Source organism: Stutzerimonas sp. KH-1, assembly GCF_054483855.1.
In genome coordinates, this window is sequence record NZ_CM137011.1 from 2,106,008 (window position 1) to 2,159,795 (window position 53,788).

The 53,788-nt window shown below is 63.7% G+C and carries 59 protein-coding genes, 3 tRNA genes and 1 riboswitch (2 of these 63 cut by a window edge); of the genes, 16 read left to right on the forward strand and 46 right to left on the reverse strand.

The features are described from left to right. Window positions 1-64 carry the 3' end of an Arc family DNA-binding protein gene (locus ACX1DW_RS10050; protein WP_063541485.1) on the forward strand. 263 nt of this gene lie to the left of the window's left edge, so the window shows 64 of its 327 coding nt (coding positions 264-327); its start codon lies beyond the left edge, outside the window; it ends in the stop codon at window positions 62-64. A gap of 621 nt (window positions 65-685) precedes the next feature. On the opposite strand, the gene ACX1DW_RS10055 is transcribed toward ACX1DW_RS10050, so the two are convergent. The 4 genes from ACX1DW_RS10055 to mgtE all read right to left on the reverse strand — a co-directional run bounded on the left by ACX1DW_RS10055 (window position 686) and on the right by mgtE (window position 5,462). Next, complete coding sequence (locus ACX1DW_RS10055) at window positions 686-1,822, reverse strand: sodium ion-translocating decarboxylase subunit beta (RefSeq protein ID WP_102840764.1); 1,137 nt, start codon at window positions 1,820-1,822, stop codon at window positions 686-688. Window positions 1,823-1,832: 10 nt separating this feature from the next. Beyond that, window positions 1,833-3,620 (reverse strand): sodium-extruding oxaloacetate decarboxylase subunit alpha, encoded by a 1,788-nt coding sequence (gene oadA / locus ACX1DW_RS10060; RefSeq protein ID WP_458993312.1) that lies wholly within the window; start codon window positions 3,618-3,620, stop codon window positions 1,833-1,835. 22 nt (window positions 3,621-3,642) lie between these two features. Continuing rightward, window positions 3,643-3,879 (reverse strand): OadG family protein, encoded by a 237-nt coding sequence (locus ACX1DW_RS10065; RefSeq protein WP_102840763.1) that lies wholly within the window; start codon window positions 3,877-3,879, stop codon window positions 3,643-3,645. 140 nt (window positions 3,880-4,019) lie between these two features. Continuing rightward, entirely contained in the window at window positions 4,020-5,462 is a 1,443-nt protein-coding gene (gene mgtE / locus ACX1DW_RS10070) for a magnesium transporter (RefSeq protein ID WP_063541350.1), read from the reverse strand. A gap of 340 nt (window positions 5,463-5,802) precedes the next feature. Here mgtE and ACX1DW_RS10075 point away from each other — a divergent pair, with 340 nt between their 5' ends. Next, on the forward strand, window positions 5,803-6,279 hold the full coding sequence (locus tag ACX1DW_RS10075; protein WP_102840762.1) for a DUF4124 domain-containing protein: 477 nt from the start codon (window positions 5,803-5,805) through the stop codon (window positions 6,277-6,279). Between the two features lie 50 nt (window positions 6,280-6,329). On the opposite strand, the gene ACX1DW_RS10080 is transcribed toward ACX1DW_RS10075, so the two are convergent. The 12 genes from ACX1DW_RS10080 to rnd all read right to left on the reverse strand — a co-directional run bounded on the left by ACX1DW_RS10080 (window position 6,330) and on the right by rnd (window position 16,146). Then, window positions 6,330-6,406: transfer RNA gene (locus tag ACX1DW_RS10080), tRNA-Arg, on the reverse strand. 71 nt (window positions 6,407-6,477) lie between these two features. Continuing rightward, window positions 6,478-6,554: transfer RNA gene (locus ACX1DW_RS10085), tRNA-Arg, on the reverse strand. 109 nt (window positions 6,555-6,663) lie between these two features. Then, window positions 6,664-6,754: transfer RNA gene (locus tag ACX1DW_RS10090), tRNA-Ser, on the reverse strand. A 62-nt stretch (window positions 6,755-6,816) separates the two neighbouring features. Beyond that, window positions 6,817-7,002: a carbon storage regulator CsrA gene (gene csrA / locus ACX1DW_RS10095; protein ID WP_003283978.1), complete on the reverse strand. Its 186-nt coding sequence runs from the start codon at window positions 7,000-7,002 to the stop codon at window positions 6,817-6,819. Window positions 7,003-7,182: 180 nt separating this feature from the next. After that, entirely contained in the window at window positions 7,183-8,424 is a 1,242-nt protein-coding gene (locus ACX1DW_RS10100) for an aspartate kinase (protein ID WP_102840761.1), read from the reverse strand. A gap of 79 nt (window positions 8,425-8,503) precedes the next feature. Beyond that, window positions 8,504-11,128 carry an alanine--tRNA ligase gene (alaS, locus tag ACX1DW_RS10105; protein ID WP_458993313.1) on the reverse strand — a complete coding sequence of 875 codons (2,625 nt, stop codon included), beginning with the start codon at window positions 11,126-11,128 and terminating at the stop codon, window positions 8,504-8,506. A 170-nt stretch (window positions 11,129-11,298) separates the two neighbouring features. Beyond that, window positions 11,299-12,315, reverse strand: coding sequence for a low-specificity L-threonine aldolase (gene ltaE / locus ACX1DW_RS10110; RefSeq protein ID WP_458993314.1), 1,017 nt, complete (start codon window positions 12,313-12,315; stop codon window positions 11,299-11,301). A 51-nt stretch (window positions 12,316-12,366) separates the two neighbouring features. Continuing rightward, window positions 12,367-13,587: a M61 metallopeptidase family protein gene (locus ACX1DW_RS10115; protein WP_285362201.1), complete on the reverse strand. Its 1,221-nt coding sequence runs from the start codon at window positions 13,585-13,587 to the stop codon at window positions 12,367-12,369. Window positions 13,588-13,659: 72 nt separating this feature from the next. Next, entirely contained in the window at window positions 13,660-14,109 is a 450-nt protein-coding gene (locus ACX1DW_RS10120; RefSeq protein WP_013982207.1) for a YcgN family cysteine cluster protein, read from the reverse strand. A gap of 124 nt (window positions 14,110-14,233) precedes the next feature. Then, on the reverse strand, window positions 14,234-14,641 hold the full coding sequence (locus tag ACX1DW_RS10125) for a hypothetical protein (RefSeq protein ID WP_110777748.1): 408 nt from the start codon (window positions 14,639-14,641) through the stop codon (window positions 14,234-14,236). Window positions 14,642-14,731: 90 nt separating this feature from the next. Further along, the gene (locus ACX1DW_RS10130) at window positions 14,732-15,025 is read right to left on the reverse strand and encodes a YcgL domain-containing protein (protein ID WP_011912541.1); all 294 of its coding nucleotides are present in this window, start codon (window positions 15,023-15,025) and stop codon (window positions 14,732-14,734) included. Beyond that, the gene (rnd, locus tag ACX1DW_RS10135; RefSeq protein WP_458993315.1) at window positions 15,022-16,146 is read right to left on the reverse strand and encodes a ribonuclease D; all 1,125 of its coding nucleotides are present in this window, start codon (window positions 16,144-16,146) and stop codon (window positions 15,022-15,024) included. Before rnd ends, ACX1DW_RS10130 begins: the two co-directional genes overlap by 4 nt. Before the next feature lie 136 nt (window positions 16,147-16,282). On the opposite strand from rnd, the gene ACX1DW_RS10140 reads away from it, so the two are divergent. Both ACX1DW_RS10140 and ACX1DW_RS10145 read left to right on the forward strand, forming a co-directional pair. After that, window positions 16,283-17,128 carry a sulfurtransferase gene (locus ACX1DW_RS10140; protein WP_458993316.1) on the forward strand — a complete coding sequence of 282 codons (846 nt, stop codon included), beginning with the start codon at window positions 16,283-16,285 and terminating at the stop codon, window positions 17,126-17,128. 195 nt (window positions 17,129-17,323) lie between these two features. Further along, window positions 17,324-18,613, forward strand: coding sequence for an OmpP1/FadL family transporter (locus ACX1DW_RS10145; protein ID WP_458993317.1), 1,290 nt, complete (start codon window positions 17,324-17,326; stop codon window positions 18,611-18,613). Window positions 18,614-18,661: 48 nt separating this feature from the next. Here the strand turns inward: ACX1DW_RS10145 and ACX1DW_RS10150 are convergent, their stop codons facing one another. Further along, window positions 18,662-19,210 (reverse strand): glutathione peroxidase, encoded by a 549-nt coding sequence (locus ACX1DW_RS10150; protein ID WP_110777755.1) that lies wholly within the window; start codon window positions 19,208-19,210, stop codon window positions 18,662-18,664. Window positions 19,211-19,365: 155 nt separating this feature from the next. On the opposite strand from ACX1DW_RS10150, the gene ACX1DW_RS10155 reads away from it, so the two are divergent. Genes ACX1DW_RS10155 through modC form a run of 4 tightly spaced genes read left to right on the forward strand, consistent with a single transcriptional unit; the run spans window position 19,366 to window position 22,716 of the window. Then, window positions 19,366-20,172 carry a TOBE domain-containing protein gene (locus ACX1DW_RS10155; RefSeq protein WP_161611919.1) on the forward strand — a complete coding sequence of 269 codons (807 nt, stop codon included), beginning with the start codon at window positions 19,366-19,368 and terminating at the stop codon, window positions 20,170-20,172. Window positions 20,173-20,182: 10 nt separating this feature from the next. After that, window positions 20,183-20,935, forward strand: coding sequence for a molybdate ABC transporter substrate-binding protein (gene modA / locus ACX1DW_RS10160; RefSeq protein WP_458993318.1), 753 nt, complete (start codon window positions 20,183-20,185; stop codon window positions 20,933-20,935). A 9-nt stretch (window positions 20,936-20,944) separates the two neighbouring features. Then, complete coding sequence (modB, locus tag ACX1DW_RS10165) at window positions 20,945-21,622, forward strand: molybdate ABC transporter permease subunit (protein WP_458993319.1); 678 nt, start codon at window positions 20,945-20,947, stop codon at window positions 21,620-21,622. After that, window positions 21,619-22,716: a molybdenum ABC transporter ATP-binding protein gene (gene modC / locus ACX1DW_RS10170; protein WP_458993320.1), complete on the forward strand. Its 1,098-nt coding sequence runs from the start codon at window positions 21,619-21,621 to the stop codon at window positions 22,714-22,716. The genes modB and modC overlap by 4 nt, the downstream gene beginning before the upstream one ends. 6 nt (window positions 22,717-22,722) lie before the next feature. On the opposite strand, the gene ACX1DW_RS10175 is transcribed toward modC, so the two are convergent. Further along, on the reverse strand, window positions 22,723-23,127 hold the full coding sequence (locus ACX1DW_RS10175; protein ID WP_133456006.1) for a RidA family protein: 405 nt from the start codon (window positions 23,125-23,127) through the stop codon (window positions 22,723-22,725). Window positions 23,128-23,258: 131 nt separating this feature from the next. Here ACX1DW_RS10175 and ACX1DW_RS10180 point away from each other — a divergent pair, with 131 nt between their 5' ends. Further along, a complete protein-coding gene (locus ACX1DW_RS10180; protein WP_458993321.1) occupies window positions 23,259-24,194 on the forward strand; it encodes a LysR family transcriptional regulator in 936 nt (311 codons plus the stop codon). Here the strand turns inward: ACX1DW_RS10180 and ACX1DW_RS10185 are convergent. The 13 genes from ACX1DW_RS10185 to btuB form a co-directional block, all read right to left on the reverse strand. Beyond that, window positions 24,191-24,922, reverse strand: a complete 732-nt coding sequence (locus ACX1DW_RS10185) for an adenosylcobinamide-GDP ribazoletransferase (protein WP_458993322.1) — start codon at window positions 24,920-24,922, stop codon at window positions 24,191-24,193. The two genes, ACX1DW_RS10180 and ACX1DW_RS10185, sit on opposite strands and share 4 nt — an antisense overlap. 9 nt (window positions 24,923-24,931) lie before the next feature. Next, window positions 24,932-25,510, reverse strand: coding sequence for a histidine phosphatase family protein (locus ACX1DW_RS10190; RefSeq protein ID WP_458993323.1), 579 nt, complete (start codon window positions 25,508-25,510; stop codon window positions 24,932-24,934). Continuing rightward, window positions 25,507-26,556 (reverse strand): nicotinate-nucleotide--dimethylbenzimidazole phosphoribosyltransferase, encoded by a 1,050-nt coding sequence (cobT, locus tag ACX1DW_RS10195; RefSeq protein ID WP_458993324.1) that lies wholly within the window; start codon window positions 26,554-26,556, stop codon window positions 25,507-25,509. Before cobT ends, ACX1DW_RS10190 begins: the two co-directional genes overlap by 4 nt. 13 nt (window positions 26,557-26,569) lie before the next feature. Then, a complete protein-coding gene (gene cobU, locus ACX1DW_RS10200; RefSeq protein ID WP_458993325.1) occupies window positions 26,570-27,088 on the reverse strand; it encodes a bifunctional adenosylcobinamide kinase/adenosylcobinamide-phosphate guanylyltransferase in 519 nt (172 codons plus the stop codon). Window positions 27,089-27,090: 2 nt separating this feature from the next. Continuing rightward, the gene (locus ACX1DW_RS10205; RefSeq protein ID WP_458993326.1) at window positions 27,091-28,548 is read right to left on the reverse strand and encodes a cobyric acid synthase; all 1,458 of its coding nucleotides are present in this window, start codon (window positions 28,546-28,548) and stop codon (window positions 27,091-27,093) included. Continuing rightward, entirely contained in the window at window positions 28,545-29,534 is a 990-nt protein-coding gene (cobD, locus tag ACX1DW_RS10210) for a threonine-phosphate decarboxylase CobD (RefSeq protein ID WP_458993327.1), read from the reverse strand. Before cobD ends, ACX1DW_RS10205 begins: the two co-directional genes overlap by 4 nt. After that, window positions 29,527-30,438 (reverse strand): adenosylcobinamide-phosphate synthase CbiB, encoded by a 912-nt coding sequence (gene cbiB, locus ACX1DW_RS10215; protein ID WP_200599942.1) that lies wholly within the window; start codon window positions 30,436-30,438, stop codon window positions 29,527-29,529. Before cbiB ends, cobD begins: the two co-directional genes overlap by 8 nt. Beyond that, on the reverse strand, window positions 30,435-31,235 hold the full coding sequence (locus ACX1DW_RS10220; RefSeq protein WP_458993328.1) for a cobalamin-binding protein: 801 nt from the start codon (window positions 31,233-31,235) through the stop codon (window positions 30,435-30,437). Before ACX1DW_RS10220 ends, cbiB begins: the two co-directional genes overlap by 4 nt. After that, on the reverse strand, window positions 31,232-31,879 hold the full coding sequence (gene bluB, locus ACX1DW_RS10225) for a 5,6-dimethylbenzimidazole synthase (RefSeq protein ID WP_458993329.1): 648 nt from the start codon (window positions 31,877-31,879) through the stop codon (window positions 31,232-31,234). Before bluB ends, ACX1DW_RS10220 begins: the two co-directional genes overlap by 4 nt. Then, window positions 31,876-33,168, reverse strand: coding sequence for a cobyrinate a,c-diamide synthase (locus tag ACX1DW_RS10230; RefSeq protein ID WP_133456014.1), 1,293 nt, complete (start codon window positions 33,166-33,168; stop codon window positions 31,876-31,878). The genes bluB and ACX1DW_RS10230 overlap by 4 nt, the downstream gene beginning before the upstream one ends. Before the next feature lie 87 nt (window positions 33,169-33,255). Further along, window positions 33,256-33,867 carry a cob(I)yrinic acid a,c-diamide adenosyltransferase gene (gene cobO / locus ACX1DW_RS10235; protein WP_133456015.1) on the reverse strand — a complete coding sequence of 204 codons (612 nt, stop codon included), beginning with the start codon at window positions 33,865-33,867 and terminating at the stop codon, window positions 33,256-33,258. Continuing rightward, window positions 33,864-34,433 carry a hypothetical protein gene (locus ACX1DW_RS10240; RefSeq protein WP_458993330.1) on the reverse strand — a complete coding sequence of 190 codons (570 nt, stop codon included), beginning with the start codon at window positions 34,431-34,433 and terminating at the stop codon, window positions 33,864-33,866. Before ACX1DW_RS10240 ends, cobO begins: the two co-directional genes overlap by 4 nt. Before the next feature lie 46 nt (window positions 34,434-34,479). Further along, window positions 34,480-36,333: a TonB-dependent vitamin B12 receptor gene (gene btuB / locus ACX1DW_RS10245; RefSeq protein ID WP_458993331.1), complete on the reverse strand. Its 1,854-nt coding sequence runs from the start codon at window positions 36,331-36,333 to the stop codon at window positions 34,480-34,482. 118 nt (window positions 36,334-36,451) lie between these two features. Beyond that, window positions 36,452-36,671: riboswitch (cobalamin riboswitch) on the reverse strand. 145 nt (window positions 36,672-36,816) lie between these two features. Between btuB and ACX1DW_RS10250 the strand changes: the two genes are divergently transcribed. Beyond that, window positions 36,817-37,620 carry a metallophosphoesterase family protein gene (locus tag ACX1DW_RS10250; RefSeq protein WP_125877371.1) on the forward strand — a complete coding sequence of 268 codons (804 nt, stop codon included), beginning with the start codon at window positions 36,817-36,819 and terminating at the stop codon, window positions 37,618-37,620. A 24-nt stretch (window positions 37,621-37,644) separates the two neighbouring features. Here ACX1DW_RS10250 and nhaD read toward each other — a convergent pair whose 3' ends face one another. The 14 genes from nhaD to ttcA all read right to left on the reverse strand — a co-directional run bounded on the left by nhaD (window position 37,645) and on the right by ttcA (window position 49,185). After that, window positions 37,645-38,898, reverse strand: coding sequence for a sodium:proton antiporter NhaD (gene nhaD / locus ACX1DW_RS10255; RefSeq protein WP_133456018.1), 1,254 nt, complete (start codon window positions 38,896-38,898; stop codon window positions 37,645-37,647). A 192-nt stretch (window positions 38,899-39,090) separates the two neighbouring features. Beyond that, window positions 39,091-39,615: a C40 family peptidase gene (locus ACX1DW_RS10260; RefSeq protein ID WP_125868407.1), complete on the reverse strand. Its 525-nt coding sequence runs from the start codon at window positions 39,613-39,615 to the stop codon at window positions 39,091-39,093. Between the two features lie 76 nt (window positions 39,616-39,691). After that, window positions 39,692-40,324, reverse strand: a complete 633-nt coding sequence (locus ACX1DW_RS10265; protein WP_200599961.1) for a C40 family peptidase — start codon at window positions 40,322-40,324, stop codon at window positions 39,692-39,694. Between the two features lie 183 nt (window positions 40,325-40,507). After that, on the reverse strand, window positions 40,508-40,963 hold the full coding sequence (locus ACX1DW_RS10270) for a group II truncated hemoglobin (protein ID WP_253748123.1): 456 nt from the start codon (window positions 40,961-40,963) through the stop codon (window positions 40,508-40,510). Between the two features lie 98 nt (window positions 40,964-41,061). Beyond that, window positions 41,062-41,346: a cyd operon YbgE family protein gene (locus ACX1DW_RS10275; RefSeq protein WP_133456315.1), complete on the reverse strand. Its 285-nt coding sequence runs from the start codon at window positions 41,344-41,346 to the stop codon at window positions 41,062-41,064. A gap of 5 nt (window positions 41,347-41,351) precedes the next feature. Next, window positions 41,352-41,456, reverse strand: coding sequence for a cytochrome bd-I oxidase subunit CydX (gene cydX, locus ACX1DW_RS10280; protein ID WP_003292563.1), 105 nt, complete (start codon window positions 41,454-41,456; stop codon window positions 41,352-41,354). 47 nt (window positions 41,457-41,503) lie between these two features. Then, entirely contained in the window at window positions 41,504-42,646 is a 1,143-nt protein-coding gene (gene cydB, locus ACX1DW_RS10285; protein ID WP_133456021.1) for a cytochrome d ubiquinol oxidase subunit II, read from the reverse strand. 10 nt (window positions 42,647-42,656) lie between these two features. Then, complete coding sequence (locus ACX1DW_RS10290) at window positions 42,657-44,297, reverse strand: cytochrome ubiquinol oxidase subunit I (RefSeq protein WP_152481000.1); 1,641 nt, start codon at window positions 44,295-44,297, stop codon at window positions 42,657-42,659. Then, window positions 44,294-44,473, reverse strand: a complete 180-nt coding sequence (gene cydP / locus ACX1DW_RS10295) for a cytochrome oxidase putative small subunit CydP (RefSeq protein ID WP_063541311.1) — start codon at window positions 44,471-44,473, stop codon at window positions 44,294-44,296. The genes ACX1DW_RS10290 and cydP overlap by 4 nt, the downstream gene beginning before the upstream one ends. A 328-nt stretch (window positions 44,474-44,801) precedes the next feature. Then, window positions 44,802-45,356: a putative natural product biosynthesis protein gene (locus tag ACX1DW_RS10300; protein ID WP_133456023.1), complete on the reverse strand. Its 555-nt coding sequence runs from the start codon at window positions 45,354-45,356 to the stop codon at window positions 44,802-44,804. Window positions 45,357-45,462: 106 nt separating this feature from the next. Continuing rightward, window positions 45,463-45,828: a DUF2946 domain-containing protein gene (locus ACX1DW_RS10305; RefSeq protein WP_125868402.1), complete on the reverse strand. Its 366-nt coding sequence runs from the start codon at window positions 45,826-45,828 to the stop codon at window positions 45,463-45,465. Between the two features lie 85 nt (window positions 45,829-45,913). Next, the gene (locus tag ACX1DW_RS10310; protein ID WP_125868401.1) at window positions 45,914-46,585 is read right to left on the reverse strand and encodes a DNA-3-methyladenine glycosylase I; all 672 of its coding nucleotides are present in this window, start codon (window positions 46,583-46,585) and stop codon (window positions 45,914-45,916) included. A gap of 205 nt (window positions 46,586-46,790) precedes the next feature. Further along, the gene (locus ACX1DW_RS10315) at window positions 46,791-47,867 is read right to left on the reverse strand and encodes a 3-deoxy-7-phosphoheptulonate synthase (protein WP_234464339.1); all 1,077 of its coding nucleotides are present in this window, start codon (window positions 47,865-47,867) and stop codon (window positions 46,791-46,793) included. Between the two features lie 493 nt (window positions 47,868-48,360). Continuing rightward, complete coding sequence (ttcA, locus tag ACX1DW_RS10320; RefSeq protein WP_003298008.1) at window positions 48,361-49,185, reverse strand: tRNA 2-thiocytidine(32) synthetase TtcA; 825 nt, start codon at window positions 49,183-49,185, stop codon at window positions 48,361-48,363. Window positions 49,186-49,318: 133 nt separating this feature from the next. Here ttcA and ACX1DW_RS10325 point away from each other — a divergent pair, with 133 nt between their 5' ends. From ACX1DW_RS10325 to ACX1DW_RS10340, 4 genes are all read left to right on the forward strand, one after another. Beyond that, window positions 49,319-49,912, forward strand: coding sequence for a DNA-J related domain-containing protein (locus ACX1DW_RS10325; protein WP_458993332.1), 594 nt, complete (start codon window positions 49,319-49,321; stop codon window positions 49,910-49,912). Window positions 49,913-50,051: 139 nt separating this feature from the next. Then, on the forward strand, window positions 50,052-50,651 hold the full coding sequence (locus ACX1DW_RS10330) for a Yip1 family protein (RefSeq protein WP_110777799.1): 600 nt from the start codon (window positions 50,052-50,054) through the stop codon (window positions 50,649-50,651). Window positions 50,652-50,833: 182 nt separating this feature from the next. Beyond that, complete coding sequence (locus tag ACX1DW_RS10335; RefSeq protein ID WP_152480993.1) at window positions 50,834-51,535, forward strand: Yip1 family protein; 702 nt, start codon at window positions 50,834-50,836, stop codon at window positions 51,533-51,535. 62 nt (window positions 51,536-51,597) lie between these two features. Next, complete coding sequence (locus ACX1DW_RS10340) at window positions 51,598-52,092, forward strand: SprT family zinc-dependent metalloprotease (protein ID WP_063541194.1); 495 nt, start codon at window positions 51,598-51,600, stop codon at window positions 52,090-52,092. Window positions 52,093-52,101: 9 nt separating this feature from the next. Here the strand turns inward: ACX1DW_RS10340 and ACX1DW_RS10345 are convergent, their stop codons facing one another. Beyond that, window positions 52,102-53,280 carry an MFS transporter gene (locus ACX1DW_RS10345; protein ID WP_200599976.1) on the reverse strand — a complete coding sequence of 393 codons (1,179 nt, stop codon included), beginning with the start codon at window positions 53,278-53,280 and terminating at the stop codon, window positions 52,102-52,104. A 190-nt stretch (window positions 53,281-53,470) separates the two neighbouring features. On the opposite strand from ACX1DW_RS10345, the gene napE reads away from it, so the two are divergent. Next, window positions 53,471-53,650, forward strand: a complete 180-nt coding sequence (gene napE, locus ACX1DW_RS10350; protein WP_063541192.1) for a periplasmic nitrate reductase, NapE protein — start codon at window positions 53,471-53,473, stop codon at window positions 53,648-53,650. A 61-nt stretch (window positions 53,651-53,711) separates the two neighbouring features. Beyond that, window positions 53,712-53,788: the 5' end (the start) of a chaperone NapD gene (locus ACX1DW_RS10355; protein WP_063541191.1), read on the forward strand. Its footprint extends 178 nt past the window's final position; 77 of the gene's 255 nt are visible here — the first part of the coding sequence; it begins with the start codon at window positions 53,712-53,714; its stop codon lies off the right edge, out of view.

Below are 53,788 nucleotides of genomic sequence, written 5' to 3' on the forward strand. Positions count from 1 at the left end.
CCAGCAAAACGCCCTTATCGCGTTGATCGCTCAGGACACTGAGCTGGCCAAGGAAGAAGCCTGACAGGCATCAGGCAGGGCCTTCAGGCCCTGCCTGATGCTAGGTATTCACTGACGCGCCATGACGTCGACAGGCACGACGCACACTGCCCTTCCACGCCTCCCACTCCCTGAACTCCCCCCTACTCCAGCAACTGCGATGCATCGCGCCCCTACTGATGCATGAAGCAGCCAGCCCAGCACCACCATTTTTCAAGCTTGATCCTCGGCAAAAGGTCACTGCGCCCGAGGCTGATTTATGGCCGACGGCAATCGTGGGACACAGCCAGGCTGGTACATAGCATGATGATCCGAACTACCGAGCGCAGCTAGGCAAGCCCTTCTGCGTAGGCTGCGCCAGGATGAAGTGCTCGGCCTAGTCATTGGTGCGCGAGAGACAGGGCCCGCCCGGAGACGGAAAAACCCAAGCGGCGAAGAAGTCAGCGAAAGGTCACCCCGGCAGAGCTCTGCTGACTGTCGCTTGTTGACCCCGCGACTTGTTCGATCCCCTGGGCACCGCAAAGAATCGACTGCAAGGAGCGGCGGTCGGATTTATGGTTGTTCATCCGCCGCCAAGAAGGCTTACGGAGGCCGCGCTACCAAGCCTCCACAGCCACCGCGGATGAACAACCTACCTAGAGGTCAGCTAGCCAACAAAGTTGAGCAAAACCCCGGCAGCCACGGCTGAGCCGATAACCCCAGCCACGTTCGGGCCCATGGCGTGCATCAGCAGGAAGTTCTGTGGATTAGCCTCCAGCCCCACCTTGTTGGATACACGTGCAGCCATCGGAACCGCGGATACGCCTGCCGAACCAATCAGGGGATTGATCTTGTTCTCACTGAAACGGTTCATCACTTTTGCCATGAAGATCCCTGCGGCAGTGCCGCCGCAGAAGGCCACCATTCCCAGCACCAATATGCCGAGCGTTTTCAGCTGCAAGAACGCTTCCGACGACAGTTTGGAACCCACGGTCAGACCCAGCGCGATGGTGACGATGTTGATCAGAGCATTGCGCGACGTGTCAGCCAGACGGTCAACGACACCGCACTCACGCAGCAGATTGCCGAATGCAAACATGCCGACCAACGGCGCCGCATCAGGCAGCAAGAGGCCCACCAGCAAACACAGAACCAGCGGAAAGACGATCTTCTCGACCTGACTCACATGTCGTAGCTGCGTCATGACAATGGCGCGCTCTTCCTTCGTCGTCATGGCGCGCATGATCGGCGGCTGTATCAGCGGTACCAGCGCCATATAGGAGTAAGCCGCGACGGCAATGGGGCCGAGTAACTCAGGCGCTAATTTGGACGTCACGAAAATCGAGGTGGGGCCGTCTGCGCCGCCGATGATCGCGATGGAGGCGGCCTCACGCAACGTGAACTCCATACCCGGAATACCGGCGGCGGTAAGCGCCAACGCACCGAGCAGCGTAGCGAAGATGCCGAACTGCGCCGCAGCCCCAAGCAACAGCGTCTTCGGGTTGGCGAGCATCGGACCGAAATCGGTCATCGCTCCGACACCCATGAAGATCAGCAGCGGGAACACGCTGGTCGGCAGGCCGACTTCATAGAACAGGTGAAGGATGCCGGCACCCTCCCCCATGTTGGCCACCGGAATGTTCGCCAGGATGCCGCCGAAACCGATCGGAATCAGCAGCAGCGGTTCGAAGCCTTTGCGGATGGCCAGGTAGATCAGCCCCAGACAGACGAGAATCATCAATGCCTGCCCGGGCTCCAGGTGATAAAGACCGGTTCCCTGCCACAGCTTGAGCAACTTATCCATGCAACTCCCCTTAAGCGATGCTCAGCAAGCTGTCGCCGACCGAAACCGCGTCGCCAACCTTGACGTTGACCGAAGCAACAGTGCCGGCCTTGAACGCACGGATCTCGGTTTCCATTTTCATGGCTTCGAGAATCACTACCAGGTCGCCCTCCTGGACGAGCTGCCCAGGCTGCACCAGCACCTTGAATATGTTGCCGGCCAGCGGTGCCGGCTGCGGCTCTCCACCAGCCGGAACGGCCGCGGTCGAGTTGGCACTGGCAGCGCCGGTAGCAGGACCAGCACCGAGCGGCTTGATGCCTTCGATGTCACCACCCTCGTTGACCTGCACAACGAACGACTTGCCGTTGACCTCGACGGTGTAAACCTCCGGCTTGCCCGGCTCGCGCACCGGCGGTTCGCTGCCGGTGGGTGCCGGCTCGAACGCCGCGGGGTTGCCGCGATTCTCGAGGAACTTCAGGCCAATCTGTGGAAATAATGCGTAGGTCAGGACGTCGTCGATGGCATCCTCAGCCAGCTTGATGTTCTTCTCGCGAGCCAGCTCCTCGAGCTCGGCTGCCAGCCGCTCCATCTCCGGCTGCAGCAGATCTGCAGGACGGCAGGTTATGACCTCGGCACCGTCAAGCACACGCGCCTGCAACTCGGCGTTGAATGGCGCCGGCGCCGCACCGTACTCGCCCTTTAGCACACCGGCGGTTTCTTTGGTGATCGACTTGTAGCGCTCACCGGTCAGTACATTGATCACCGCCTGGGTGCCAACGATCTGCGAAGTTGGCGTCACCAGCGGAATGAAGCCAAGGTCTTCGCGCACACGCGGAATCTCGGCCAGCACTTGGTCGAACTTGTCCTGAGCGCCCTGCTCCTTGAGCTGGCTTTCCATGTTGGTGAGCATCCCGCCCGGCACCTGAGCGACCAGGATGCGCGAGTCGACGCCCTTGAGGTTACCCTCGAACTTCGCATACTTCTTGCGCACCTCACGGAAGTAAGCGGCAATTTCCTCCAGCAGTTCCAGGTCGAGCCCGGTATCACGCTCGGTGCCCTGGAACATGGCGACCACCGACTCCGTCGGGGAGTGGCCATAGGTCATCGACAGGGAGGAGATTGCGGTGTCGACATTGTCGATACCTGCCTCCACGGCCTTGAGAATGGCGACGGACGACAGGCCGGCAGTGGCATGGCACTGCATATGGACGGGGATTGCCAGGCTGGCCTTAAGGCGCGAGACCAGCTCGAACGCCATATAGGGCGTCAGGATGCCGGCCATGTCCTTGATTGCTACAGAGTCGGCACCCATGTCCTCGATCTGCTTAGCCAGATCGACCCACATGTCCAGCGTATGCACCGGGCTGGTGGTATAGGAAATTGTGCCCTGAGCATGCTTGCCTTGCTGCTTCACCGCGCGCAGAGCCGTTTCCAGATTACGCGGATCATTCATCGCATCGAATACACGGAACACATCCACGCCGTTGGCCGCTGCGCGCTCGACGAACTTTTCCACTACATCGTCGGCATAGTGACGATAGCCCAACAGGTTTTGCCCGCGCAGCAGCATCTGCTGACGCGTATTGGGCATCGCCTTCTTCAGCTCACGAATACGCTCCCAGGGATCTTCGCCCAGGTAGCGAATACAGGCGTCGAACGTAGCGCCTCCCCAGCTCTCAACCGACCAGAACCCGACCTGGTCGAGCTTGGCTGCGATCGGCAGCATGTCTTCCAGGCGGACGCGCGTGGCGAGAATGGACTGGTGCGCATCACGCAGCACCACGTCGGTGATGCCGAGTGGCTGTTTAGCAATGGTCATGGAAGGAACTCCCTTTCCAGAGTCAACCGCGGCGCGCGCGGTGTTGATGAATGGCGGCCTTGATCGCCGCGAGCGTATCCGCATCCGCGATGGTGACTGGCGCAGCCGCTAGCTGAGGCTCCGGGGCGCTTACGAAGCGACCGGTGAGGTAGGACATCAGGCGAATGCAGAGGATCAACAGAACGAGGAAAGCAAAGACGAAACCGATGCCGAATAGCATGAGTTCGACGCCTTCGAGCAGAAGTTGGCTGGGGGTCATCGGGAGTTCCCTTGTCAGCAGCTCGAGCTGCTTGTTATTCGCTGCGTTGGTTCGGACAGGTTTCGCGACACGCGAAACGGCCGAACCTTAGCCCGAAACAGAGAAACAAGGCAAACCCCTACAAGACGCGAAAAGTCGCGCTACAGCAGAAAAATCGTCGCCAATCCGAGAAAAATGAAGAATCCGCCACTATCGGTCATGGCTGTGATCATCACGCTTGCCCCCATTGCCGGATCACGCCCGAGACGCGCAAGAGTCATCGGAATCAGCACCCCCATCAAGGCGGCCAGCAGCAGATTCAGCGTCATTGCGGCGGTCATCACGACCCCCAGAGACCAGCTACCGTATAGCCACCAAGCCACCGCACCGATGACGCCACCCCAGACAAGCCCGTTGACCAGCCCGACTCCAACTTCCTTGCGCAGCAGCCGCGCAGTGTTGCCGGTACCCACCTGATCCAGCGCCATGGCGCGAACGATCATGGTGATCGTCTGGTTGCCGGAGTTGCCGCCGATGCCTGCGACAATTGGCATCAGCGCCGCCAGCGCAACCAGCTTCTCGATGGAGCCGTCAAACAGGCCGATCACTCGCGAGGCGACGAACGCCGTTACCAGGTTCACCGCCAGCCAGGCCCACCGGTTGCGTACCGATTTCCAGACCGAGGCGAAGATATCCTCCTCCTCGCGCAGACCGGCCATGTTGAGCACTTCGCTTTCGCTCTCCTCACGAATGAGGTCGACCATCTCGTCGATAGTCAGTCGGCCGATCAGCTTGCCGCCCTTATCGACAACCGGCGTGGAGACCAGGTCATAGCGCTCGAATGCCTGTGCCGCATCATAGGCGTCCTCATCCGGATGAAAGGTGACCGGATCACTTGCCATCACTTCGGCGACCTGTTTGTCTGGATCGTTCACCAGCAGGCGTTTGATCGGCAGAACACCCTTGAGCACGCCGTCGTAGTCGACCACGAACAGCTTGTCGGTATGACCGGGGAGTTCTTTCAGGCGACGCAGGTAGCGAAGCACAACCTCCAGACTGACGTCTTCGCGAATGGTGACCATCTCGAAGTCCATCAACGCACCGACCTGATCCTCCTCGTAAGACAGGGCCGAACGCACTCGCTCACGCTGCTGCGCGTCGAGGCTTTCCATCAGTTCATGAACGACATCGCGCGGCAGTTCGGGCGCTAGATCCGCCAGCTCATCGGCGTCCATTTCCTTGGCCGCAGCAAGCAACTCGTGGTCGTCCATGTCTGCGATCAGCGTTTCACGGACCGCGTCGGAAACCTCGAGCAGAATGTCGCCATCACGCTCGGCCTTGACCAGCTGCCAGACAGTCAGTCGCTCTTCGAGCGGCAAGGCTTCGAGAATGTGGGCGACGTCGGCAGGGTGCAGCTCATCGAGCTTGCGCTGCAGCTCGGCAAGGATCAGCCCCTGGTCATAATCCTCACTCAGGACTGCCGGCTGACCATCCTGACGAACCCCACCGTCTTCACCAAGCCGATGACGCTGCAGCAGCTCGACCACCTGCGCCAGGCGATCCTGCAGGGTTTCTTGAGGCTTTTTTGCTTCTACTTCTGTCATGGCGCACTCCACCCCCGGCCGAGAGCGCGCCAGGGGAAATCATTCAATCAATAGCTGATTGGCAATCGGGAAACGTGAGCGACTACTGGGTAAGTCCATACGGGAAGGTTGTTCCACAAACCCTGAGGGCAGATGCAGCAATCATAACATCGCGACGGCGCAGCCGATGCGCTCAACTACAGCCATTCCAGGCGATCCGCATGCGACGCGCATGAACGGCTCGCCTAACTCGACAAAGCCGACGTTCTGTCGACGTCTTCACGAGACAAGGAGACACAGATGCCAAGGGCGCTTTTTATTGAGTAGCCTGCAGTACAGTTGCTTAGTCAAGGAGGACGAAATGAAAGCACTGTTTATCTGTACGGGCCTGCTTCTGCTGGCAAATCCGGCTTTTTCGGCAATGGTGTACCGCTGCACCGACCAGTCCGGACACGTGACCTTCAGTCAGCAGGGGTGCCCAGAAGACCAGCGTCAGCATCGGCAAAAGGCTGTGAGCCCGACACCGAGCTCCGGCAAGGCCGTGCCCATGGCAGTTCCCAGGAAACGCGCTACTCGTAGGGAGGCGGAAGGATTGGAGATCGTTGCGCAGAAGGAAGATGGTTGCGGCAACCGGGTGACAGGAAGCGAGCGGCGCAGCGCAATCATCAGCAAGCAGATCCGCGCAGGCATGACGCGTAGTGACGTGGAAAGCGCGCTGGGCAGTCCGGAAAGCGTCACCAGCAACAACGGCAAGACACGCCTGCGCTTCCGCGACAGCGGCGGCCAGCTGCGCACAGTCAGCTTCGACGAGCACGGCTGCGTAACGGGCGGACGATAGGGACACGGAAATAAAAAAAGGGCCTGCATCGCTGCAGGCCCTTTCTTGATTGGCGCACTCAGGAGGATTCGAACCTCCGACCGCTCGGTTCGTAGCCGAGTACTCTATCCAGCTGAGCTATGAGTGCGTAAGCGCTTGGTAGACCAGATCACTGCTGGTTGCTTGAGCGATCCGCATCACTGCCGATCGTTCGAAGTATGGCGCACTCAGGAGGATTCGAACCTCCGACCGCTCGGTTCGTAGCCGAGTACTCTATCCAGCTGAGCTATGAGTGCGCTGAGCGTGCGCATTATAGGGAGTGAAGACTGATGGTCAAGCAATTTGGCGCTCTACTTTCAGCTTCGAAAGTGACCTGCCGCGATCATCAAACCCTAGAACGCAAAATGGCGGAGAAGGGGGGATTCGAACCCCCGACACCCTTTTGAGGTGTACTCCCTTAGCAGGGGAGCGCCTTCGGCCACTCGGCCACCTCTCCGCAACACGGGGCGCATAATACCCATCTTTACCCCGTTTGCAAAGCCAAAAATTACAGAAAAATTAGTGGCTTGGTTCCTGATCCTTCTCTTTTTGGATCCGCTGGTAGATCTCCTCTCGATGCACCGCCACCTCCTTGGGGGCATTCACGCCGATACGTACCTGGTTTCCTTTCACCCCCAACACAGTGACAGTCACATCGTCACCCACCATCAGGGTTTCTCCAACCCGGCGAGTCAGAATCAGCATTCCTTTCTCCTTAAACGGATTCAAATCAGTAAACAGTCTGCAAAGATAAAAACGGACAATGTCCGCAAAACATTGAAGCTAGAGCCTTTCACCAGCTATTGACCCGCGCCCGGGAGGCTAAAGTTCCTTTTTGCACGGCCCAATACGACAGAAGGCGCGGGCCAGCGCGCCTTCTGCGATTCATTCCGCAGTATTGCCCGCCGCCGGCGCATCCAGTTCGAAGGCGGTATGCAACGCTCTTACAGCAAGTTCAAGATATTTTTCTTCGATCACCACCGAAACTTTGATCTCCGATGTAGAGATCATCTGGATGTTGATGTTCTCCTTAGCCAGCGCCTCGAACATCCGGCTGGCGACGCCAGCATGTGAACGCATACCGACGCCTACGATGGAAACCTTGGCGATGTCGGTATCGCCGATCACCTCCCGGGCGCCCATTTCGTTTGCAATGCTCTGCAGGACCTGCAGGGCATTGTTGTAATCGTTACGATGCACGGTAAAGGTGAAATCGGTGGTGTTATCGTGCGCGACGTTCTGCACGATCATGTCCACTTCCACATTCGCGGCGCTGATGGGCCCAAGAATCTTGAACGCTACACCGGGCGTGTCCGGCACCCCACGGATAGTCAGCTTGGCCTCGTCGCGATTGAAGGCGATGCCGGAAATGATGGGCTGTTCCATGGATTCCTCTTCATCAAGGGTAATGAGGGTACCCGGACCCTCCTGAAAACTGTGCAGTACACGTAGCGGGACACTGTACTTGCCGGCGAACTCCACCGCACGAATCTGCAGCACCTTGGAGCCGAGGCTGGCCATTTCCAGCATCTCCTCGAAGGTGATCTTGTCCAGACGCTGAGCCTTGGCGACGACCCGCGGGTCGGTGGTGTAAACGCCATCCACATCGGTGTAGATCTGGCATTCGTCGGCCTTCAGCGCGGCAGCCAACGCCACGCCAGTGGTATCGGAACCGCCGCGACCCAGAGTGGTGATATTGCCCTTCTCGTCCACCCCCTGGAAGCCGGCGACCACGACCACCCTCCCCGCCTTGATGTCGCGCTGGATACGCTGGGCATCGATCTGCAGGATGCGCGCCTTGGTATGGGCGCTGTCGGTGAGGATGCGGACCTGATTGCCAGTGTAGGACACCGCCGGAACCCCGCGCTTGATCAGCGCCATGGCCAGCAGGGCTATGGTCACCTGCTCGCCGGTGGAGACCATCACATCCAATTCGCGCGGAACTGGCTGGTCGCTGATCTGCTTGGCCAGGTCGATCAGACGGTTGGTTTCGCCACTCATTGCCGAGACGACCACGACAATATCGTCGCCACCATCGCGGAATTTCTTGACCTTCTCGGCTACCTGCTCGATTCGCTCGACGGTGCCGACCGAGGTGCCCCCAAACTTCTGTACGATCAAAGCCATTGTTAGCCGCCTAGAGCCCGCAAAGGGCGTTCATTAAACAAACAACCTGCAGATGCCGAAGCCGCTTCCTGCATCTGGATCAAAGGGCCTGCTGAGCAAACGGCAGGGTCAACGCCAGCGCCTCGTCCAGCTTGGACGCATCGCTGCCACCACCTTGCGCCATGTCTGGACGACCGCCACCCTTGCCGCCGACCGCCGCAGCGGCCTGCTTCATCAGATCGCCGGCCTTCAAGCGCGAGGTCAGGTCCTGCGTCACACCGGCGACCAGCACAACCTTGTCGTCCTGCACGCCACCGAGCAGGATCACCGCGCTGCCCAGCTTGTTCTTCAGCTGGTCGACCAACGCCAGCAGCGCCTTGCCGTCGAGCCCGTCCTGACGCGCGGCCAGCACGCGTACACCATTCACTTCAACGGCGCTCGCAGCCAGGTCGTTGCCCGCTGCGCTGGCTGCCTTGGCCTTGAGCTGCTCCAGCTCTTTTTCCAGCTGACGGTTGCGCTCCAGTATGCCGCCGAGCTTGTCCAGCAGATTCTCGCGGCTGCCCTTGACCAGACTCGCCGCTTCTTTCAGCTGATCCTCGGCATCATTGAGGTAGGCCAGCGCCTGCGCGCCGGTCACCGCTTCGATCCGCCGTACGCCGGCGGCCACACCGCCTTCGCTGGTGATCTTGAACAGGCCGATGTCGCCAGTGCGGTTCACGTGGGTGCCACCGCAGAGCTCGACTGAGAAACCACCACCCATGGTCAGCACGCGAACGCTGTCGCCGTACTTCTCGCCGAACAGGGCCATTGCACCCTTGGCCTTGGCGGTATCGATATCGGTTTCCTCGATCTCCACCGCCGAATTGCGGCGGATCTCGGCATTGACGCGATCCTCCAGTGCGCGGAGCTGCTCCGGTTTGATCGCTTCGAAGTGGCTGAAGTCGAAGCGCAGGCGCTGACTGTCCACCAAGGAGCCCTTCTGGCTCACGTGCTCACCGAGAATCTCGCGCAACGCGGCGTGCAGCAGGTGAGTCGCCGAGTGGTTGAGCGCCGTGGCCTGGCGCACCGAGGCGTCGACCGTCGCCTCGACCTGGGCACCAACCGTCAGCGTGCCACTGTCGACGATACCGTGATGCAGGAACGCACCGCCGGCCTTGCTGGTGTCGCGCACATCGAAGCGCAGGCCCTGCGCCTCGAGATAACCGCAGTCACCGATCTGCCCACCGGACTCGGCGTAGAACGGCGTCTGATCGAGCACCACGACACCCTCCTCGCCGGCACTCAGACTGTCGACCACCATGCCTTCCTTGAACAGCGCCAGCACCTTGCCGCTGCCCGACGTGCCCTGGTAACCGATAAAGCGCGTCTCGCCTTCCACCTTGACCAGGCTGTTGTAGTCCATGCCGAAGGCGCTGGCCGAGCGGGCACGCTCACGCTGGGCTTGCATCTCGCGCTCGAAGCCTTCTTCGTCGAGGCTCAGGTTGCGCTCGCGGGCGATGTCACCGGTCAGATCGACCGGGAAGCCGTAAGTGTCGTACAGCTTGAACACCACCTCGCCGGGAATGACGCTACCGGCAAGCCCGGCCAGATCCTGCTCGAGGATCTTCAGCCCCTGCTCCAGGGTCTTGGCGAATTGCTCTTCCTCGTTCTTCAGCACGCGCTCGATATGCGCCTGCTGTTGCTTGAGTTCGGGGAAGGCGTCGCCCATCTCCGCTACCAGCGCGGCGACGATGCGATGGAAGAAACTGCCCTTGGCGCCGAGCTTGTTGCCATGGCGGCAGGCGCGACGAATGATGCGGCGCAGCACGTAGCCACGGCCTTCATTGGACGGCGTCACGCCATCGGCGATGAGGAAGCCACAGGAGCGGATGTGGTCGGCAACGACCTTCAGCGACGCCTGACCTTCATTAGTGCAGCCGATGGCGTCCGCCGCCGCGTTCAGCAGGCTCTGGAACAGGTCGATTTCATAGTTCGAGTTGACGTGCTGGAGCACGGCGCTGATGCGCTCCAGACCCATGCCGGTGTCGACGCTCGGTGCCGGCAACGGGTGCAGTACACCGTCCGCGGTGCGGTTGAACTGCATGAACACGTTGTTCCAGATCTCGATGTAGCGGTCGCCGTCTTCCTCCGGCGAACCGGGCGGGCCGCCCCAGATGTGTTCGCCGTGGTCGAAGAAGATCTCGGTGCAGGGACCGCAAGGGCCGGTATCGCCCATCGCCCAGAAGTTGTCCGAAGCGTAGGGCGCGCCCTTGTTGTCACCGATGCGCACCATGCGCTCGGCCGGCACGCCGACTTCCTTGGTCCAGATGTCGTAGGCCTCGTCATCGGTGGCATAGACCGTGACCCAGAGTTTCTCCTTGGGCAGGTCCAGCCACTTGTCGCTGGTCAGAAACTCCCAGGCGTAGTGAATCGCGTCGCGCTTGAAGTAGTCGCCGAAGCTGAAGTTGCCGAGCATCTCGAAGAAGGTATGGTGACGCGCGGTGTAGCCGACGTTCTCCAGGTCATTGTGCTTGCCGCCGGCGCGTACGCACTTCTGGCTGGTGGTGGCGCGGGTGTAGGCGCGCTTCTCCAGGCCGAGGAAGCAGTCCTTGAACTGGTTCATGCCGGCATTGGTGAACAGCAGGGTCGGGTCGTTCGCCGGAATCAGCGAACTGGAGGCCACGCGAGTGTGGCCCTTCTCTTCGAAGAAGCGGAGGAAGGCTTCACGGATTTCTGCGCTTTTCATAGATTTCTTCCAGAGGACTGCGGCCGAACGGCTGCAAAACGACACGGCGAGGCGGGACCACCGAAAGCCGGTTCGCAACTACCCAACGGATAGCCGGCAAAGGGCCGCATTATATCGGGCCTGCGCGCCGGGTATAGGGGATAAAGGCGATTGAATCAAGCAATTCGACGTCAGCAACGACCCATGTTTTCGGCAAATTCGGCGAATGCATTGACCACTACCGGAAGATGCTCGTCATGCAGGTCCATATGGGTGACCAGCCGCAGCCGCGCCGCAGGGGTCAGGCGAATGCCGCGCTGCGCGCAGAAGGCAGCCAGCGCGGTTGCATTCTCTCCCACGTCGACATAGACCATGTTGGTTTGCACCGGCTCGATCTCGAACCCGAGCGCGGCCAACTCACCCCCAAGCCATGCCGCGCGACGATGATCCTCGGTCAGCCGCGCGACGTTGTGCTCCAGCGCGTAGAGTCCGGCAGCCGCCAGGATGCCGGACTGGCGCATGCCGCCACCAACCATCTTGCGCAGGCGCCGAGCCTTGCCGATGAACGCCTCGCCACCGCAAAGCACCGACCCCACCGGCGCACCAAGGCCCTTGGACAGGCACACCGACACCGTATCAAAGTGCCGGGTGATCTCGTGCGCATCGCAGCCGAGCTTCACCACCGCGTTGTACAGCCGGGCACCGTCCAGATGCAGCGCCAGACCGCGCTGGTGCGTGAAGTCACGGGCAGCGGCGAGGTAGTCCAGCGGCAACACCTTGCCCTGCATGGTGTTTTCCAGCGCCAGTAGGCGGCTGCGGGCGAAGTGGAAATTGTCCGGCTTGATCGCCGCTTCGACGCGGGCGAGATCGAGCGTGCCGTCAGCGTCCATCTCGATCGGCTGCGGCTGGACCGAGCCAAGCACCGCCGCGCCGCCGCCCTCGTATTTGTAGGTATGGGCCTGCTGCCCGACGATGTACTCATCACCCCGCTCGCAATGCGCCATCAACGCCAGCAGATTGCTCATGGTGCCGGATGGGACGAAGAGTCCCGCGGCGAAACCCAGCTCCGCGGCGAGGCGGCTCTCAAGGCGGCTCACAGTTGGATCCTCGCCGTAAACGTCATCCCCGGTTTCGGCGCATCGCATCACCTCAAGCATCCCGTTCGAAGGCTGGGTCACGGTGTCGCTGCGAAGGTCGATGATGGTCATACGCTCTCCTCGACAGGCCGCCTCACGCGTACGGCGCTGGGATGATGGTGTTCAGCGCAGCAGACGAGTATCGAGCACCGTTGAGCCCCCGCCGAGCAGAGTTTCGGTCATCTCGATGAAATCATCGGTGCTGACGGTGTCCATGCGCATCAGGCCGCGGGCGACATCGTCGAGCGAATGGCGACCCTTACTGCGCTGACGAATTTCCTTGTCCAGATCCTGCAACAGCAGCACGGCGCGAGCGGTAATCGGGCCGGTCGAATGTTCGGTGCGCAGGCTATCGACCTTGCGGCTCCATTTGATCAGATGCTCGCGAACCGCCTGGTATCGATCCTCGCTCATGCCGCCAGAGCGGCGGACCAGCTCGATGGCGTAGTACTCCGCCAGCCCCTCGCTGATCCAGTCGCTACGATTGGCATCCGTGATACGACTGAACACATGCACCAGCTCATGCACCAGCGAGCTGGTGCCGTTCTCGCTGACCATCGGTCGATCAGCGTGCATGTACAGGGAGTTCGGCCCGGACAGCCCGCCGCGCCACATCGGATCGCCAGCGCCAACGATGAGCAATTTCGCCGGGTCGCGGGGAAAGACGTTCTGCACCTGCGGCCAGACGAAGGTGAGCATGGTCAGGATGTCCATTCGCCGGACGCCCTCGCCGACCGGCGCAGCCACTGTGACTTCGGTTTCACCCAGCTTGGCGCGGCGGGTGCCGAGCTTGCCGGCCAGCATCCAGCCGGTCGGCCGATCGAACAGGCGCTCGCGGTTGTCCACGCGAAAGCGATTCTTGCCGACCCGCGGCCAACCGGTTTCGATGCTCTTCCAGCCTTCCGGCAGCTCGAAGGTGATGCGTGACACCAGGCTCACGCCATCGACCTGATCCAGCCGCGCCGGCGGCACCAGATCATCGCCACGGAACAGCGCCCAGTCCGGAGTCATACGCGCATCGAAGCGACCGTTGTCACGGGGATGGCTGATGCGTACGCGATAGCTTAGTTTCGCCTTGCCCGCAGCGGGTCGCCAGGTGCCCTGTGCCGGCGCCCCCTGCTGCCATTCACCGTCCGCCTCGAAGTCGCTGTAGTACCCCTCGTCGCCCAGGTTGAAGCGCAGGCTGCGGACCGCCTCCCCCTTCTCCAGAATCAGTTGCACCACTGCCTGGTCCTCCTCCGGGAGGAAGCGCACGTGGTAGTCCAGATCGACCCGCTTGGCCGCCTGTACCGGACCAGCGAGGAAAAGAACGAGAGCGAACAGCGACAGCAGTCGAGCAAGCATCGAAGAGAACTCCACGGATCGGATAACGCGAGGGGTGTGCTGATCTTGAGACGATGCAATCAGCGCTTAGATTCAACCAGCACGAAAAATCAGATGGTCTTCCCAGTGCTCCTCGGCAACGCTGCCTTCGGCGAGCATCCTGCCGGCCTGGGAAATGCGCTCGACGTGTACCGCCTCGCGGTCGCCGCAGACCAGGTGGTGCCAGAGCGGCAGGTCCTTGCGCTCGGCCACCAGGCGGTAGGCACAGGTGGGCGGAAGCCACTTGAACTGTGCGGCGTCCTGGGCATTGAGCTGAATGCAGTCCGGCACGCTGGCGCGCCGATTGGGGTAGTCGCTGCACTGGCAGGTCTTCAGATCGAGCAAACGGCAGGCGATGCGCGTGTAGTACACGGCGCCATCTTCCTCGTCCTCGAGCTTCTGCAGACAGCAGAGGCCGCAGCCGTCGCATAGCGACTCCCACTCGGCCGAATCGAGCTCAGCCAGGGTCTTGCGCTTCCAGAAGGGTTCGACTTTGGCGGCCATCACTGTCACTACCGGGAAAAAGCGGCAAGTCTAGCCATTGCCGGATATCCGGCCAATAGCCGGCAGGCGGATGCGCCGCCCGCACCGTGGCCGCCGGCCGGAGCGGCAGGCGGCCACATACCGATCACTGCTTGTCGAGCATGTCGCGGTGGCTGCGCATCTGCTCGAGCATCTGTTCCAGGTGCTGGATGCGCATGTCGAGCATTTCCTTGGACGGCGCGCCCATCATGCGGCCGCCACCCATGGCGCCGGCCATCGGCTTGCCGCCCTGCTTGCCCATCCCGGCGCCCGGGCCGCCCATCGGGCAGCCACCCATGGTGCCCATGGTCGACTGCATGCTCTGCCAGTGCTCGTCGCGCAGCTTCTGCCGCTCCTCCGGCGTCTTAGCCGCCTGCCAGGCCTGACGGTATTCCTGCATCTTCTGCCAGTGCTGCTGCCAGGCTTCGTTGTCGTACGCCGGCGCGGGCTGAGCACTGGCAGACATCGCCAGACCGGCAAGGATCGAACCGAGAATCCAGGAACGCATTTTCATGAGCTGTCTCCCTATGCATATGTGGACAGCTTCAGAATAGTCCGATCCGCCAGCATGACCTTGCCCTCGGTCATGCTTGGCCGGCCACCGTCACATGGGATCGTTCATGCGCAGCAGTTCCTCGGGGAGGTGCTCGATGTATTCGTCCTCTGCCGGCGGCATCTGCAGGTGATAGCCCTGCGCCTCGATGTTGGCGAGCACCTTGTTGATGTCCTCGCGTGCCAGCTGGCGCTCCGGGGTCAGCACCAGCTCGAACGCCAGCTGCGGTGCGCCAAACGCGGCGAGCAAGCCCTCGGGCACGCGTTTGAGTGCGTCGCGCTTGTCGACATAGAGGTACATGCCGTCCTTGCGGGGGCTTTTGTAGATCGAACAGATGAGTTTCATGAGCGCTTTTCCAGTACATCCAGCAGGGCCTGTCCCATCCGCTCGCGGCGCCAACCGCGCAGCGAATCGGGCAGTTGATATGGGCCGTCGGGGTAGCCGCTTTTCAGCAGGGCTTCGAGGGTTTTCTTGCGCAGCATCAGTTCCGGCGCGATATCCAGCACCTTCGCCTCGCGCTGGCCGACCGCCCGCAGTTTCTTCAACAGGCCGGAAACTTCCAGCGGCAACGGCTCCGGCAGTGCTGCCGGCCAATCCTCTTCGGGCATCGTGGCGGCCTCGCGAATCATCGCCAGCAGGGCTTCGCCATCCTGGCGCACGGTACGCGGATGCATCTCCTCGATTCGCGCCAGTGTTACCAGATCGCGCGGCTGGGTACGCGCCAGCGGCCACAGGCTGGCCTCACGCACCACGCGATTGCGCGGCTGATTGCGCGCCCGGGCCTGACGCTCGCGCCAGGCGGTCAGCACCTTGAGCACGGCCAATTGTTGAGGCTTGAGGCGCCAGGCCTGCTTGACCTCGCGATAGGCCTCGTCCGGATCGGACTCGCGCTGTAGGTTGGCGACCAGCTCGGCGCCATCCTCGAGCACCCAGGTGCGCTTGTCCTCGGACAGCTTCGGCAGCAGCGCTTCATAGAGTTCGGCCAGATGCTGCGCATCCTCCGCGGCATAGCGCACCTGCATGTCGCTCAGGGGCCGCTGCAGCCAGTCCGAGCGCGTTTCGCCCTTGGGCAGTTCGATGCCGAGCACGGCCTGAACCAGGCGTGAGTAGCCCATGGAGAAGCCGATATTCAGGTAGCCGGCCGCCAGCTGGGTGTCGAACAGCGGCTGCGGCAGGCTGCCGGTCAGGCGCAGCAGTACTTCGAGATCCTCGCTGCAGGCATGCAGGACCTTCACCACAGCAGCATCTTCCAGCAGCGCGGCAAACGGTCGCCAGTCGCGCACGGCCAGCGGGTCGATCAGATAGGCACGCTGCCCGTCACCGACCTGCACCAGCCCGGCGATGGGATAGAAGGTATCGACCCTCATGAATTCGGTATCCACTGCCACATAGGGCAGTTGGCGCCATTCGGCGCAGAGGCGGGCCAGATGTTCATCATCCAGAACCCATTGAGTTTCGATGGCCACACGGCCTCCTTTTCGGCTGACGACCGGCGCGCGGCCGAACGAGGCGCGCAGTATATATCGAGCATCCGACCGGCCGGGCATTCATCACCGGGGCGCACGCTGGTAGTGTTTAGCGATGTTTCCCCGGAGGCGCCCGATGCCACTTGCACAACTCATCACAGCCGAACAGCTGGCGCGACACCTGGACGATCCTGCGCTGCGCATTCTCGATTGCCGCTTCGCCCTGGAGGATCCCGCCTACGGCGAGCGCAGCTTCCACCAGGGCCATGTCCCCGGCGCCCGATTCGCCGATCTGGAGAAGGATCTATCCGGCCCGGTCGCTCCTGGCGTAACCGGTCGCCATCCACTGCCGGAACCGGAAGGGCTGGCGGCACGCTTTCGCCAATGGGGCCTCGATGACGACAGCGAAGTGGTGCTGTACGACGACGGCCCCGGCGCCTTTGCCGCGCGGGCATGGTGGCTGCTGCTCTGGCTCGGCAAACGCGACGGCATCTATCTGCTCGACGGCGGCCTCAAGGCGTGGCGCGAAGCCGGTCTACCCATGGACGAAGCAATTCCCGATGGTGAGACCGGCACCTTTAGCGGACGCGCCGACGGCAGCCTGATCATCGACGCCGCCGGCCTTCAGAAGCGCCTGGACGATCCGCAGCTGGCGCTGCTCGACGCTCGCGCCCTGCCCCGCTTTCTCGGCGAAGTCGAACCCATCGACCCCATCGCCGGACACATCCCCAATGCCACCTGCGTGCCGTTTACGGACAACCTTCGCAGCGATGGCCGGTTCCTCCCAATCGACCAGTTGCGCACGCGCTTCGACAGGCTGCTGGACAACAAGCCGCCGCAAAGCGCCGTCGCCTATTGCGGCTCCGGTGTGACCGCCTGCCACAACCTGTTTGCCCTCTGTCTGGCCGGCTACCCGCTGGGGAGGCTCTACCCCGGTTCCTGGAGCGAGTGGATCACCGATGCACAGCGGCCTCGCGCCTGATCCCAGCAGCCACGCGGTGCCAGGGGCGCAGCGTGGCTGACGGGTCACAATGCGCCTCGGCGGTTTTGCCGAAGTTACATTTGTTTTCACGACCGTTAGTCGCCATCTTTACGAAAAATTGCAATTCATTGTCTTGCTACCTGTCGGAGAAAGTTGCTAGGTTCCGACCCGCTTTTATCCCGGAGTAGTACAACAATGAAAACAACATGGTTGAAGACCGCGCTCGCGGTAGCCGTAGGCGCCTTGTCCAGCCAGGCAATGGCCGCCGGTTTTGCCCTCAACGAACAAAGCATCAGCGGCATGGGCACCTCCTTTGCAGGCCGCTCATCTTCCGCCGACGACGCCACCACCCTCTTCGGCAACCCGGCCGGCATGTCCCGCCTCAAGCGTGAGGAAGTCAGCTTCGGTATGGCGGCGATTCATGCGAAGACGGATATCAAGAATACGAGTGCAGCTTCGCCACAAATTCCCGCGCTCGGTGGCGCACGCCTGCCAGTTAATGGCAGCAATGACGGCGACATGGTCCCCTTCACCGCAGTTCCGATGGGGTACTACGTCAAGCCGATCGACGACAAGTGGGCTGTTGGCGTGGGCGTATACGTCCCGTTCGGCCTGATCACCGACTACGAAAGCGGCTTTCAGGGTCGCTATCACGGTGATTACAGCGAAGTACGCGTGATCACGGTGCAGCCAACCGTCAGCTATCGCTTTAACGAAAAGCTCTCTGTCGGCTTTGGCCCCACGATTAACCGTATCGATGGTGAATTGCAGAGCGCAACGATCAGCCCTATCGGGGGAAATGACGGCCGCGTCAAGGTTAAGGGTGACGACACTGCCGTAGGCTTCAATGCGGGCATCCTTTATGAATTCACCCCCCATACCCGCATGGGCCTGACTTATCACTCAAAAGTTGAGTACACGCTTGAGGGCGATACCGAACTCAAAGAAGGCTTCAACCAACTCGGCATCGCTGGAAAGTACGATGCCTCGCTGGACCTGACCACCCCCGAGTCAATTGACCTCTCTGTCACACACGAACTCAACGACCAGTGGACGCTGTACGCTGGCGCCATGCTGACACGCTGGAGCCGCTTCGAAGCAATCGTCATCGAAAATGAAGGACTTCCTTCCGGCCCGCTCAACCCGATCATCGAGGATCAGGAATGGCATGACACCTGGTCCTATGCGCTCGGCACTGCGTACAAGCTGAATCGCGAATGGACGCTGCGTACCGGTTTGGCCTTCGACCAGAGCCCCACCAACAACGTTGATCGTTCGCCGCGCATCCCTTCCGGTGACCGTACTGCGGTGAGTTTCGGCCTGGGCTGGAATCCGACCGAAGATATCACTGTCGATCTCGCCTATTCGTATCTGTGGGAAGAGGATACGAAAGTTCGTCGCGATCACCCCTCCAAGGGCATCTATAACGCGACCTACGAGAATAGCGCCCACGGCTTTGGCGCTGCTCTGAGCTACCGCTTCTGATGTAGCGAAAGCACGAAAAAGCCCCGGTCGTCCGGGGCTTTTTCGTTTCTATCTCTTCAGCGCCTTCTCCACCGCCGCGATCAACTGCGGGTCATCCGGCTTCACCTTGCTGGAGAAATGCGCGACGACACGCCCTTCCCGATCGACCACGTACTTGTAGAAATTCCAACGCGGCGCTGTTCCGGCCTGCTCGGCCAGCTGGCGAAACAACGGCGTCGCATCGCCGCCCCGTACCGGCTGCGTCTGGGTCATGGTGAAGGTCACACCGTAATTCACGTAGCAGACCTCGGCCGTCTCGGCCTCGTCATCGGCCTCCTGGAAGAAGTCATCCGAGGGCACGCCGAGCACCTCCAGGCCGTCGTCCTTGTAACGCTGATAGAGCGCTTCGAGCCCCTTGAACTGCCCGGTAAAGCCGCAATGGCTGGCGGTGTTGACCACCACCAGGGCCTTGCCCTGGAACTGGCCGCACAGATCGACGGTTTCCTTGGAGCGCAGCTTGGGCAGCTCGTGCTGTAGCAATGCCGGGCACTCGTTGGCCAGGGCGGGCGCGGCGGGCATGGCGAGCGTGAGCAGCGTGACGAGTGAGCGAAGCTTCATAGCAGTGCTCCTGAACCGGAAAGGCTCCAACCTACTCCGCCGCCGCTCGGCGAGCAATCGGCAGGTTCGCCCCCATCTACCTCGATAGCGCTATATACAAGACGATATAACGCAATCCACAATGCCGCCCATCAACACGACTCGAAGGCACGTATATGCCCGACGCCCGTCAGCCACTGCGCGTGGATGGCCAACTCTGGTTCAACCGGGGCGAGAAAGGCTATCTCGGCGGCAAGCGCATCGAACTGCTCGAACAAATCGAAGCGACAGGCTCCATCAGCCGAGCGGCCAAGGCCATCAAGCTCAGCTACAAGGCCGCCTGGGATGCGGTGGATGCCATGAACAACCTGTCCGAACGTCCATTGGTGATTTGCTCTGCCGGCGGCGCCCAGGGCGGCGGCACGCGCCTGACCGATTTTGGCCGGGAAATGCTTCACGTCTGGCGGCGCATGCAGACCGAGTACGAGCGCTTCCTCGCCCAGCTGGCCGAGGGCATCGAAGGCTTCGACGACATCGACCGACTGCTGAGGGCCATCGCCATGAAGACCAGCGCGCGCAACCAGTTTCGCGGCCGCATCACGGCCGTCAGCAAAGGCGCCGTCAACGGCAGCCTGAGCCTCGATATCGGTGCCGGCCAAACCATCACCGCCACACTGACCAATGACAGCATCGACGAGCTGCAACTGGCACCGGGCAAGACCGCCATGGCCCTGATCAAGGCCAGCTTCGTGCTGCTCTCCCCCGATCCGGAAGTGAAGATCAGCGCACGCAATCGCCTTACCGGCACCATCAGCGCGCTGCTGCCTGGGGCGGTGAACTGCGAGGTGAAGCTGGCATTGCCTGGCGAACGCACCCTCGGCGCCGTGATTACCAATGAAAGCGCCGAAGAGCTGGGGCTGGCCGTGGGTCAGCCGTGTACCGCGTTGATCAAGGCCTCCCACGTCATCATTGCCATCGATTGAAGGAATACCCATGCACTCGGTCCGTCGTCTATGCGCCGCCCTGCTGTTCTGCCTGCCGCTGACTGCCACCGCCGACGACGTACAGGTCGCGGTCGCTTCCAATTTCACGGCGCCGATGCAGAAGATCGCCGCCGCCTTCGCCCGCGACACCGGCCATCGCGCCGTGCTGGCGTTCGGCGCCACCGGCAAGTTCTATGCGCAGGTCCACAACGGCGCCCCCTTCGACGTACTGCTGTCCGCCGATGACAGTACCCCGCAGCGGCTCGAGCACGACGGCATCGGAATCGCCGGCAGCCGCTTCACCTATGCCATCGGCACCCTGGTGCTGTGGTCGCCTCGCGAGGGGTACGTCGACCCGCAAGGCAAGGTTCTGAGCGACGGCGACTTCCGCCACTTGGCCGTAGCCAATCCCAAAACCGCACCCTACGGCGCTGCGGCGATGGCCACGCTGGACCGCATGGGCCTGCGCGAAAAACTGCGGCCACGCTTCGTGCAGGGCGAGAACATTGCGCAAACCCACCAGTTCGTTGCCAGCGGTAATGCCGAGCTCGGTTTCGTCGCGCTGTCGCAGGTGATCGAAGACGGCCGCATCGGCAAAGGCTCGGGCTGGGTGGTGCCGGCAGACCAGCACGCGCCGATCCGTCAGGACGCGCTGCTGTTGCGCCATGGCGTAGGCAACCCGGCTGCTCAGGCGCTGCTGGCGTACCTCAGAGGCGAGACCGCCAAGGCACTGATCCGTGAATACGGCTACGCAGTGGAGTGAGGCGACGACATGCTCGACGGTAGCGATCTCGCAGCCATCTGGCTGACGCTAAAGCTGGCCAGCGTCACCACCTTGCTGCTGTTGCTGCTGGGCACACCGCTGGCTTGGTGGCTGGCGCGCACCCGTTCTCGACTGCGAGGCCCGATCGGCGCGGTGGTGGCGCTGCCGCTGGTATTGCCGCCTACCGTGCTGGGCTTCTACCTGCTGGTTGCCTTGGGCCCCAACGGCCCGGTAGGCCAGCTGACGCAAAGCCTTGGCCTCGGCTTGCTGCCGTTTACCTTCGCCGGCTTGGTGGTCGGCTCGGTGCTGTACTCGATGCCCTTCGTGGTGCAGCCCTTGCAGAACGCCTTCGAGGCCATCGGCGAGCGCCCGCTGGAAGCCGCCGCCACGTTGCGCGCCGGCCCATGGGACACCTTCTTCAGCGTGGTGCTGCCACTCGCCCGCCCCGGTTTCATCACCGCCAGCATTCTCGGTTTCGCCCATACCGTCGGCGAATTCGGCGTGGTGCTGATGATCGGCGGCAACATTCCGGAGAAGACTCGGGTCGTCTCGGTGCAGATCTACGATCACGTCGAGGCCATGGAGTACGCCCAGGCTCACTGGCTGGCCGGCGGCATGCTGCTGTTTTCTTTCCTCGTGCTGCTGATGCTTTACGGCAGCCGCTTCAGACAGGGGTGGCGCGGATGAGTGGGCTCAGCAATGACAATGCCATCCGCGCGCGCTTTCGCCTGGATTACCCCGATTTCAGCCTCGACGTCGACCTGCAGCTGCCCGGCCGTGGTGTCACCGCGCTGTTCGGCCATTCCGGCTCGGGCAAGACCACCCTGTTGCGCTGCGTCGCCGGGCTGGAACGCTCTGGCCGCGGCGAACTGACCGTCAACGGCGAACACTGGCAGAACAACGCGCAAAACCTGTTCGTGCCACCGCATCGTCGCGCCATCGGCTATGTGTTCCAGGACGCCAACCTGTTCGCGCACCTGTCGGTGCGACGCAATCTGGAATTCGGCATGCGCCGCGTGGCGTCAGCGCAGCGCCGTGTAGCGCTGGATCAGGCGGTAGCGCTGCTGGGCATCGACCATCTGCTCGAGCGCATGCCGGATCGCCTTTCCGGCGGTGAACGCCAGCGCGTCGGCATCGCCCGAGCGCTGCTGACCAGCCCGCGCCTGCTGCTGATGGACGAACCGCTGGCGGCGCTCGACCTCAAGCGCAAGAGCGAGATCCTGCCGTATCTGGAGCGCCTGCACGACGAGCTGGATATCCCCGTGCTCTACGTCAGCCACTCGCCGGACGAAGTGGCGCGGCTGGCCGACCACGTGGTGCTGCTGGAACAGGGTCGCGCCATCGCCCAGGGCGAACTGCGCGAAACCCTGGCTCGGCTTGACCTGCCGACTGCCTTCAGCGAGGACGCCGGCGTGGTGGTGGAAGGCGAGATCGCCAGCCACGACGCCCACTACCACCTCACCCGGCTGGCCTTCCCCGGCGGCGAAGTGCTGGTCTCGCAGCGTCCGGAAGCTCTGGGTCAGCGTCTGCGCTTTCGTGTGCACGCCCGCGACGTGAGCCTGGCGCTGCAGCGCGCCGAAGGCAGCAGCATCACCAATCTCCTGCCGGCGCGGGTCGAGGCCATGGTCGCAGCCGATACGCCGGCGCACGTGCTGGTGCGCCTCGATGCCGGCGGCACGCCGCTGCTGGCGCGGATTACCCGGCGTTCCGCGGATCAGCTGGCGATCACCCCCGGCCAGCAGCTGTGGGCGCAGATCAAGACGGTCGCGCTGCTGGGCTGAGGCGGATCAAGCCTCGGCCGGCTCCGGCAGCTTGGCGATCACCTTGATCTCGAACTGGAAGCCGTAAAGCCAGGTAACCCCGACCGCGGTCAGCGTCGGATGCGGCGCAGCGCCCCAGTATTCGGGCACGACCTTCCAGACCCGCTCGAAGATCGCCTGCGGATCGACCATGAACACGGTGACGTCAATGACGTCGTCGAAGGTGCAGCCTGCCGCTCCGAGAATCGCGTTCAGGTTATCGAAGGCGCGCCGGACCTGCGCCTCCAGCTCCGGTTCGGGCGAGCCGTCCTCGCGGCTGCCGACCTGGCCGGAGACGAACAGCAAGCCATTGGCACGGATGGCCGGGGAATAACGATTGCGCTCGTAGAGCGCCTGACGGCCAGGCGGAAAAACAACGTCACGCGGTGTCATGTGCAACCTCCAGCAAGGGTCGGAGCGACCCGTTGAATGAAGGCCTCACTGTAGAAGGCGCATAGCGCTGGATAAACGCGCCAGGTCGCTCAACACTATTTGCGTAATCCAAACAATCCTCGGGAGTTCAGATGGACCGTTTCGATGCGATGCAGGCCTTCGTTCGCGTGGTGGAGACCGGCAGCTTCACCAAGGCCGCCGAGACCCTGCGCATCAGCAAGACCAGCGTCACCCAGCAGGTCCAGCAACTCGAGGCGCGGCTTCGCGTCAGGCTGCTCAACCGCACCACGCGCAAGGTCAACGTGACCGCCGACGGTGCCGCCTATTACGAGCGAGCCCTGCGCCTGCTGGCCGATCTGGACGACGCCGAAACCAGCCTGTCCGCCGCCGCTGCAGTACCCCGGGGACGCTTGCGCGTGGACGTCCCCAGCCCACTGGCGCGGATGATCCTGATTCCGGCATTGCCGGACTTTTATGCGAAGTATCCGGACATCCAGCTGGACATGGGCGTCAGCGACCGGCGGGTGGACCTGATTGGGGAGAACGTGGACTGCGTCGTACGCGGTGGGGAAATCACCGACCAATCATTGATCGCCCGCCACGTCGGCGACCTACGCCTTGGCGTCTACGCGGCCCCTGGCTACCTCGAACGCGCCGGCGTGCCGACATATCCGAGCGAGCTGGAAAACAGCCACCACCGTGTCGTCGGTTTTCTCTGGGCACGCACCGGCAAACCGACGGCGTACGTCATGCAGCGACAGGACGAGCAGGTTCAGGTGCACGGCCGCTATGCGCTTGCCGTGGACGACGGCAATGCCTGCCTGGCCGCAGGGCTGGCCGGGCTGGGCATTATTTGGCTGCCGGAGTATATGGTCAGAAAGCACCTGGCCAACGGCGAGCTGTTGCCACTGCTGGAAGACTGGCGGCTCGATGAAATGCCGCTGTACCTGGCATTCCCGCCGAATCGACACGTCAGCGCCAAGCTGCGCGTGTTCATCGATTGGGTCATTGAACTGATGGCCCAGCATGCGCCCGTGCTCGACCGTCGACCGGTGGACGACCGCTAGAGCTGCAGCGCCAGCCCTACCAATACCGTGCATTCCACCAGCTCCAGCAGCGCGCCGGCGGTATCGCCGGTTGTGCCGCCGAGTCGGCGCAACATGGCGCGACGCGCCAACAGGAACGTCACCGCGGCCAACAACAGGGCGATCAGCCCGCTGCTGCCGAACAGCAAACAACCCACCGCGACCAGCGCCAGTACGCCCCTCGCCTCGCCATGCGGCAGATTCGCTGCCAGCGCATGACCAAGTCCGTTGGGCCGCACATACGGCGTCAAGAGAAACAGCGCTGGCAGCGCGGCCCGCCCCAGCACCGGCGCCAGCAACAGTGCGGAGTACTGTTGCGCCTGGAGCAACGCCAACAGCGCGCTGAACTTGAGCAATAGCAGAAGCACCAGGACCACCACGGCGACCGGCCCGCTGCGCGGGTCCTTCATGATCTGCAGCGTTCGCTCGCGGTCGCCGAAGCCCCCCAGCCAGGCGTCGGCGCTGTCGGCCAGGCCATCGAGGTGCAGGCCGCCGGTCAGCGCAACCCAGAGGGTGAGGAGCAAGGCCGCCTGTAACAGCGGTGCAGCCCCACCCAGCACAAACGCGGCCAGACAGAGCAACGCGCCGAGCAACAGACCAACCACCGGGTAATACAGCAACGAACGCCCCTGCTGCTCGGGCTCCGGCATTGCCGACAAGCGGATCGGCAAGCTGGTGAGAAATTGCAGGGCGATCAATAGCGGCAGCATCGGCAGGTCCTATACCTCGACGGCGGCCGGTTCGCCCGCCGGAGAAGCGTCGAGCGCCAGCAGTTCGCCGTGGGCCACGACCACCTCCAGCAGCCGCTCCCGTGGCAAGCCCCGCGCACGCGCCAGAAGCAGGCGCATCACGCCGGCATGACAGATGACCAACAGTCGTTGGCCGGCAAAGCGCTGCCTAAGACAGTCGATGGCCGCCAGCACGCGCGCCTCGAACTGCACCAGCGGCTCGCCACCAGGTGGCGTAAAACCGTAGGGATCGGCCCAGAACAGGCCGAGCGACTCGGCACTGTCCTGCATCAGCTCGGCGGCGTTACGGCCTTCCCAGTCGCCAAAATGCAGCTCGCGCAGGTCCGGCTCCAGCTGCAACGGCAAACCCTGCTGCGCGGCCAGCTCCCGCGCGAAGGCGGAACAGCGCTGCAGCGGCGAGCTGACCAGCACGTCCCAGGGACCGGCGCCAGCAACCGCATCGCGCATCTGCTGCCAGCCACGCTCAGTCAGCGCATCGTCGAGGCTGCCGCGAAAGCCACCGCCCCGCTCGGTCTCGCCATGGCGCAGCAGATCGATGCGCGTGATCATGCAGTTCGGTCCGACACTGCAGCTTCAGCGAACGTCGCCATGTCGTTGTGCAGCGCACAGGCCTGCTGCAACAGGGGCACCGCCAGCGCCGCACCACTGCCCTCCCCCAGGCGCAAGCCGAGATCGAGCAGCGGCACGGCGCCAAGTGCTTCCAGCACCGCCAGATGACCGGGCTCGGCAGAACGATGGGCGAAGATCAACCAAGGCCGCGACGCCGGGTTCAGCCGCACCGCACAGAGCGCGGCAGCGCTGCAGATAAAGCCGTCGACCAGCACCGCAATACCCAGCTGCGCGCAGCGCAGATAGGCACCCGCCAGCGCCGCGATCTCGAAACCACCCAGTCGGCGCAGCGCTTCCAGCGGCGCGACGCAATGCTCGGCGTGCAACCGAACCGCGTTCTGGATCACCTGAATCTTGTGGCGAATGCCAGCCAGATCGAGCCCGGTGCCCGGCCCGACCAGGGTCAACGGCGAGCGCGGCAGCAGTATGGCAGCCAAGGCGCTGGCGCTGGTGGTATTGCCGATGCCCATTTCGCCGCCGATGAATAGCTGGGCAGAACCTTGCGCGGCGCGCTGCGCACTGTCGCGGCCGGCCGCCAGGGCTTGGCGTAACTGCTCGTCGCTCATCGCCGCTTCGCGAGCCAGGTTCGCCGTGCCAGGGCCAAGCCGCAAATGGCTTACGCCCTCCAGTTGCAGCGGCTCCACGGTACCCAGGTCGATCACCTCCAGCGGCGCGCCCAGGCGCTTCGACAACACGCTGAGCGCCGCCCCGCCGCCGACGAAATTGCGCAGCATCTGCCCGGTCACCGACTGCGGATAGGCCGAAATACCCTCCTGCACCACGCCGTGATCGCCAGCGAACACGCTGACATGCAGGCGCTCGACCTGCGGCCGCTCGCTACCCTGCATGGCGGCCAGCGCCACCGCCAGGGCTTCGAGCTGGCCGAGCGCACCACGTGGCTTGGTCAACTGGTCCTGGCGCGCCAATGCCTGGGCGCGCACGGATTCATCCAGCATGCGGCATGGCTCGTTCCACCAATCCTGCATCAATGCGCTTCCTTCAATGTGCGTCCTTCAATGTCATGGGCAGCCCGGCGACCATAAAGGTCACCCGCTGCGTCCGTTCCGCCACGGCCTGGTGCAGCCAGCCGGCCTCGTCGACATAGCGACGGGTAAGCTCGCCCAGCGGCACCACGCCGAGGCCGGTCTCGTTGCTGACCAGCAGGATCCGCCCCGGCAACCCGTCCAGGCACTCGAGCAGGGCATCGCGTTCCTCGGCGAGGCGCACCGCATCGTCCAGCATCAGCAGGTTGGTGAGCCAGAGGGTCAGGCAGTCGATCAGCAGGCAGCGCCCTGCGGCAGCCTGCTCGCGCAGCACCCGTGCCAGTTGCAGGGGTTCTTCGACCAGTGCCCAGTGCGCCGGGCGCCGCTCACGGTGATGGGCGATACGCGCGGTCATCTCGTCGTCCAGCGGCTGGCTGGTGGCTATATAGGTAACCGCCAGGCCGCTACCGGCAGCCAGACGCTCGGCAAAGCGGCTCTTGCCCGAGCGGGCACCGCCAAGAATAAGTTCCAGCACCTTCAGCCTCCCAGCCCGCAGAGCGCGCGTAACCGCGCTGTATCCAGATGCGTCTCGACCAGGTCGGCGAGGCGCTCGATGTCGCGCTCGCGCAAACCGTGGTAATCGACGGTTTGCACCACCTCGAGGCCCACCCAGCGCAGCAGCGCGGCACAGGCCTCGGGCCCTTCGAACAGGCCATGCAGATAGGTGCCGAGAATCTGGCCGTCGTCGCTGATGGCGCCGTCGCCGCGCCCGTCATCCAGCCGCACGGCTGGCTGCTCGAGGGCCGGGCCACTGCTGACGCCGGCATGGATCTCGTAGCCGGTGACTGGCACGCCTTCCGGCAGCAACCGGCCCTGCACGTTACGCAGCTGCTTGTCGGCTTCGAGTACAGTGGCGAAGTCCAGCAGCCCAAGCGCCTCGCTCTCCCCCGCCGGACCTTCCAGCCCGAGCGGATCGGCAATGCGCATGCCGAGCATCTGCAGGCCGCCGCAGATGCCCAGCAATTTGCCGCCGTAGCGCAGGTGCTTCCGGATCGCCGCTTCCCAGCCGTTGGCGCGCAGCCAGGCAAGGTCGGCACGAACGCTTTTCGAACCGGGCAGGATGATCAGATCGGCAGCCGGGATCGCTTGCCCGGGGCCGACGAATTGCAGGTCGACCTGCGGGTGCAGGCGCAACGGGTCGAAGTCGGTGTGGTTGCTGATGCGCGGCAATGCTGGCACCACCACCTTCAGCGTCTCGCCGGCCTTGCCGGACTGGCGCACGTCGATGGCATCCTCGGCTTCCAGATGGAAATCCATCAGGTATGGCAGCACGCCCAGCACCGACTTGCCGGTGCGCTGTTCCAGCCAGTCGAGGCCGGGCTGCAACAGCGCGATATCGCCGCGGAAGCGGTTGATGACGAAGCCCTGCACCCGCGCCTGCTCGCTTTCGGAGAGCAACGCCAGGGTGCCGACCAGATGGGCGAACACGCCACCCTTGTCGATATCGGCGATCAGGATCACCGGGCAGTCCACCGCCTCGGCGAAGCCCATGTTGGCGATGTCGCCGGCGCGCAGATTGATCTCCGCAGGCGAGCCTGCGCCCTCGACCATCACCACACGATACGCCGCTGACAGCCGCCGGTGCGAGTCGAGCACCGCCTGCATCGCCATGCGCTTGTAGTCGTGGTAGGCAACGGCATCCATGCTGGTGACTGCGCGGCCGTGGATGATCACCTGGGCACCGATGTCGCTGTTGGGCTTCAGGAGCACCGGGTTCATGTCGGTGTGCGGCGTAAGGTTCGCCGCCTGCGCCTGTACGGCCTGAGCCCTGCCGATTTCGCCGCCATCTGCAGTCACCGCGCTGTTGAGCGCCATGTTCTGCGGCTTGAACGGCACCACCGCGACACCCTGGCGCGCCAGCCAGCGGCACAGCGCAGTCACCAGCGTGCTCTTGCCGGCGTCCGAGGTGGTGCCCTGCACCATCAGCGTGGTCATAGATGTTGCTCCCTGAAGGATTGCAGTGCCTGCTCCAGGCGCGCCCAGCCGACATCGGTCGGCAGGCCGAAGCGAACGCTGGAAGGCTGCGCGAAAAGCCGGGTGAGAATGCCGCGACGGGCGAGAAAGTCATGCAAGAGCGCGGCGTCGGCGCTGACCCGCCACTGGAACAGTGCGCAGCCACCGAGCGGCGCCAGCTCGTGGCGCCGCAGCAGATCAACCAGGCGCTGGCCGTCGCAGTGCAGGCATTCGCGCTGGCGCTGTTGAGCGGACTGATCGGCCAGCAGCTCGGCAGCGAGCTGCCGGGTCGGGCCATTCACCGTCCAGGGGCCGAGCAGCCTGGCGAGGGAACGCAACAGGCCGGCATGAGCCAGCACGAAGCCCAGTCGCGCGCCAGCCAGGCCGAAGAACTTGCCGAACGAGCGCAGCACGACCAGTCCCGGCAGGTGGCTGTGCGCGGCCAGGCTGTGCTCGGGCGTGCAGTCCATGAACGCCTCATCCACCACCAGCCAACCGCCGTACGCCGCCAGATCGCTGCGCCATTCCAGCAGACGCTGCGGCGCGATCATCTGGCCGGTGGGATTGTTCGGGTTGACCACCACCAGCACGTCGAGCTGATCCAGCGCGCGCGGCACGCTGGCCTCGCAGAGCTCGACGACCCGATGGCCGAGGCGGCGCCAGGCCTCGGCGTGCTCGGCGTAACAGGGCGACACGATGCCGACCCGCGCCAGCCCGCGCAGACGCGGCAAGGCCTGAATGGCACTCTGCGAACCAGCCACCGGCATAACCGCGCGCGCGCCGTAGTACTGCCGCGCCGCCGCTTCCAGGCCATCGTCGGGCTCCGGCAGACGTGCCCAGGCGCAGCTGGAAATGCTCGGCAACGGCGGATGATAGGGGGCGATACCGGTGGAAAGGTCGAGCCAATCCGACAGCGGAATGCCGTAGCGCTGCGCAGCTGCGCGCAGACGACCACCGTGCTCAAGCATAGAGCCAGCCACCGAACAGCAGCGCCAGCAGCCAGACACCGACGCCACCCCAGACCAGATCCAGCGCATGCTCGATATGCCGCGCCTGTGGCGCCTTGCCTCGCCCCAACTCGGGTCGCGCATGCACCTCACCGTGATAGATGGCGGCGCCACCCAACACCACGCCCAACGCTCCGGCGCCTGAGGCCATGACCGGACCGGCGTTGGGGCTGTCCCACAAGGGCGCCTGGGTGCGCCAGCAACGCAGTGCGCGGCGGGTGCGCCCGAGCAATGCGTAGGTCAGCGCGACCAGCCGTGCCGGCAAATAGTTGAGCACGTCGTCGATGCGTGCGGCGGCCCAGCCAAAGCGCTCGAAGCGCGTGTTGCGATAGCCCCACATGGCGTCCAGCGTGTTGCTCAGGCGATACAGAACCACACCCGGCACGCCCGCGACGATGAACCAGAACAGCGCAGCGAACACCGCATCGCTGCCGTTCTCCAGCACCGACTCGGTGGCCGCGCGGGCCACGCCCTCTTCGTCCAGTTGCGTGGTGTCGCGGCTGACGATCCAGCCGACGCGGCGGCGTGCCTCGGGAAGGTCATGCCGCCACAGCGCCTGCGCCACCGGCAGTGCATGCTCGCCGAGGCTGCGCAGGCCCAGGGCCAGATAGAGCAGCGCGATCTCCACCAGCCAGCCGATGCCCGGCAACAGGCTGAGCAGCCAGGCCAGCACGGTCAGCGGCAGCACCGCCAGGCACCAGGCGGTCACCCCGTGGCTGCGCCAGCCGCGCGCTGCAGCCCCGTTGAAATGCTGTTCCAGGCGATCGGCCAGGCGACCGAAGGCCACCAGAGGATGCGCCCGCTTCGGTTCGCCGAGCAACGCATCCAGCAGCAGCGCCGCGCTGACGGTGAGGAACAGACTCACTCGGCCCTCTGCGCGCAGGCACTGATCAGCGCATGCAGCTGGCGCACGCCATCGGTCAGCACCGCCGGGCCGGGGTTGAGGATGTCCGGCGACTTGATCTCGTGCAGCTGGCCCGTGCGCACCGCTGGAATCGCCTGCCAGCCTGGCCGGGCCGCCACCTGCTCCGGCCGGAAGCGGCGGCCGCACCAGGAACCGATGATCAGCTCCGGCGCGCGGCGCACCACTTCCTGCGGGTCCTCGATGATGCGTTGCTTGGCGCGCTTGAACGACGCCAGCTCGGCGAAGCAGTCCTCGCCACCGGCCAGTTCGATCAGCTCGCTGACCCAGGCGATGCCCGAAATCAGCGGGTCGTTCCATTCCTCGAAATACACTCGTGGCCGGCGCGGCAAGGCTGCGGCACTGGCGCGGATGGCATCCAGCCCCGCCTGCAGCTCGGCGATCAGCGCCCGCGCACGCTCGCCGGCATGCACCAGCGCACCAAGGGTCTCGATCATGCGCAGGATGCCGGCGATATTGCGCTGGTTGAACAGGTGCACTTCCAGCCCTTCGCGCGCCAGCTCGGCGAGCATGTCGCCCTGCAGGTCGCTGTAGCCGAGCACCAGGTCCGGCTCGAGGGCCAAAATCTGCTCGTGTTTGACGCTGGTGAAGCCGCTGACCTTGGGCTTCTCCTTGCGCGCCTGCGGCGGGCGCACGGTGAAGCCGGAGATGCCGACGATGCGCGCCTGCTCGCCCAGCAGGTAAAGCGTTTCGCAGGTCTCGGTGGACAGGCAGACGATGCGCTGCGGCCCCTTGCTCATTTCGCCTCCCAGGCATTCTCGAAAACCAGTTCGTGCAGCGGTCGCGGCGTGGTCCAGCCTTCCAGTGCCAGCATCGGTGCCGGGTAGAACTCCTGCACCGGCCCGAGGCAGAGGATCGCCACCGGCTTGGCACCGTCCGGCATACCGAGCAAGGCGGCCAGCGCGGCGGGATCGAACAGTGACACCCAGCCCATCCCCAGGCCTTCCGCCCGCGCCGCGAGCCAGAGATTCTGGATCGCGCAGGCCAGCGACGCGAGGTCCATCTCCGGCAGCGTGCGGCGGCCGAAGATATGTTGCTCGCGGCCATCCATCAACGCGGCAACCAGCAGCTCGGCACAATCCTCGATACCCTCGACCTTGAGCCGCATGAACTCGGCGGAACGCTCGCCGAGCGCCTGGGCCGTGCGCCGGCGTTCCTCGTCGACCAGAGCGGCGATGGCCGTGCGCAACTCGGCGCGGGTGATGCGGATAAAGCGCCACGGCTGCATCAGGCCAACGCTGGGTGCCTGGTGCGCCGCGTTGAGCAGTCTCGACAGCAGCTCCGGTGCAACCTCACCGCCGGCGAAATGGCGCATGTCGCGACGCTCGCCGATGGCGCGATAGACCGCCGCGCGCTCCTGCGGGCTGAAGGCATGCACGCTCATGGCCGGAACAGCGCCGCGGCAGCTGCCGGATCGGACGGCAGGTACAGGTGGATGTAGGACGCCGTCAGCCGGCCCCGGCGGTAGACCGCTTCGGCGGTGCGCTTGTAGTTCGGGCACTCGCCGCGAGCCAGCGGCTCGAGTGGCGACTCCAGCGCCGAATGATGGAAGGTGTGCCCGCGCAGCCGCCCTTCCGGCAGCTCCACTTCCTGCAGCGCCAATGCCGTCAGACGCTTCTGCATGCGCGCCTCGCCGGGCAGCAGGCCGAGCATCTGCGCGCGCTCGTCGCCGCGATCGGTCAGCCCGTCGAGCAGGTAGAGCATGCCGCCGCACTCGGCGAGGATCGGCTTGCCCGCTTCATGATGCGCACGGATCGCCTCGGCCATGGCGCGGTTGCGCGACAGACCGCGCAGGTGCAGCTCGGGATAACCGCCCGGTAGATAGAGACTGTCCACGGCCGGCAAGCGAGCAAAGCGCAGCGGCGAGAAAAACAGCAACTCGGCACCCAACGCCTGCAGCAGGTCGAGATTGGCCTGATAGAGAAAGGCAAAGGCCGCATCGCGTGCGACGCCGATGCGTACACCCGCCAGCAGCGGTTCGAGCGGCGCACTGGCCGGCGCGGCGAAAGTGACCGGGGCAGGCAACTCGGTGTCCGCACTGAGTGCCAGAGCATCGGCGGCGGCATCCAGACGGGCGTCCAGATCAGCCAGCTCCTCGGCTTGTACCAGCCCCAGGTGCCGACTGGGCAGCTCCACCTCGACACTGCGCGGCAGGGCGCCGTACCAGCGGATCGACTCCGACAGGCTGTCACGCAGAATCTCGCCATGCCGGGCGCTGCCGACCCGATTGGCCAGCACGCCGTCGAACGGCAGGTCCGGCTGGAAGCTGCTCAGCCCGTGCGCCATGGCGCCGAAGGTCTGCGCCATGGCCGAGCCGTCGATGACCGCCAGCACCGGCACGCCGAAGCGCCGCGCCAGATCGGCCGCCGAGGGCGCGCCATCGAACAGACCCATCACGCCCTCGATCAAGATCAGGTCGGCCTCGCCCGCCGCTTCCCAGAGCAGGCGTCGCGACTCCTCTTCGCCGACCATCCACAGGTCGAGCTGATAGACCGGCTTGCCACTGGCACGCGCGAGGATCATCGGGTCGAGAAAGTCCGGCCCGCACTTGAACACCCGCACGCGCTTGCCCTGCCGCGCATGCAACCGGGCCAGAGCCGCGGTGACGGTGGTCTTGCCCTGGCCGGAGGCCGGCGCGGCGATCAACAGCGCCGGGCAGTTTCTACTGGTCATTGCGACCTCCCTTCGCCATTTCGCACAGGCAGGCGCCGTAGGGTGGATGACGCTTCACCCATCCACCCTCACTGGTCGAAACGATCATCAGAACTCGACTCCTTTCTGCGCCTTAACACCCGCCTTGAACGCGTGCTTGATCAGGCCCATCTCGGTGACGGTGTCCGCCGCCTCGATCAGCCCGTCCGGCGCGCCGCGGCCGGTGACCACCACGTGCTGCAGCAGCGGCCGCGACTCGATGTCGGCAAGCACCGGCGCGAGCTCCAGGTAGCCGTACTTCAATGCGATGTTCAGCTCATCGAGCACCACCAGGCCAATCTCGGGATCGGCCAGCAACTCGGCCGCCGCCGCCCAGGCTTCGCGGGCCTTGGCGATGTCACGCTGGCGATCCTGGGTTTCCCAGGTGAAGCCCTCGCCCATGACGTGGTAGCGCACCTCGTCCGGAAAGCGCCGGAAGAACGCCTCCTCGCCGGTGCTGGCCGCGCCCTTGATGAACTGCACCACGCCGACCTTCATGCCATGGCCGAGCGCACGCGCCAGCATGCCGAAGGCCGAGCTGCTCTTGCCCTTGCCGTTGCCGGTATGCACCAGCAGCAGGCCGTACTCGTCCTGCGCCTCGGCGATCTTCTCGTCCATCAGCGCCTTCTTGCGCTGCATGCGCGCCTTGTGGCGTTCGTCGCGTTCGCTGGATTCGCTCATGCGCGGGCCTCGTCTCGCTGCCCGGCCCAGGCGCGCAGGCCGACGAACAGCAGCGCGGCGACGCCGACATACAGCGCCAGGGTCGACAGGTAGCGCGGGTAATAGGTGGCGATGCGCTCGATAAGCAGCGCCAGCGTCGGCTCCGGGTAGCGCCCGGAGAAATAGAGGAAGCCGCCGCCAGAGAACAGGTAGCAAACGAAGGCGCTCGCCATCACGCACAGCGCCAGGGTCGCCAGGCTGCTGAAATGGTCACGATGCAGACGGGCGTAGAGTCGACCGCCCAGCCACAGCGAACCGTATGCCGGCACCAGCATCCAGTACGCCGGCGACATGCACCAGTCGCTGACACCGGCCCACTGGATGGCGGCGAAATCCAGCAGCGAAGCCTCGAGAAACAGTGCCGGAAACACCCACTTCGGCCGTACGAGCACACCGGCGAGGAAGAACACCGCCCAGGACGCGCTCGGCAGGTTGACGCTAGCGAAGTGCTGTCCGCGGGTCATGGCCAGCAGCGCGGCAAGCGCGAGGCCGACCAGCAGCTGGTATCTCGGGGCAAGCTTGATCATTGCAGTCTCCTTCTATGGGCGCGGACGACATGCCCGCGCCGCGGTCTTACAGGGCCTGGTAGCGCACCGTCAGATAGGCCGCCTGGCCGGGCTGGTTGTAGCCCTCGGCGGTCTCAAAGTCGGCGTCCAGCAGGTTGGCGACGCGCGCCTGCAGGCGCCACTCGGGGGTGATGCGGTATTCACCGCGCAGATCGAGGGTGGCGTAGCCGGACAGCTCGCGGGCGTTGGCCAGGTCGTCGTAGCGCTGCCCTTCGGCATGCAGGCTGGCGCCGACGCTAAAGGCGCCGAACCGGCGATCGACATCGAGGTTGAACAGCTGCTTGGCCCGGCGCGCCAGTTCGTTGCCGCGGTTGGCGCCGGCGGAGCGGTTCTCTGGTTCCAGCAGGCTGTAGTTGGCATTCCAGTCCCAGCCGAGCAACTGGCTGCCGAGAACTAGCTCGACCCCGCGGATGCGCGCTTCCTGCACGTTGGCCGGCGCGGAAATGCTGGCGTCATAGGCGATGAGTTCATCGACCACGGTGCGATAGGCATTCACTGCCCAGTGGCCCCAGCCATGCTGCCCGGCAAGGCCGACTTCGAGGCTTTCGGAGGTTTCCGCATCCAGCTCGGGATTGCCGTAATCGGGGAAATACAGCTCGTTGAAGGTTGGTGCCTTGAATGCCGTGCCGTAGCTGATGGTGCCGCGCAGCCAGTCGGTCAGCGCATAGCCGTAGCCGATGTTGCCGGTGTCGTGCTGGCCGAACTGCTCGTTGTCGTCCCGGCGCAGCGACAGCTGCCAATCATGGCGGCCGACTTCGCCCAGGTACTGCGCGAAATAGCCGTCGTTGTCCCGGGAGTCCTCGGCATAGACCGTGGTGCCGTTGACCTCGTCGCGCTGGTGATCGGCACCCAGGATCAGCGTATGCCCCGCAGTCAGCTCGATATCGTTCTGCCAGCTGAGCGTGTCGCGACGGCTGTCGAAGCGTGAATAGAACTGCCCGTCCTGATAGGCATCGGACTTGTCTTCGCTGCGCCCGGCCTGCAGCGTCACCCGCCAGGGTTCCAGCGGACTGAAGCGCGCGCGGGTGCCGAAGATCCTCGACTCACCATCGGCATTGGCGCCGAAACCGGACGTGCGGGCCCGGTTCACGCTGTCGTAGTCGTTATGGGACTTGGCCTGCAGCAGGTTGGCGTCCAGTTCCAGGCCGTTGTCGAAGCGGTAACCGGCACTCAGGGTCGCGGACAGGTTGCGATAGCCATCGGTGTCACGTTCGTAGCCGCTAGTGTCCGCCGACTTGACGTTGATGCCGTCGGTGTCCGAACCGCTGACACCCAGGCTGTACCAGCCACGACCGTCGCCGCCGGAAACGCCGGCGCTGCCCGTGTAGGTGTCATGGGTGCCGTAGCCGGCCGAGAAGAACGGCTTGACGCCCTGCCCCTGGCCCTTGCGGGTGAATATCTGGATCACTCCGCCAATGGCCTCCGAGCCGTACAGGCTGGAACGCGGACCGCGGACCACCTCGATGCGCTCGATCAGCTCCAGCGGCAGATCCTGCAGGGCCGCGCCGCCGCCCGAGACCGAGCCGATCTTGATGCCGTCGATCATCACCAGCACGTGATCAGATTCGGTGCCGCGCATGAACAGCGAGGTGGACTTGCCAGGCCCGCCGTTGTTGGCCAGCGAAACGCCAGGCACCTGCTTGAGCAGCTCGGGTAACGAAGCCGCCTGGCTACGCTCGATGCGCTCGCGGTCCAGCACGGTGACTGCGGCCAGGCTCTGCTGGGCGGTTTGCGCGGTACGGGTGGCGGTCACCACCTGCTGTTCGAGGTCCAGCGGGGCTGCGGCCAGTTGGCCGATGGAAAAGGGAAAACTGCCGAGCAGCACATAGGCCGCTGGCTTGAAACGGGGCTTGCCAGTCAAGGTTCAGGTCTCCGTCGTGCCCACCCGCACGACTGAAAGTCGACGAAGACAGACGGAGGAACCGCAAAAGGAAGTGAATACCGCGAGGGATATGCACCCGCCCAGCGCCCGCCGCACTGTCAGTGAAATGCGACAGGCCGGTCTCCGGGCTTGCGAGCGTATGCCTTGCGGCATCCCGAAACCGCGCCTTCCCATGCGTTGAGCACAGTGGCCGTTGCGGTTTCTCGACTCGCCTACCGTTGCGGGGGCAGCGCCGGAATCTTCGTGAGAATGGACCGGCTTCCCTGTTTCACCCGTCTGGCACAAGGCCAGGGGGCACCTGAGGCGACGCGGAGGTTAGTCCAAGGTCGGGCATCACGCAACCACGAGGTTGTCGCACGGCCTCTGCAATCTTCGCTTGCATCTCGCCGCTTGGAACGGCGGACGCCGAAAGGATTCGAATGCAACAATGCCAGCAAACAGCCAGGACCCTCAGCCAAGCCCATGACCAGCATCGTGCAGATCTCCGACACCCATTTCGGCACCGAGCAACCAGCCGTGGTCCAGGCGCTGGAGGATCATGTAAGTGAGCATCGAGCCGATCTGCTGGTGTTCTCCGGCGACATCACCCAGCGCGCCCGCCGCGGCCAGTTCGCCAGTGCCGCGGCCTTCGTCCGTCGGCTGGAGGCCGACGGCGTCGGCGATACGCTGGTGATTCCGGGCAATCACGACATCCCGCTGTACAACCTCTTCGCCCGTCTGTTCACACCGTACGGCAACTACCGGCGACACTTCGGTGATGAGCTGGAGCCGGTATTCGAGAACGACGACATGCTGGTGATCGGGCTCAATACCACTCATCCGCGCCGGCACAAGGACGGCGTGGTGACGGGGCGGCAAGTGGAACGGGTGGCGCAGCGGCTGGCCGAGGGTGACCCGCGCAAGATTCGCATCGTGGTGGCCCACCAGCCGTTCGGCGCGATGGTGCCGAGCGATCTGAGCAACCTGCAGCACGGCGCCGAACCCGCGCTGCAGCGCTGGGCCGAGCATGGCCTGGATCTGGTCATGGGCGGACACATCCACCTGCCCTACGTGCTGCCGTTGTCCAGACAGTACAGCGGCCTTGCGCGGGAGATCTGGATGGTGCAGGCGGGCACCACGCTCTCGACCCGCCTGCGTGGCACCTCGCCGAACTCCTTCAACCGCCTGAAGCTGCACCCCGGCGAGCAGAAGAAGGTCTGCGTCGAGCGCTGGGACCTGCTCGACGGTCGCTTCGTGCTGGGTTCGCACTTCAACCTGAGCTGGTAACCCGCGGTCGCGCGCGAACCGCGGTCAGCCCACCGACAGGCCGACCAGATAGACACCGGCGAAGCCGATGTTGAAGGCGATGAACAGGTAGAGCATGTAACGCAGATAGCTACCGAAGGTCAGCCCCGGCACCTTGCTCATCGCGACGATACCGGAGGCCGAACCGATCACCAGCAGCGAACCGCCGACACCGACCGCGTAGGTCAGCACCATCCATTCGGCAACGCCCATTTCCAACCCGGATTTGAGCAGCGCTGCGGTCAGCGGCACGTTGTCGATGGCTGCCGACATCAGGCCCATCAGGTAGTTGGCCATGACGGCGGGGACCTGGTCATAGATGTGCACCAGCCCGTCGAGCACGCGAATCTCCTTGAGCATGCCGACCAGCAGGAGGATGCCGAGGAAGAAGAACAGCGTTTCGAACTCCACCTGGCGTACGTATTCGAGAATCGGATCGGAGTCGTTGTCGTCGCTGAAGAAGCGCGCAACCAGGAACATCACCGAGAGGCCGGCGAGGAAGGTCAGCACCGGCGGAATCTGGAACAGGAAGTTGCCGACGATGGTGCTCAGAATGGTGCAGAGGAAGATCAGCGCAATAGCCACATCCACGCCGCGCACATCGTTGCGATGGCCCTGCACCGCTACCTCGCCTTTCATGCCGATCGACAGCATGGCCGCCAGCACCATTACCGCGATAAATGCCGGTACGGCCAGTGCCAGCAGCTGGAGGATCGCCACCTTGCCGGCGAGGAAGATCATCAGCGTGGTGACGTCACCGGTAATCAGCGCGACGCCACCGGAGTTGACGGAGAAAACCACCAGTGTCGCGAACTTGATGGTCTTCGCCCTATCCAGCTGCAGCGAGAGGATCAGGGTGATGGAAACCAGCGTCGCGGTGATGTTGTCGGCCAGCGACGAGAACACGAAGCAGAAGGTCGCGGTGAGAAACAGCAGCGCGCGCTCACTGATTCTTTTCGGCAGGACGAGATAGATCAAATTCTCGATCATGCCCTTCTTGTTCAGGTAGGCGACGAAGGTCATCGCCGCCACCAAGAAGATCCACAAACCGGCAATCTCGGCGATGTTCTCGTTGAGGCTTTCCAGCACGGTTTCCCGCGCCTCGCCCGCCGGAGCAAAGATGAACAAGAGCAGCCAGGCCAGCGTGCCGAAGAACAGCGTCACCTTGGCCTTGTTCACGTGGGTAATTTCTTCGAGCACGACGCCAAGCAGCGCCGCCACCGCCAGTGCAATCAGCACGTACGTCAGCAATTCAGGCATATCTCACCTAATGGGAAGTGGGGAAAAAGGGTCTGTGCGCGACGGAACGACGCACGGGGAGGAATTGGGGATGCGCATGTTAGCCAAAGCGCCAGGCGAGCGGAATCACCGCGTGTCAAACGCAGAATGTTTCAGCATATGAGTACGACTAAAGACAGGGCGTCTACGACGGGGGTTCTATGCGGATGACGCTCAGGGGTTGCGGGCCAGTTGCTCCTGGTCGAGCACGCGCTTGGCGCCCAGATAACTCTTGTGCCAGTAGTCGGCAGTAAGGCTGTCCAGACGTACCGTGCCGCCAGATGATGGCGCGTGAACGAAGCGGTCTTCGCCAACGTAGATGCCTGCGTGGCTGACCCGGCGCCCACCGCTGGTCGCGAAGAACACCAGATCGCCGGGCTGCAGTGCGTCGCGCCGTACCGACGGGCCGCGCAAATTGCTCATGGCTTGAGTGGTGCGAGGGAGCTGGATGCCGGCTGCGCCGCGGTAGACGTAGCCGATCAGGCCACTGCAGTCGAAGCCGCTGTCCGGCGTGTTGCCGCCCCAGCGATAAGGCGTGCCGACCAGGCCAATCGCGCTGAACAGCACGTCTTCAGCGGCGCCGGGTACGGCCTGATGGGCCTTGGGCGTCTGCACGAGTGGCGGCGTGGGCGCCTGCCCGGCACAGGCGGTCAGCAGCGCAGTCAGAACAACGAGCGTGAGACGAGCCGGATAGTGCATGGCAGAGCGGTCCAGGCAAATGAGCCATCACTCTGCCGGCATGTACGGGAAGACGCAACCCCCGCAGGTCGCGGGATCAGTGCTGGGACGTGTGCGGAACCAGGTCCGAAGCCAGGGCGAGCACGCGCTTGGCTTCCATGTAGCTGGCGCGCCAGTACTTGTCGTCCAGGCTGTCGACGCGCACGCCACCACTGCGGCTGCTGGAGGCGTGGATGAACTGGTCGTCGCCGATGTAGATGCCGGCGTGGCTGACTCGGCCACGGCCGCGGTTGTTGAAGAACACCACGTCGCCCGGCTCGAGCTCACTGCGCTTGACCACCGGTGCGTCGAGGTTGATCAGCTCGCGGGTGGAACGCGGCAGCTCGAGGCCGGCTTCCTTGCGGAACAGGAAACCGACGAAGCCGCTGCAGTCGAATCCGCTCTTCACCGAACTGCCGCCGTAGCGATACGGGGTACCAACCAGGGTGAAGCCGCGTTCGAGGATGCTGTCGGCCAGCTGCGGCAGCTGGTAGTCGTGTTCGTCGGTCAGTTCGGCCAACGACTGCTCTTCACTCTTTTCGAGGGCAGCGAGGTCGAAGTCTGCAAGAGGATGATTGTGCGACAGCCGAGGCGATTCGATCTGCTGCTCGGTCTGTACGGGCTGGCCGGCGCAGGCCGTCAGCAGGGCGATAAGTGCGAGAGGCACGAGGGGTGCGAAGCGTTGGCGCATGGGCACGGCCGTGTCATTGATTCCAAAGTGCCGGCGACTATGCCTTCTATCGCTTCGATGATCAATTTCAATCGGACGAATTGTGACGAATCCCCTGCGACAAAACGTCTGCGCGGCCCGCCTGCGGCCGACGCAGCCGCTTGATCCCGGTTGCGTCGACCGCGAGAGCACTATCCGGGCTGATCAGCATCCGCACTGCCCGGCGTGCTCCGGCGCGCTTGCGCAACCGCCGGCACCGCAGCCGTACGTATCATGCGAATCGTTGCGCAGGGCATCGGCCATGTTCGCCATCGCCTGCTCGAGCCGGACGCGCAAGCCACCGTCCATGGGGGTTTCGGCCAGCGCCTTGCGCATGCAGAACATCCATTGGTCGCGCTCGAGCACGCCGATGCGGAAAAAGCGGTGGCGAAAACGCAACCGCGGGTGGCCGTGCTTTTCGATGAAACGAGAGGGACCACCCAGCCACCCGGAAAGGAAATCGAAAAGTCGCTCCCGGATCTGCGTGGTATCGCTGCCATGCATGTCGCGCACTTCGGCTACATCGGGTTCGCACAGCATCAGATCATAGAAGCGGTCGACCAGGCGTCGTAGCGGTTCGTCACCGCCCAGTTCCTGATAAGGGGTTGGTTCGATGGACACGTTCAAGACATTACTCCTTGAAGAAAACCGCAGCGGCCACAGGCCAGGCCGCCGGTTCGTTCGGGAATCGCGACAAGCGGGTCGATTGAAGCGACGAGCTAGCGCTGCGCCTGCCAGAGAATCAGATAGCCCAACCCCATCAGAGGCCAGCCGAGCAAGGGATGGAACAACAGGCGCCAGGCGCCGTGCCTGGGCACGAAGCCGACACCATGGATGAAGCCTGCAGAGATGCCCCACATCACGAACATCAATTGCGGATGGCTGTAACCGCCCTGCCCGTCCAGCATGGCCGCCGGGTGAATCAGCAGAACCAGCGCCAGCGGCCCGGCCAGCAACAGGGAGAGCGTGCGAGCGGCTGCGCCGTACAGCCGCCCGCCCGTCATCCCGATCAAGGCTCTGCGTCCAGGTCCTGCGTGGCTTCGAGCCACAGGGCATTGATGATGCCGAAGCTACAGGCCAGCAATACGCCGAGAATCCAGGTGAAGTACCACATAGTCTGATCTCCTTGGCACGGTGGGCGACATCTGCCCACCTGCTCGTTCAATAAAGGCCGTGAGGGTTGGCTTCGATGGTCTTCTGGTTGAGGCGGCCCCACATGCGGATGTAGCTCCACAGCGTGTAGCAGAGGATCAGCGGTACGAAGATGCAGGCCACGACAAACATGATGCCCAGCGTCTTGTGACTCGACACCGCATCCCAGATGGTCAGACTCGAGGCCGGGTCGAGGCTCGACGGAAAGACGAAGGGGAACAGCGCAAAGCCCGCGGTGCAGATGCTGCCAACGATCATCAGGCTGGTACCGAGGAAACTCACGCCACCGCTGTTGCGACTGGAACCCAGCAGCGCGAGCAAGGCGCCGACGATGCCTGCCGCCGGTGCGATCAGGGTGATCGGATAGCGCGAGTAGTTGGCCAGCCAGCCGACGTTGTCTTGGACCACCTGCTTGTCCAGCAACGGATTGAGCGCTGCCCCCGGATCGGTCACCGAAAGCTGGCTGAAGCCCTGAATTCCCAGCGCCAGCCATGCCCCGGCGGCAACGAAGCCAAACAGGAACACCAGCACGCACAGCCGCGTTGCCTGCCGCGAGCGCTCGGCCAGGTCACCATCGGTACGCAGCATCAGCCAGGCACCGCCGTGAGCACTGAGCATGCTCAGGCTGACCACGCCACAGAGCAGCGCGAACGGGTTGAGCAATGCGAAGAAGGAGCCGTGGTAGGTCGAACGCATCAGCTCGTCGAGCTGGAATGGCAGCCCGAGAAACAGATTGCCGAAGGCCACGCCGAACACCAGCGCCGGCACCGCACCGCCGACGAACAGCGCCCAGTCCCAGGCACTGCGCCAGCGCGGGTCCTCCACCTTGCTGCGGTAGTCGAAGCCCACCGGCCGGCAGAACAGCGCGAACAGCACCAGTAGCATGGCCCAGTACAGGCCGGAGAAAGCCACCGCGTAGACCATCGGCCAGGCGGCGAACAAGGCGCCACCGGCGGTGATGAACCACACCTGATTGCCGTCCCAATGCGGGGCGATGGTGTTGATCGCCACACGCCGCTCGTTGTCGGTCTTGCCGACGAAGGGCATCAGCGCCATGGCGCCCATGTCGAAGCCATCGGTCAGGGCGAAGCCGATCAGCAGCACACCGATCAGCACCCACCAGACCAGCTTGAGAACCTCGTAGTCGAACATCTCGTTTACCTCACATGGCGGTCGGTTCGGTGGGAGCGTCCTTGGCGGGCGCCGGGGTGGTAACCGCTTCGCGCAACCGTTGCACCTGATTGGCGGCCGCAGCCTCCAGCTCGAAGTGATAGCGGCCTGTATGCAGGCTGCTCGGGCCGAGCCGCGCGAAGCGGATCATCAGGAACATCTCGATCACCAGCAGCAGGCTGTAGAACGCGACCAGGGCGATCAGCGAGCCCCAGATATCGCCAGCCGCAAGGGTCGAAGTGGAGAGATGGGTCGGCAGCACTTCGGCAATGGACCAGGGCTGACGACCATGCTCGGCGACGTACCAGCCGGTCTGCGCCGCGATCCAGGGCAGCGGCAGGCTGAACAGCGCGAACTTCAGCAACCAGGGCTTGTTCTCGGCATTGCGCTTGATCGATGCCCAGCTGGCCAGGGCGAACAGCACCAGCATCAGGAAGCCCGCGAAAACCATCGCGCGGAAGGTCCAGAACAGGCTGAACACGTTGGGAATGGTGTCGAGCGCCGCCTGCTTGATCTGCGCATCGGTGGCATCCACCACGTTGGCGGTGTACTTCTTCAGCAGCAGGCCGTAGCCGAGGTCCTGCTTGACCTCGTTGAAGGCGGCGATGGCTTCGGGCGACTTGTCGCCGGTACGCAGCATCTGCAGGCGCTCATAGGCGAGCATGCCGTTGCGGATGCGCAACTCGTGTTCGGCAACCAGTTGTTTGATCCCCTTGACCTCCTCATCCACCGAACGCGTGGCGATCAGCCCCAGCACGTAAGGGATCTTCACCTCATAGTCGGTGCGCATCTCGTCCTGATTGGGCAGGCCGAACAGGGTGAAGCCTGCCGGCGCCGGATGGGTATCCCACTCGGCCTCGATGGCCGCCAGCTTGACCTTCTGCACGTCACCGATCTCGTAGCCGGATTCGTCGCCAAGGATGATCACCGAGATGGTCGACGCCAGGCCGAACACTGCGGCAATGGCGAACGAGCGGCGGGCGAAGCCCAGGTCACGCTTCTTCAGCAGGTAGTAGCTGGAGATCGCCAGCACGAAGATCGCCCCGGTGACGTAGCCGGCCGACACGGTGTGGACGAACTTGACCTGTGCCACCGGGTTGAACAGCAGCGCGCCAAAATCCACCAGCTCCATGCGCATGGTCTCGAAGTTGAACTCCGAACCCACCGGATTCTGCATCCAGCCGTTGGCGATCAGGATCCACAGCGCCGAAAGATTCGAGCCCAGCGCTACCAGCCAGGTAACCGCCAGGTGCTGCACCTTGGACAGGCGATCCCAGCCGAAGAAGAACAGCCCGATGAAAGTCGACTCGAGGAAGAAGGCCATCAACCCTTCGATCGCCAAAGGCGCACCGAAGATGTCCCCGACGTAGTGGCTGTAGTAGGCCCAGTTGGTGCCGAACTGGAACTCCATGGTCAGTCCGGTGGTGACGCCGAGGGCGAAGTTGATGCCGAACAGCTTGCCCCAGAACTTGGTCATGTCCTTGTAGACCTGCTTGCCGGTCATCACATAGACCGACTCCATGATGGCAAGCAGGAACGCCAGACCCAGGGTCAGCGGCACGAAAATGAAGTGATACATCGCTGTCATGGCGAATTGCAGGCGTGACAGATCTACAACGCTTTCCGAGATCATCTCGGCCCTCCCTCGGGATTGGCATCCCGTTTATCAAGCAAATGTTCGGCGACACGCACCGAACCGTTTTCGGGAATGCTGGGAGCATCGAACCAGATGTTTTTTATGGTTATGAGGATCGCGACCTTGACCAGCAGCACCAGCACGATGTCCCGCCTGAGCGATGACTTGAACATGCCTACCTCCTTGCTCGCCTGCCGAGGCGCATCGCGCCAAGGCAGCATGCTGCGATTGAAGGCCCCCGTTGGGGTCGGGGGCCGAAACCTGAACGCAGCAGTCCAGGCTCAATCGCCGTGCCCCGGACCCACCCGTGGAAGCAGTGCTCGGGCTCGGGGCAGGCAAAGTGTCCTGCCGCTCCCCTGCCGCCACAACTGCGACAGCCTGCCTCACCTGCGCGAGGCCGCTGCGCCTCTCCGGCCGCCTCGCTTGAAAAGCATAGATGCACCGGGTGGCTATATGAGGCGGCATGATGCCGAACCACCGCCATGCGGCGTCCTGTCGCGCTCACGGCACGCGCAACCAGCGGCGAAAACCGTTTCCGGCCGTGGTGGATAACGGGCTCCAAGCGAAGTCCCATGGCGCGGGCGGCAGTTCCTCCTCTTCTGCTGGCAAGGTCCTGCCGCCCAGCCGCACACGTGCTTTCCAGTCGAAGACGTGTTCACCACCACCCTGCCAGCCCAGCACGACGCCGATCGCCGGGCTGTCATCGCTGGCGACCCAGCGGGCCGCGGCAGCGATCATCATGGTTTCGATCTGTTCCGGCTCGATCAGCTCGCGATAGTCGGAGGCCAGCAACCAGCGGCAGACGCTAAGGTGGAATGTCCAGTCGAGGGCGAGCTGGCAGCCATAGGCCCAGGTCATGAACTGGCGGAAGATCCCCAGCCCATCGGGCGGGTCCAGTTTGAGCAGGCGCGGGCAGACATCGAACAAGGCGTGCCAGTAAGGCAGCAGCTTGGCATCCAGATGAACGAAGCTGCGGGCATTGCTCGGGTAATCCGGAAACGGCAGCCGATAGCTGACGCGGCTGTCGGCGCGGGCGAATCTTTCCATCATGGTCATGGTGAAATCCCCTGTGTTGACCGTGCCGTCGGAAGGCTCCGACGCGTATCCGCCCCGCAGGCAGCACGCTGCGGCGGGAGCGGTGAAAGGCATCAGTCAGGGGAATTCAGGGCGCGCGGGGGTTCAGCGCCGGCCAGTGGTACCGAGGGCCGCCAAGATGCGGCGCTGGCCGTGGCTGCAGCTTGGCCGTTCGGCGGCCGAGCCAGCCGAGCGCAAACAGCACCACGATGGCCAGCAGGCTCAGACCGCATAGCGGGCAGTCGAAGGCCTGCTCGGCCAGTTCATGCACGTCTGTAGCAGGTGCCTTCGCCCCCGCTGGAGTTTCGTCACTGAAGCAGAATGCATCCTGCCCCATGGCCAGCTCGAACCCCACGTGCGTCGCGTGATTCAGGCTGCAGACAAAGGCATTGAGCAGGATGCAGGTGAGAAGCACCCATACGATCTGCACGCGTTTGTCTTTGACGATGGTCATGTTTGAACTTTACACCGCGCCCTCTCACGCGGCGCTGCGCCAAACCGTCGCACAAGCCAGGCTCTCGCCGGACGCGGAGCGGTCGTCAATGATTGACGGTGAATGCCAGCATTGCTGAAAGCTGACACAGCGGGCGGCCACTCTCGGCCTGCCACTGGTTGAAGGCAGCCTGCACCGCAGCCTGGTCGCGCTGACTGCTGGGCAGCTTGTCGACGATTTCTTGTGCCTTGAGCGCTGCCACTACGTCATTGCTTGGAATGAAGGTGTCCTTGCCGGCCATGCGCAACAGGCGTGGCGCCGACAGGCCGCCGAGCTGGCTGCCATGCTTGGCCAGGTAGCGCCACAGGCCGACGATGTCGCTGCTCGGCCAGTCCGCCAGCAGGTTGCCGAAGCTGCCTCGCTCCTTTGCCACGTCGAGCACGAACTGAGCATTGCGCGGCACGCTCTTGAGCTTGCCCAGATGGCGGATCAGTCGAGTGTCCTGCATCAGCCGCTCGATGTGCTCGCCGCCCATCAGCACCACCTTTTCCGGATCGAAAGCGAAGAACGCCTGCTCGAAGGCCGGCCATTTGGCGTCGACCAGACTGTGCTTGAGGCCGGCGCGGAAGATGCGCAGGCTGATCAGCGAGAGGTAGCGGTCATCGGAAACGCCGCGCAGCTCATCGGCGCTGCGCGGTTGCGGCAAGCGCGCTTCCAATGCCGCGGCCGAGCCGAAGCGGTTGAGGCAATATTCGTGCAGCCATTTGTAGTCTTGCATGGTTCGGATCCGATGTGACGGCAGCGGCACAGGGTGCCGATGACGAGCCCGCCTCGCAAGTCCGCCGCCGACGCAGTTGGGCGGCAGCGGTCGGGCTGCACCGCTTGGTGCGCGTCTTATTTGCCCTGCCATCAGGCGCGCAGACGGTGAACACGCTTCGCGTTGTCCACCCTGCGAGCAGAACGTCGTCCGCGTGCGAGCCGGCTCAGCCGCGCAGCCGCTGCGCCGCCAGACGTAGCATCTGCTCGGTCGCCGTCCAACCCAGGCAGCCGTCGGTGATCGACACGCCGTAGCGCAGTTCACCGGACAGCGGCTGACAACCATCGAACAGATGGCTCTCCAGCATGACGCCACGCAGGCTCATGTCGCCAGCCAGGCGCTGCTCGATCACCGACTCCAGCACAGCGGGCTGACGCAGTGGGTCCTTGCCACTGTTGGCGTGGCTGCAATCGACCATGATGCGCGAGGCGATCCCCTGCTTTTCCAGCGCGCGACAGGCAGCAGCGACACTGGCCGCGTCGTAGTTGGGTGCTCCGTGGCCACCGCGCAGGACCAGATGGGTATCCGGATTGCCGCGGGTCTGCAGCAGTGCCGGATGGCCGAGATCGTCGATGCCGAAGTGCTGATGTGGATGTTCCGCTGAACGCATGGCGTCGCAGGCGATGCCCAGGCCGCCATCGGTGCCATTCTTGAAGCCCACCGGCAGGTCCAGCCCGCTGACCAGCTCGCGATGGATCTGCGACTCGCTGGTGCGCGCACCAATCGCGGCCCAGCCGAGCAGATCGTCGAAGTATCCGGCAGCCAGCGGCTGCAGCAGCTCGGTGGCGATCGGCAGGCCGGTATCGAGGATATCCAGCATCAGGCGGCGCGACAGGTGCAGCCCCTCGGCCATGTTGCCGCTGCCGTCCAGATGCGGATCGTAGACCAGGCCTTTCCAGCCGATGGTCGTGCGCGGCTTCTCCACATAGGCGCGCATCACCAGCAGCAGCTGATCGCTGACTTCGGGAGCAAGGGCGGCGAGACGCTCGGCGTACTCGAGCGCTGCGACAGGATCGTGCAGGGAACAGGGCCCGACGACGACCAGCAGGCGCGGATCGCGACCGTCGAGCACGGCGCGGATGGCGTTGCGGTCGTTCTGGATGCGTGCGGCAAGGGCGTCGCTCAAGGGCAGACGCTGGCGCAATACTGCGGGACTGGGCAGCGGCTGCGCGCTGCGGCGGACGGAAAGGGTTTCGGCGATGGTCGGGGTGTGGCTGGCAAGTACGGTGGCGGATGCATTCATGATCTGGCGGTTCCTTCTGCCGACGCGGGTGGTCCGCGTCAGCGCTAGTCGGGTGTTCGTTCGCGTGAGGTCTGCTGGGCGTCGAAGCGGCTAAATCGCCAGTCGTAGCGGTAATAACGGTCGGTACGGTAAGTGGTCATGGCGTGTTCCTCGTTGCGTTGGGCCATCGCGTGGCCGAAAAAAACAAAACCCCCGGTCGGGTGGCCGACCGGGGGTTCGAAAACTGCTCTGGTGGCGACCCTGCTTGCTAGGGCGCCTGTGGGGTATCAGGCGCGCCTGTGGCTAAACCAATACCCAAAGTAATAACCAGCGGCTGCAACCTGCTGCCCACGAGCGAACACGGCGCGAATGGCACCGGCATCGACAACGTTCAGGGCTACAGGGTTCAGGGACATGCTGATCTCCAGAAGATGACCGAACCATACTCTGCCGGGACTGCGGCTTTCAACCGGCACGGCAAAAGAAAGTGGCTGGCTCGGCCGGGTGCGCCCGATTACAGGCTCATCACATCGACAAAGCGCGGCGTGGCGCTGTCGTCGATGCGCAGGCTCTTGAAGTCGAACAGGTTGCGGTCGGCCAGCTGCGAAGGCACCACGTTCTGCAGCGCGCGGAACATGATTTCGGTGCGCCCTGGCGACTTGCGCTCCCACTCCTGCAGCATTTCCTTGACCACCTGGCGCTGCAGATTTTCCTGCGAACCACAGAGGTTGCACGGGATGATCGGAAACTCCTTCATCTGCGAGTACGCCTCGATGTCCGCCTCGTTGCAGTAGGCCAGCGGGCGAATCACCACGTTGCGTCCATCGTCGGAGAGCAGCTTGGGCGGCATGGCCTTCAGCGTGCCGCCATAGAACATGTTGAGGAAGAAGGTCTCCAGGATGTCGTCGCGATGATGCCCGAGCGCCATCTTCGTCGCGCCGATCTCGTCGGCGAAGGTGTACAGCGTGCCGCGGCGCAGCCGTGAGCACAGCGAGCAGGTGGTCTTGCCTTCCGGAATCTTCTCCTTCACCACCGAGTAGGTGTCCTTCTCGATGATGTGGTACTCGACGCCGATGGACTTCAGGTATTCGGGGAGGACATGCTCGGGAAAGCCGGGCTGCTTCTGGTCCATGTTCACGGCAACGATCTCGAACTTGATCGGCGCGACCTTCTGCAGATAGAGCAGCACGTCGAGCATGGTGTAGCTGTCCTTGCCGCCGGACAGGCAGACCATGACCTTGTCGCCATCCTCGATCATGTTGAAGTCGGTGACGGCCTCGCCGGCTAGGCGGCGCAGGCGCTTCTGCAGTTTGTTCTGGTTGACCGAGAGGTTGCCCATGTCAGGTGTCCGGGTGAGATGCGAAAACTGCGCATTTTACGCGCAAAGCAGCCGCGACCGCAGCCCGTTCGCCGTGTGGCCGATGTGAACCAGCCCCGGCCCTCCTCCGCTGGCCCTGTGCTAGTCTCGGCCGATGGACGACCTCTCCCCCGCACTGGATCTGCCAGACCACCTGCTCATTCTGTTGCAGGAAAAGCCCGAGGGCCGCAGCGAGTACGAGCTGATCCAACAGCTCAAGCGGCGGCACAGCACGCACGTGCCGAATTTGCCGCTGACCGACAAACTGGTGCTGTTTCGCACGCATTTCCTGGTGTTCAACGCACTGTACTTGCTGCGCGACCGACTCTGGGCCGAGGCCAGCGGCCATTTGCAGATCAATCCATTGCATGTGCAATTGCTGCCCTATTCGACGGCCAGTGCCGGGCTCACCGAACAGGATGCGCTGCGCGAGTACTACCTTGACCTGAGCAACCTGCGGGATACCGACGAGGACGATGTGGAGCGCCTGCTGGCGAGTTTCTGGACGCGCATGCAGGGCAGCGACGAGAAGCGCGCGGCGCTCGAGCTGTTCGAGCTGGACCGCTCGTCCCAGCCATTGACGCTGGAACTGATCAAGCATCGCTACCGCCAACTGGTCAGCCTGCATCACCCGGATCGCGGCGGGAGCACTCAGCGCTTGCAGTCGATCAACCTGGCCATGGAAATACTCGCGCGCTATTACCACTGACCACATAGCTTCGAAACGCTCTAACGCCGCGGATGCATCCGCGAGCCGCATTCCTATACTGCGACATAAGGTCGCACGCGCCGTCCTCCGATGACGACCGCCAGGCGAAGCGACCCTCCAAAACAGAGGAGACGCTGGCATGATCAATCACGTTTGGGGTTTGTTCGCCCATCCCGGGCAGGAATGGAACGAGATACGTGGCGAGGAAGAAACCGTCAGCCACATGTATCTCACCCATGTACTGGTGCTGGCAGCGATACCCGCTGTCTCGGCCTATATCGGCGCGACCCAGGTGGGTTGGAGCATCGGCGGTGGAGAGCCGGTCAAGCTGACGCAGGCCAGTTGCATGCAGCTGGCGATACTTTCCTACTTCGCGATGCTCGCCGGCGTCGCCGTCATGGGCGGCTTCATCCACTGGATGGCGCGGACCTATGATGCCAACCCGACCCTCACCCAGTGCATCGTCTTCGCTGCGTATACCGCGACTCCGTTGTTCATCGGCGGTCTGGCCGGGCTTTATCCGCATCTGTGGCTGGGCATGCTCGTGGGTACGGCAGCGGTCTGTTACACGGCCTACCTGCTTTACGTGGGACTGCCGAAATTCATGAACATCCACGAAGACGAGGGTTTCATGTTTTCCAGTTCGGTACTGGCCGTGGGGCTGGTCGTGCTGGTGGCAATCATCGCCATTTCGGTGATCACCTGGGGGATGGGCATCGGCCCGGTTTACGTTCGCTGAGCCATCCAGTCGTCACGAGGCCGCCTGCGGGCGGCCTTTTTTGCGTCCTGAAACCCTCACAGCTCGCGTGCGGCAAAAGGTCTGCACACATCAAGGGAAACCCTCGGCGCCTCGACCGTTCTAAAGCCATATCGCCGCCGGAGCTGTAGGTCGGGCGGCTCTCAAGGCAGACGGAGACCCGTATGATCCCGCACTTCATGACATTGCTCACCCGCCCCGATCAGGCGTGGGCAGATATCCGCCGCGACGAGGAAAAGAACAGCTCCAACTACCTTGTCCATCTGTTGCTCTGGGCCTTGCTGCCAGCGGTCTGCATGTTCATCGGCACCCGTTACGTGGGCTGGAGCCTGGTGGAGAACGAGCGGATCTGGCTCGATACGCGCAGCGCGTTTCAGCTGAGTGCGCTGATCTACATCACCATCGTGGTCGGCACCTTCATCATGGGGTTCTTCCTGCGCTGGATGTCTCGCTCCTTCGATGCACGACCGACCTTCAACCAGTGCGTGGGCTTCATCGCCTATGTCATCACGCCATTCTTCCTGGCCGGCCTCGGTGCGCTCTACCCGACACGCTGGATCGCCATCCTGGTGCTGGTGGCGGCGGGCGCGTATTCAACCTATCTGCTGTTCGTCGGCCTGCCGACCTTCATGCGCATCAACAACCGCAACACCTTCCTCTACGGTGCCAGTACCTGGGGCGTCGGCCTGCTGGTCCTGGTCAATCTGAAGGTGCCGATGATCCTGTTCTGGATGCTCGCGCTCGACCCGACCTATGAACGCGATACCCCGCAGAACCAGAGCTACGGCTTCGAGGAGAATCGTCCGCAGGACGAACCGGGTGGCGTGGACAACGAACGCCGATTCAACGAACGACCGAACGAGTGACGAACGAGCTGCTCGGCGGGTAGACGCTTTGGCATAATGCGGCGCTCCCAGGGAGTTGCCCAATGCCCGAGCGTCTCAATGCCCGTGTCGAAGCCTGCTACACGCTGGCCGAGCAGTTTTTCAAGCGCCGCTTCCCCCGCCCTGAAGTAAGCCTGAAGCTGCGTGGGCAAAAGGCCGGCGTGGCCCACCTTCAGCAGAATCTGCTGCGCTTCAACGAACAGCTGTACCGGGAGAATGCCGACCACTTTCTGCGCCAGACGGTGGCGCATGAAGTGGCCCATCTCGTCGCTCACCAGATGTTCGGCGCGCGCATTCAGCCGCATGGCGAGGAATGGCAGCTGATCATGCGTGGCGTATACGAGTTGCCAGCGGATCGCTGCCATAACTACGCCGTGCATCGACGGCCCGCCACTCGTTATGTTTACCGCTGCAGCTGCCCGGACCAGGATTTCACCTTCACCGCTCAGCGCCACGCGCTGGTTGGCAAAGGCCGGCGCTATTATTGCCGGCGCTGCAAGACGACGCTGTCGTTCACCGGTGAACAGCGCCGCGAATGAAGTCTTCGATCAGAGCGCTCGAGCTCGCCAACCGGCAATGACGAACAACGCCGCCAGCAATGCCATCAGCTGCGGCCAGCCGGCATGATCCCAGACATAGCCTGCACCATAGCCCACGACACTCGAGCCCAGGTAATAGGCACACAGATAGAGCGCCGAGGCCTGCGCACGGGCACCTCGCGCATGGGCGCCCACCTGTCCGCTGGCCACAGCATGCGCTGCGAAGAAACCGAGCGTGAAAACCCCGAGACCGACGACGATGCTGACCAGCCAGGGCGTTGCGCATAGCCCCACGCCAAGCAGCATGAGCGCGACGCCGCCACGCAGCACCCGGCGCGCACCGAAACGCGGAACCAGGCGCCCCGCCCAACCGGCACTGAAAATTCCGGCCAGGTAGACCACGAACAGCAGACCGATGAAGGTCGAGGAAAGGCCGAACGGCGCGCCGGCCAGCCGAAACCCGATGTAGTTGAATAGCGCGACGAAGCCTCCCATGAGCAGGAAGCCCTGCAGGAACAGAACCCGCAGGATCGGATTACCCAGATGCATGCGGTAGTTCGCCAGCAGACCGCGCGGCGAGAGCGCCTGTGCCTTGAAATGGCGAGACGCCGGCAGCAGCCAGACAAACAGGACCAGGGCGAGCAGCCCCAGCGAGGCAATCCCGCCGAGTGCCAGCTGCCAGCCACCCAGATCGCTCAGCAGGCCGGAGAGCAATCGCCCAAGCATCCCGCCCAGCGCCGTGCCGCCGATATACAGCCCCATCGCCGCGGGCAACGAATCCGGATCGAACTCCTCGCTGACATAAGCCATGGCCAGCGCCGGCAGCCCGCTCAATGCCAGGCCCAACAGCGTCCGCAGGAACAGCAACAGGTGCCAGGATTCGACCAGCACGCAGGCCAACCCGAGCAGACTCGCCAGCCCAAGCGCCGCAGCCATCACCGGCTTGCGCCCCCAGCTTTCGGCCAGCGCAGCGGAAACCAGCAGACACAGCGCCAGCGATAGTGTCGTCAGCGACAGTGCCAGGCTGCTGCTTGCAGCCGACACGGCATAGTGCTTCGCCAGCAGCGGAAGCAGGGGCTGGATGCAATAGAGCAGCGCGAAGGTCGCGAAGCCGGCGCAAAAGAGCGCCAATGTCGCGCGGCGATAGCCGGCGCTGCCGCGTCTGAGATGTGAATCCTGAGTGACCATCGCAAGCAGTACTCCAGCGCAGCTCGCAAAAAAAGCGGCGAAGGCTAGCACAAGCCACCGGCATCGTCGGCGCCTGGCGCGATGCCAACCGCCCATCACCGTTCACAAAGCGAACCGCCGTACGTCGAAACGAACATTGCCCTCTGCCGGTCAGTAACTAGACTCCTCACATGCCAGTCGGAGTAGAACAATGACATTAACGCCGAATGACACATCCCCCTCGAATACTTCGAGCAAGCGCGATGAGACGCGCCTTTTCGTTTTCCTGATCGTCTTCCTGTTTCCCATCCTCAGCGTTGCACTGGTCAGCGGCTATGGCTTCATCGTCTGGATCGTGCAGATGATCTTCGGCCCGCCCGGCCCGGCCTGAGTCAGCCTCCACCGACCTAATCGGGCCCTTGCCCTGTCGCCAATCTGGACGGAACACGCTGATGGGACATCCCCTGCATATTGCCAGCCTGCTGGTCCATTGCCGGCCCGAGTGGCTGGCCGCTCTCAAGACCAACCT

What these genes read in the sequence shown, in the direction of transcription:
- ACX1DW_RS10055 (WP_102840764.1), bottom strand. Translation starts at nt 1,822, where the DNA reads ATGGATAAGTTGCTCAAGCTGTGGCAGGGAACCGGTCTTTATCACCTG.
- oadA (WP_458993312.1), bottom strand. Translation starts at nt 3,620, where the DNA reads ATGACCATTGCTAAACAGCCACTCGGCATCACCGACGTGGTGCTGCGT.
- ACX1DW_RS10065 (WP_102840763.1), bottom strand. Translation starts at nt 3,879, where the DNA reads ATGACCCCCAGCCAACTTCTGCTCGAAGGCGTCGAACTCATGCTATTC.
- mgtE (WP_063541350.1), bottom strand. Translation starts at nt 5,462, where the DNA reads ATGACAGAAGTAGAAGCAAAAAAGCCTCAAGAAACCCTGCAGGATCGC.
- ACX1DW_RS10075 (WP_102840762.1), top strand. Translation starts at nt 5,803, where the DNA reads ATGAAAGCACTGTTTATCTGTACGGGCCTGCTTCTGCTGGCAAATCCG.
- csrA (WP_003283978.1), bottom strand. Translation starts at nt 7,002, where the DNA reads ATGCTGATTCTGACTCGCCGGGTTGGAGAAACCCTGATGGTGGGTGAC.
- ACX1DW_RS10100 (WP_102840761.1), bottom strand. Translation starts at nt 8,424, where the DNA reads ATGGCTTTGATCGTACAGAAGTTTGGGGGCACCTCGGTCGGCACCGTC.
- alaS (WP_458993313.1), bottom strand. Translation starts at nt 11,128, where the DNA reads ATGAAAAGCGCAGAAATCCGTGAAGCCTTCCTCCGCTTCTTCGAAGAG.
- ltaE (WP_458993314.1), bottom strand. Translation starts at nt 12,315, where the DNA reads ATGACCATCATCGACCTTCGCAGCGACACCGTGACCCAGCCTTCGAAC.
- ACX1DW_RS10115 (WP_285362201.1), bottom strand. Translation starts at nt 13,587, where the DNA reads ATGCTTGCTCGACTGCTGTCGCTGTTCGCTCTCGTTCTTTTCCTCGCT.
- ACX1DW_RS10120 (WP_013982207.1), bottom strand. Translation starts at nt 14,109, where the DNA reads ATGGCCGCCAAAGTCGAACCCTTCTGGAAGCGCAAGACCCTGGCTGAG.
- ACX1DW_RS10125 (WP_110777748.1), bottom strand. Translation starts at nt 14,641, where the DNA reads ATGAAAATGCGTTCCTGGATTCTCGGTTCGATCCTTGCCGGTCTGGCG.
- ACX1DW_RS10130 (WP_011912541.1), bottom strand. Translation starts at nt 15,025, where the DNA reads ATGAAACTCATCTGTTCGATCTACAAAAGCCCCCGCAAGGACGGCATG.
- ACX1DW_RS10140 (WP_458993316.1), top strand. Translation starts at nt 16,283, where the DNA reads ATGCCACTTGCACAACTCATCACAGCCGAACAGCTGGCGCGACACCTG.
- ACX1DW_RS10145 (WP_458993317.1), top strand. Translation starts at nt 17,324, where the DNA reads ATGAAAACAACATGGTTGAAGACCGCGCTCGCGGTAGCCGTAGGCGCC.
- ACX1DW_RS10150 (WP_110777755.1), bottom strand. Translation starts at nt 19,210, where the DNA reads ATGAAGCTTCGCTCACTCGTCACGCTGCTCACGCTCGCCATGCCCGCC.
- ACX1DW_RS10155 (WP_161611919.1), top strand. Translation starts at nt 19,366, where the DNA reads ATGCCCGACGCCCGTCAGCCACTGCGCGTGGATGGCCAACTCTGGTTC.
- modA (WP_458993318.1), top strand. Translation starts at nt 20,183, where the DNA reads ATGCACTCGGTCCGTCGTCTATGCGCCGCCCTGCTGTTCTGCCTGCCG.
- modB (WP_458993319.1), top strand. Translation starts at nt 20,945, where the DNA reads ATGCTCGACGGTAGCGATCTCGCAGCCATCTGGCTGACGCTAAAGCTG.
- modC (WP_458993320.1), top strand. Translation starts at nt 21,619, where the DNA reads ATGAGTGGGCTCAGCAATGACAATGCCATCCGCGCGCGCTTTCGCCTG.
- ACX1DW_RS10175 (WP_133456006.1), bottom strand. Translation starts at nt 23,127, where the DNA reads ATGACACCGCGTGACGTTGTTTTTCCGCCTGGCCGTCAGGCGCTCTAC.
- ACX1DW_RS10180 (WP_458993321.1), top strand. Translation starts at nt 23,259, where the DNA reads ATGGACCGTTTCGATGCGATGCAGGCCTTCGTTCGCGTGGTGGAGACC.
- ACX1DW_RS10185 (WP_458993322.1), bottom strand. Translation starts at nt 24,922, where the DNA reads ATGCTGCCGCTATTGATCGCCCTGCAATTTCTCACCAGCTTGCCGATC.
- ACX1DW_RS10190 (WP_458993323.1), bottom strand. Translation starts at nt 25,510, where the DNA reads ATGATCACGCGCATCGATCTGCTGCGCCATGGCGAGACCGAGCGGGGC.
- cobT (WP_458993324.1), bottom strand. Translation starts at nt 26,556, where the DNA reads ATGCAGGATTGGTGGAACGAGCCATGCCGCATGCTGGATGAATCCGTG.
- ACX1DW_RS10205 (WP_458993326.1), bottom strand. Translation starts at nt 28,548, where the DNA reads ATGACCACGCTGATGGTGCAGGGCACCACCTCGGACGCCGGCAAGAGC.
- cobD (WP_458993327.1), bottom strand. Translation starts at nt 29,534, where the DNA reads ATGCTTGAGCACGGTGGTCGTCTGCGCGCAGCTGCGCAGCGCTACGGC.
- ACX1DW_RS10220 (WP_458993328.1), bottom strand. Translation starts at nt 31,235, where the DNA reads ATGAGCAAGGGGCCGCAGCGCATCGTCTGCCTGTCCACCGAGACCTGC.
- bluB (WP_458993329.1), bottom strand. Translation starts at nt 31,879, where the DNA reads ATGAGCGTGCATGCCTTCAGCCCGCAGGAGCGCGCGGCGGTCTATCGC.
- ACX1DW_RS10230 (WP_133456014.1), bottom strand. Translation starts at nt 33,168, where the DNA reads ATGACCAGTAGAAACTGCCCGGCGCTGTTGATCGCCGCGCCGGCCTCC.
- cobO (WP_133456015.1), bottom strand. Translation starts at nt 33,867, where the DNA reads ATGAGCGAATCCAGCGAACGCGACGAACGCCACAAGGCGCGCATGCAG.
- ACX1DW_RS10240 (WP_458993330.1), bottom strand. Translation starts at nt 34,433, where the DNA reads ATGATCAAGCTTGCCCCGAGATACCAGCTGCTGGTCGGCCTCGCGCTT.
- ACX1DW_RS10250 (WP_125877371.1), top strand. Translation starts at nt 36,817, where the DNA reads ATGACCAGCATCGTGCAGATCTCCGACACCCATTTCGGCACCGAGCAA.
- nhaD (WP_133456018.1), bottom strand. Translation starts at nt 38,898, where the DNA reads ATGCCTGAATTGCTGACGTACGTGCTGATTGCACTGGCGGTGGCGGCG.
- ACX1DW_RS10260 (WP_125868407.1), bottom strand. Translation starts at nt 39,615, where the DNA reads ATGCACTATCCGGCTCGTCTCACGCTCGTTGTTCTGACTGCGCTGCTG.
- ACX1DW_RS10265 (WP_200599961.1), bottom strand. Translation starts at nt 40,324, where the DNA reads ATGCGCCAACGCTTCGCACCCCTCGTGCCTCTCGCACTTATCGCCCTG.
- ACX1DW_RS10275 (WP_133456315.1), bottom strand. Translation starts at nt 41,346, where the DNA reads ATGACGGGCGGGCGGCTGTACGGCGCAGCCGCTCGCACGCTCTCCCTG.
- cydX (WP_003292563.1), bottom strand. Translation starts at nt 41,456, where the DNA reads ATGTGGTACTTCACCTGGATTCTCGGCGTATTGCTGGCCTGTAGCTTC.
- cydB (WP_133456021.1), bottom strand. Translation starts at nt 42,646, where the DNA reads ATGTTCGACTACGAGGTTCTCAAGCTGGTCTGGTGGGTGCTGATCGGT.
- ACX1DW_RS10290 (WP_152481000.1), bottom strand. Translation starts at nt 44,297, where the DNA reads ATGATCTCGGAAAGCGTTGTAGATCTGTCACGCCTGCAATTCGCCATG.
- cydP (WP_063541311.1), bottom strand. Translation starts at nt 44,473, where the DNA reads ATGTTCAAGTCATCGCTCAGGCGGGACATCGTGCTGGTGCTGCTGGTC.
- ACX1DW_RS10300 (WP_133456023.1), bottom strand. Translation starts at nt 45,356, where the DNA reads ATGACCATGATGGAAAGATTCGCCCGCGCCGACAGCCGCGTCAGCTAT.
- ACX1DW_RS10305 (WP_125868402.1), bottom strand. Translation starts at nt 45,828, where the DNA reads ATGACCATCGTCAAAGACAAACGCGTGCAGATCGTATGGGTGCTTCTC.
- ACX1DW_RS10310 (WP_125868401.1), bottom strand. Translation starts at nt 46,585, where the DNA reads ATGCAAGACTACAAATGGCTGCACGAATATTGCCTCAACCGCTTCGGC.
- ACX1DW_RS10315 (WP_234464339.1), bottom strand. Translation starts at nt 47,867, where the DNA reads ATGAATGCATCCGCCACCGTACTTGCCAGCCACACCCCGACCATCGCC.
- ttcA (WP_003298008.1), bottom strand. Translation starts at nt 49,185, where the DNA reads ATGGGCAACCTCTCGGTCAACCAGAACAAACTGCAGAAGCGCCTGCGC.
- ACX1DW_RS10325 (WP_458993332.1), top strand. Translation starts at nt 49,319, where the DNA reads ATGGACGACCTCTCCCCCGCACTGGATCTGCCAGACCACCTGCTCATT.
- ACX1DW_RS10330 (WP_110777799.1), top strand. Translation starts at nt 50,052, where the DNA reads ATGATCAATCACGTTTGGGGTTTGTTCGCCCATCCCGGGCAGGAATGG.
- ACX1DW_RS10335 (WP_152480993.1), top strand. Translation starts at nt 50,834, where the DNA reads ATGATCCCGCACTTCATGACATTGCTCACCCGCCCCGATCAGGCGTGG.
- ACX1DW_RS10340 (WP_063541194.1), top strand. Translation starts at nt 51,598, where the DNA reads ATGCCCGAGCGTCTCAATGCCCGTGTCGAAGCCTGCTACACGCTGGCC.
- ACX1DW_RS10345 (WP_200599976.1), bottom strand. Translation starts at nt 53,280, where the DNA reads ATGGTCACTCAGGATTCACATCTCAGACGCGGCAGCGCCGGCTATCGC.
- napE (WP_063541192.1), top strand. Translation starts at nt 53,471, where the DNA reads ATGACATTAACGCCGAATGACACATCCCCCTCGAATACTTCGAGCAAG.